The 57671-nt window shown below is 58.8% G+C and carries 38 protein-coding genes and 1 tRNA gene (1 of these 39 running past the window's edge); 22 read left to right on the top strand and 17 right to left on the bottom strand.

Annotation, left to right across the window (positions count from 1 at the left end; genetic code table 11):
• The 4 genes from BM400_RS18060 to BM400_RS18045 all read right to left on the bottom strand — a co-directional run.
• Positions 1-87: the 5' portion of an SDR family NAD(P)-dependent oxidoreductase gene (locus tag BM400_RS18060; RefSeq protein ID WP_089842263.1), read on the bottom strand. The gene continues 690 nt to the left of window position 1, outside the view; only the first 87 of its 777 coding nucleotides appear in the window; it begins with the start codon at positions 85-87; the stop codon falls past the left edge of the window.
• Between the two features lie 56 nt (positions 88-143).
• On the bottom strand, positions 144-641 hold the full coding sequence (locus BM400_RS18055) for a gluconokinase (protein ID WP_089842261.1): 498 nt from the start codon (positions 639-641) through the stop codon (positions 144-146).
• A gap of 71 nt (positions 642-712) precedes the next feature.
• Entirely contained in the window at positions 713-1975 is a 1263-nt protein-coding gene (locus tag BM400_RS18050; protein ID WP_089842258.1) for a tagaturonate epimerase family protein, read from the bottom strand.
• 87 nt (positions 1976-2062) lie between these two features.
• Positions 2063-3340 (bottom strand): nickel-dependent putative hexonate epimerase, encoded by a 1278-nt coding sequence (locus BM400_RS18045; protein ID WP_089842255.1) that lies wholly within the window; start codon positions 3338-3340, stop codon positions 2063-2065.
• 91 nt (positions 3341-3431) lie between these two features.
• Between BM400_RS18045 and BM400_RS18040 the strand changes: the two genes are divergently transcribed.
• The 3 genes from BM400_RS18040 (at position 3432) to BM400_RS18030 (ending at position 8818) form a co-directional block, all read left to right on the top strand.
• Entirely contained in the window at positions 3432-4532 is a 1101-nt protein-coding gene (locus BM400_RS18040) for an alpha/beta hydrolase (RefSeq protein WP_089842252.1), read from the top strand.
• A 44-nt stretch (positions 4533-4576) separates the two neighbouring features.
• On the top strand, positions 4577-6274 hold the full coding sequence (locus tag BM400_RS18035) for a S1 RNA-binding domain-containing protein (RefSeq protein ID WP_089843850.1): 1698 nt from the start codon (positions 4577-4579) through the stop codon (positions 6272-6274).
• A gap of 318 nt (positions 6275-6592) precedes the next feature.
• Positions 6593-8818 (top strand): TonB-dependent receptor, encoded by a 2226-nt coding sequence (locus BM400_RS18030; protein WP_217644131.1) that lies wholly within the window; start codon positions 6593-6595, stop codon positions 8816-8818.
• 171 nt (positions 8819-8989) lie between these two features.
• Here BM400_RS18030 and BM400_RS18025 read toward each other — a convergent pair whose 3' ends face one another.
• Positions 8990-9994 (bottom strand): aldo/keto reductase, encoded by a 1005-nt coding sequence (locus BM400_RS18025; protein WP_089842247.1) that lies wholly within the window; start codon positions 9992-9994, stop codon positions 8990-8992.
• A gap of 230 nt (positions 9995-10224) precedes the next feature.
• On the opposite strand from BM400_RS18025, the gene BM400_RS18020 reads away from it, so the two are divergent.
• Positions 10225-10623: a hypothetical protein gene (locus BM400_RS18020; RefSeq protein WP_245782010.1), complete on the top strand. Its 399-nt coding sequence runs from the start codon at positions 10225-10227 to the stop codon at positions 10621-10623.
• Here the strand turns inward: BM400_RS18020 and larB are convergent.
• The 4 genes from larB to BM400_RS18000 form a co-directional block, all read right to left on the bottom strand.
• Positions 10578-11339, bottom strand: a complete 762-nt coding sequence (gene larB / locus BM400_RS18015) for a nickel pincer cofactor biosynthesis protein LarB (protein WP_089842245.1) — start codon at positions 11337-11339, stop codon at positions 10578-10580. The genes BM400_RS18020 and larB overlap by 46 nt on opposite strands.
• Positions 11336-12580 carry a nickel pincer cofactor biosynthesis protein LarC gene (gene larC, locus BM400_RS18010; RefSeq protein WP_089842242.1) on the bottom strand — a complete coding sequence of 415 codons (1245 nt, stop codon included), beginning with the start codon at positions 12578-12580 and terminating at the stop codon, positions 11336-11338. Before larC ends, larB begins: the two co-directional genes overlap by 4 nt.
• A 235-nt stretch (positions 12581-12815) precedes the next feature.
• Positions 12816-13010 (bottom strand): hypothetical protein, encoded by a 195-nt coding sequence (locus BM400_RS18005; protein WP_089842240.1) that lies wholly within the window; start codon positions 13008-13010, stop codon positions 12816-12818.
• Between the two features lie 14 nt (positions 13011-13024).
• Positions 13025-13972 carry a GGDEF domain-containing protein gene (locus BM400_RS18000; protein WP_089842237.1) on the bottom strand — a complete coding sequence of 316 codons (948 nt, stop codon included), beginning with the start codon at positions 13970-13972 and terminating at the stop codon, positions 13025-13027.
• A gap of 126 nt (positions 13973-14098) precedes the next feature.
• On the opposite strand from BM400_RS18000, the gene BM400_RS17995 reads away from it, so the two are divergent.
• Entirely contained in the window at positions 14099-15136 is a 1038-nt protein-coding gene (locus BM400_RS17995; protein WP_141224002.1) for a tetratricopeptide repeat protein, read from the top strand.
• A gap of 40 nt (positions 15137-15176) precedes the next feature.
• Here the strand turns inward: BM400_RS17995 and larE are convergent, their stop codons facing one another.
• Positions 15177-16052, bottom strand: coding sequence for an ATP-dependent sacrificial sulfur transferase LarE (larE, locus tag BM400_RS17990; protein WP_089842231.1), 876 nt, complete (start codon positions 16050-16052; stop codon positions 15177-15179).
• A gap of 30 nt (positions 16053-16082) precedes the next feature.
• Between larE and BM400_RS17985 the strand changes: the two genes are divergently transcribed.
• The 3 genes from BM400_RS17985 to BM400_RS17975 are packed head-to-tail and all read left to right on the top strand — an operon-like array spanning position 16083 to position 17256.
• Positions 16083-16277 (top strand): DUF3565 domain-containing protein, encoded by a 195-nt coding sequence (locus BM400_RS17985; RefSeq protein ID WP_089843847.1) that lies wholly within the window; start codon positions 16083-16085, stop codon positions 16275-16277.
• Positions 16274-16873, top strand: coding sequence for a DUF4126 domain-containing protein (locus tag BM400_RS17980; protein ID WP_245782009.1), 600 nt, complete (start codon positions 16274-16276; stop codon positions 16871-16873). Before BM400_RS17985 ends, BM400_RS17980 begins: the two co-directional genes overlap by 4 nt.
• Complete coding sequence (locus tag BM400_RS17975) at positions 16861-17256, top strand: ribosomal maturation YjgA family protein (protein WP_281245522.1); 396 nt, start codon at positions 16861-16863, stop codon at positions 17254-17256. The genes BM400_RS17980 and BM400_RS17975 overlap by 13 nt, the downstream gene beginning before the upstream one ends.
• Positions 17257-17382: 126 nt before the next feature.
• Here BM400_RS17975 and ispG read toward each other — a convergent pair whose 3' ends face one another.
• A complete protein-coding gene (ispG, locus tag BM400_RS17970; RefSeq protein WP_175529133.1) occupies positions 17383-18666 on the bottom strand; it encodes a flavodoxin-dependent (E)-4-hydroxy-3-methylbut-2-enyl-diphosphate synthase in 1284 nt (427 codons plus the stop codon).
• Positions 18667-18739: 73 nt separating this feature from the next.
• Here ispG and BM400_RS17965 point away from each other — a divergent pair.
• Positions 18740-18816 (top strand) — tRNA-Arg (locus BM400_RS17965).
• 358 nt (positions 18817-19174) lie between these two features.
• Here BM400_RS17965 and BM400_RS17960 read toward each other — a convergent pair.
• A complete protein-coding gene (locus tag BM400_RS17960) occupies positions 19175-21214 on the bottom strand; it encodes a glycoside hydrolase family protein (protein WP_175529132.1) in 2040 nt (679 codons plus the stop codon).
• A gap of 470 nt (positions 21215-21684) precedes the next feature.
• Between BM400_RS17960 and BM400_RS17950 the strand changes: the two genes are divergently transcribed.
• Together BM400_RS17950 and BM400_RS17945 are read left to right on the top strand one after the other, a co-directional pair.
• Positions 21685-25485, top strand: coding sequence for a TonB-dependent receptor (locus BM400_RS17950; protein WP_089842221.1), 3801 nt, complete (start codon positions 21685-21687; stop codon positions 25483-25485).
• 348 nt (positions 25486-25833) lie between these two features.
• A complete protein-coding gene (locus tag BM400_RS17945; RefSeq protein ID WP_089842218.1) occupies positions 25834-28395 on the top strand; it encodes a glycosyl hydrolase in 2562 nt (853 codons plus the stop codon).
• On the opposite strand, the gene BM400_RS17940 is transcribed toward BM400_RS17945, so the two are convergent.
• Positions 28392-29603 carry an SGNH/GDSL hydrolase family protein gene (locus BM400_RS17940; RefSeq protein WP_175529130.1) on the bottom strand — a complete coding sequence of 404 codons (1212 nt, stop codon included), beginning with the start codon at positions 29601-29603 and terminating at the stop codon, positions 28392-28394. The two genes, BM400_RS17945 and BM400_RS17940, sit on opposite strands and share 4 nt — an antisense overlap.
• On the opposite strand from BM400_RS17940, the gene BM400_RS17935 reads away from it, so the two are divergent.
• The 6 genes from BM400_RS17935 to BM400_RS17910 all read left to right on the top strand — a co-directional run bounded on the left by BM400_RS17935 (position 29602) and on the right by BM400_RS17910 (position 38717).
• Entirely contained in the window at positions 29602-32415 is a 2814-nt protein-coding gene (locus tag BM400_RS17935; protein ID WP_089842217.1) for a glycoside hydrolase family 95 protein, read from the top strand. The two genes, BM400_RS17940 and BM400_RS17935, sit on opposite strands and share 2 nt — an antisense overlap.
• A 310-nt stretch (positions 32416-32725) precedes the next feature.
• Complete coding sequence (locus BM400_RS17930; RefSeq protein WP_089842214.1) at positions 32726-35434, top strand: glycoside hydrolase family 3 protein; 2709 nt, start codon at positions 32726-32728, stop codon at positions 35432-35434.
• 59 nt (positions 35435-35493) lie between these two features.
• A complete protein-coding gene (locus BM400_RS17925; RefSeq protein ID WP_089842211.1) occupies positions 35494-36291 on the top strand; it encodes a FadR/GntR family transcriptional regulator in 798 nt (265 codons plus the stop codon).
• Positions 36292-36311: 20 nt separating this feature from the next.
• Complete coding sequence (locus tag BM400_RS17920; protein WP_089842208.1) at positions 36312-37055, top strand: SDR family oxidoreductase; 744 nt, start codon at positions 36312-36314, stop codon at positions 37053-37055.
• 21 nt (positions 37056-37076) lie between these two features.
• Entirely contained in the window at positions 37077-37934 is an 858-nt protein-coding gene (locus tag BM400_RS17915) for a fumarylacetoacetate hydrolase family protein (protein WP_089842205.1), read from the top strand.
• Positions 37935-37949: 15 nt separating this feature from the next.
• A complete protein-coding gene (locus tag BM400_RS17910) occupies positions 37950-38717 on the top strand; it encodes an SDR family NAD(P)-dependent oxidoreductase (protein ID WP_089842203.1) in 768 nt (255 codons plus the stop codon).
• Positions 38718-38737: 20 nt separating this feature from the next.
• Here the strand turns inward: BM400_RS17910 and araD are convergent, their stop codons facing one another.
• Positions 38738-40468, bottom strand: a complete 1731-nt coding sequence (araD, locus tag BM400_RS17905; protein WP_089842200.1) for an L-arabinonate dehydratase — start codon at positions 40466-40468, stop codon at positions 38738-38740.
• A gap of 165 nt (positions 40469-40633) precedes the next feature.
• Positions 40634-42148, bottom strand: a complete 1515-nt coding sequence (locus tag BM400_RS17900; protein WP_141224000.1) for a tetratricopeptide repeat protein — start codon at positions 42146-42148, stop codon at positions 40634-40636.
• A gap of 103 nt (positions 42149-42251) precedes the next feature.
• Here BM400_RS17900 and BM400_RS17895 point away from each other — a divergent pair, with 103 nt between their 5' ends.
• Both BM400_RS17895 and BM400_RS17890 read left to right on the top strand, forming a co-directional pair.
• Positions 42252-44633, top strand: coding sequence for a glycoside hydrolase family 3 N-terminal domain-containing protein (locus tag BM400_RS17895; RefSeq protein WP_141223999.1), 2382 nt, complete (start codon positions 42252-42254; stop codon positions 44631-44633).
• A gap of 175 nt (positions 44634-44808) precedes the next feature.
• Complete coding sequence (locus BM400_RS17890; RefSeq protein ID WP_217644130.1) at positions 44809-45780, top strand: alpha/beta hydrolase; 972 nt, start codon at positions 44809-44811, stop codon at positions 45778-45780.
• 62 nt (positions 45781-45842) lie between these two features.
• Here BM400_RS17890 and ppdK read toward each other — a convergent pair whose 3' ends face one another.
• Positions 45843-48548, bottom strand: coding sequence for a pyruvate, phosphate dikinase (gene ppdK / locus BM400_RS17885; protein WP_089842165.1), 2706 nt, complete (start codon positions 48546-48548; stop codon positions 45843-45845).
• Positions 48549-48845: 297 nt separating this feature from the next.
• Here ppdK and BM400_RS17880 point away from each other — a divergent pair, with 297 nt between their 5' ends.
• Positions 48846-49742, top strand: a complete 897-nt coding sequence (locus BM400_RS17880; protein ID WP_089842162.1) for an SMP-30/gluconolactonase/LRE family protein — start codon at positions 48846-48848, stop codon at positions 49740-49742.
• A 124-nt stretch (positions 49743-49866) separates the two neighbouring features.
• Positions 49867-51453, top strand: a complete 1587-nt coding sequence (locus tag BM400_RS17875) for an alpha-L-fucosidase (protein ID WP_089842160.1) — start codon at positions 49867-49869, stop codon at positions 51451-51453.
• Positions 51454-51466: 13 nt separating this feature from the next.
• Here the strand turns inward: BM400_RS17875 and BM400_RS17870 are convergent, their stop codons facing one another.
• Positions 51467-54172, bottom strand: a complete 2706-nt coding sequence (locus tag BM400_RS17870) for a beta-glucosidase (protein ID WP_175529129.1) — start codon at positions 54170-54172, stop codon at positions 51467-51469.
• Between the two features lie 542 nt (positions 54173-54714).
• Between BM400_RS17870 and BM400_RS17865 the strand changes: the two genes are divergently transcribed.
• Positions 54715-57363, top strand: coding sequence for a glycoside hydrolase family 31 protein (locus tag BM400_RS17865; RefSeq protein ID WP_089842155.1), 2649 nt, complete (start codon positions 54715-54717; stop codon positions 57361-57363).
• Positions 57364-57671: the final 308 nt, after the last annotated feature.

The following is a 57671-nucleotide window of genomic DNA, read 5'->3' as shown; positions in this document are numbered from 1 at the left end:
CCCGATTGCCATCGCCAAACCGATGCCTGAAGTACCACCAACCACCACCGCGACCTTACCGGTCAGATCAAACAACGAGTGCCCCATCCTGATTTCTCCTATAAAAATCCCAACCCAACAACCCTATACCAACGACGCAACCCTTAGCCCTTTGCGGTCAGATCGCGCAGAATTCCCGTGACAACCTCTTCCGGCGGACCGATGTTCTTGACCTTCAGTGCATCCGCAGGCACCTCGAGCGTGGCGATCTGGCTGGCCAGCATATTCGCCTTCATGTAGTGCCCGGGCCTCGCCTTCATCCGCTCTTCGATCAGCTTCGGATCGCCTTCGAGCAGCACGAAATGCACCTTTCCTTCGGGAATGCCGGTCTTCAGCGTATCCCGGTACTTCTCCTTCAAGGCTGAACAAGCCAAGACGCCGCTCCCTGAACCCTCATACCAGCTCTTCAGCAGACGGTTCAGGTCCTCCAGCCATGGCTGACGATCCTCATCGTTGAGGGGATGGCCCGCAGCCATCTTGTCCTTGTTGGCCTGCGGATGAAAGTCGTCCGCGTCTGCAAAGACCGTGCCGATCCGCTCCGCAAGAAGTCCACCGATCGTCGATTTGCCCGACCCGCTCACACCCATGATGACTACGATCATGCCGTTCCAACTCCCAAAAGAAGTGAAGGGCGTAGCCTCCAGGGAAGCTACGCCCGTTGAGAAATAGAGACCTACAGCCCCAGGAACACGGGCTTGATGTGCCGTTCGAAGAGGTTCGTCGTCACATTGCGCGCGACACTCTCCTCATTGGCCTCAAGCGCCGAAAGGTACTTGTCGCCCATCTTCGCCGCCACCTTGAAGCCCACATGCAGCAACTGACGGAAGCTCTGGTTATAGGCCGGGTTGGACTGATCGTGGCGGAGCGCCGACGTGTACTGCTCGCTCGTCCAGCCGTTGACCGTCTCGGGCGTGGGCAGGGCAGCCGGATCGATGTTGATGACCGTCGCGTAAGGGGCGCAGAGCTCATCCGCATGTGCGAACGCCTCGGCATATACCTCCTTGGCGATCTCGAGGCCTGATCCACCCGCCTCGGCGAGACCGATCAGCTCTTCGAGCCACGTCGTACCGGCCGTCTTGAGATGAACGCCCGCTCCGAACTTCTTGGCGCCGTCGTGGATCGCCTTGTAAATGGAGAACTTATCCGAACCCGAGTGGACGCTCAGCTTGAGGTTCGCGGGAAGGCCGTACTGCTTGATCGCGAATGCGATGGCCGCGAGGTCTTCCTCGAACTCCTTGGTGAACTGCGCCACATCGCCCACGTAGTCGACGCCCTTGTTGAAGCGGCCAGTGAACTTCGGCGCAATGGTCTGGATCGGAATCTTCTCATCGGCGATCGCAGCCAGGATAATCAGCAGTTCAACCGGCGTCTGCGGATAGTCCGTCTCATCCATCGAAATCTCAGGAACGAAACGGCCCGCTCCTTTGAATTCAAGGAGATGCGCGTAGATCTTGCCTGCGTCCTGCACAGCCGCGAGGAACTTGTTCGCAACGCCCTTGACGAACTCGATGTCCGTTTGGAAAGGCGTCTCAACGCCAGGGATTGAAACCTCACCCACCAGCTCCGGATGCCGGTGTACGAATGCCAGCACCTCTTCCGGATCGGCCGGCTTGCCGATCATGTCGGCGACGTCCAGCGTAAAGAAGTCGCAGGGCTCCATGAACCGCTCGACCGTCTTCAAATTGATATGGTCCGCATCCAGAAAGTAGGGCTTTGTCCAGCCAAGCTCCTTCACAGCCTCATCTGCGGCGATGCGGGTGTTCTTCGGCTCGGAGCCGATAATCATGTGTTCGCGGTTGGACTTATTCCAAACCGGTACGACCTCTACACCTGCCTTGAGCGCCATCACACAGGCGGCCAACTGCGCCTTAGCCTGGTGAGCAAAACGATCTCCCACACCGATCGAGAACTTGGGAAGCTGCAATCCATCACTCATAACTGTCTCCAATTCCACCCTGTAGCGAGTGGTTCTACCACTTAAAAGCCACGCCCAAGCATACCCACAACCCCCAAAATCAGCAAATTAGTCGTTGAAGCGGCCCCGATAGGCCCAGAGTCCGAGCCCTGGGTTGGAGATATAGAAGATCTCTTCGCCGTCCACGATGTTCCATCCGTCGGTCAGCGTGTTCACGTCGTACTTGGCGGAGTACTCGGCGAGGTCGCCGTACTCAAAGTGTGCCCCTTCGATCTCCTCGCGGGTCAGGTGGCCAGGGCAGTAGCGGATGGTGAATCGGCCTTCGCTCGATCCGTGGATGAGGTGGGCGGCGGCGCTCAGGTTTCCAGCCAGCTCTGGATCGTCCTTGACGGCCTGGAGCGTCGCGGGTGTTCCGCAGTATCCATACTTACGGATCAGACCGTCGATCGCGGAGTCTTCGCCGAACTCGTGGACTCCGGGGGCGAGCACGATCAGCTCGGCGTTGTCGGCGAGCGCCATGCGCGTGCGGTAGACGCTCTTGTTGCCCAGCCAGGTCGAGCGGAACTCGTGCGGATCGAGGAAAACGACGGCCTTCTTGATCTCGCGGTCCATCATCAGGAAGTTGCACTCCAGGCTGAGCTTGGCGGCCAGTTCGAAGCACTCGGAGTCGTCGCCGATGTACATGCCGCGGATCACCAGCTTGCCCTCGGCGTTCTTGTTGACTACGGTCTGGACATAGACGATCTGTGGAAGGCCCGCGGTGAAGTGGTCGCTGGCATAGTTCAGAACGCGGCGCACAGGAGTGTCCGCGCGGCCCATCATGCGCTCCATCCCGTAGACGGCACCGAGGAAGTGCGAGCGGTGAATGCCCATCACGCCGCCGGTGCCGACGAAGATGTTCTTGGAGCCGTTGGCCATGCCGACGACTTCGTGGGGGACGACCTGGCCGATTGAGAGGATAAGGTCGTGACCACCGTCGCGGAGCAGCTTATTGACCTGCGCCGGCCAGGTGTAGTCGAGCTTACCCTCGCTGACCTCGAGCATGAACTCGGACGGGACTTCGCCCAGCGTGACGATGTCGTTGCGCCAGTCGTGGACACGGAAGAGATCGCGCGGCGTCTTGCCGAACATGGCGGAGATCTCATGGTCGGTCATGGCTTTGTGCGTGCCGAGGGCGGGAAGTACATCGACCAGCTTTTCTCCAAAGTACTCCCAGGCATACTCGGTCAGGACCCCGCTCTGCGAGTGCATGCGGGTGAAGTCCGGGGGCACAGCGAGGACGCGCTTGCGTTCGCCGAGCTGCTTGAGGGCCGTGAACAATCCCGCCTTCACCTCTGCGGGGGACATCTCCGTGGTTGCCGATCCGTTGCTGTAAAAGAGGCTCATAGAACCACCATCTTACCGCCCGGCAGGAGGGTGTGTGATAGGTTGGGTGCAAAGTTGGCCGTGTTTCGCGGCGAGAGAGAGTTGGTGAGTTGTGTTTCTGCGTATCGCTGCGTTCGGTCTGCTTCTGGCTGGTGTTCCTGCTGTCGCACAAACGGTGAAGACGGAGGTGGGCGTCGCCGCGGGGGCAGAGTACCGGATTGATATCCCGGCCAACTGGAACCACTCACTGGTCGTCTTCTATCACGGCTATGCGCTTGGGCCGACGCGCTTTCACTTCTACCAGAAGCCGGGCGGAGCGACGTTGCCATTTCTGGATCGCGGGTATGCGGTCATCCAGAGCGGTTTCTCAACGTGGGGCTGGGCGATCCCGCAGGCCCTGTCCGAGACGGAAACCCTGCGGAAGCAGTTCGTCAAGGATCATGGTCTGCCGAAGGAGACATACGTCTCGGGCCAGTCGATGGGAGGGGCGCTGACGATGATGACCATCGAGCGGAATCCCGAGCCCTACAACGGTGCCCTGAACATGTGCGGCGCTGTGCTTCCGACCAATGAGTGGGCGCAACGGCGTTTCGCGCTGGTAGCCGCGTTCGAATACTACTTTCCGGGGCTCCTGCCCGATCTGGCTCCCGCGCCGGTGAACTTCGTGGAGTCGGACGCGCTGAAGGCGAAGCTGCTGGCTGCCCTGAAGGCCGATCCGGCGAAGGCTGCGATCATGCAGAGGCTCACGGCGCTCTATCGCGACGAGGATGTTGCCCACCTGATGCAGTACGTGATCTACCAGATCTCGGACTTTAGCCGTAAGAGCGGTGGCGATCCGGTGGACAACGCCAACTGGATCTACACGGGAACGGGTTCTCCGGAAGAGGACTTCCGGCTGAACGATGGGGTGAAGCGCTTTACGGCCGATCCCAAGGCGCGGGCGTGGATGATCCGGAACTACACCGCGACGGGCAAGTTGACGAAGCCGATGCTCGCGCTCCACACGGTGTACGACACGCTGATTCCGGCGACCTCGCTGGCGGAATACTCCGAGCGGGTGAGCGAGACAGGGAGCGTGGACCTCTTCACGCAACAGTATGTGGACCACGCTGGCCACTGCGCGTTTACGAACGATGAGATTGGCCGGGCCTTCGATGAACTGGTCGGCTGGGTGCATGGCGGGCCAAAGCCGAAGGGTGGAAAGCTGCCCTAACTGGTATGATCGCGGGAATCAGCACCGCGAGGTTTGTACTAAAGATGAGTGACGAAAAGATGGAAGAGTTGGAGCCGGCAACGGTTGGCGCGACGGAAGAGAACGAGTCGTTCGGGGACATCTACAAAGAGTTCGAGAAGGCCAATCAGCGCCGCGAGGGCGATGACGGGAAGCAGATTCGCGCGACCGTTGTGAAGGTGACTGACGAGTCTGTTTTTCTCGACATCGGCTACAAGACCGAAGGCGTTCTGCCGGTTGCAGCGCTGGCGGGAAAGACAGTGGAGCCGGGGGATACGCTCCAGGTCTCGTCGAAGGGCCGCAACGAAGAGGGTTACTACGACGTCTCGTTGCTGCGGGTTGCAGTGCCGAAGGACTGGTCGTCGCTGACCAAGGCCTTTGAAGAGGGCACCCCGGTTACGGGCACCGTGACGGGCGTCGTGAAGGGCGGGTTGACCGTTGATGTGGGCGTGCGGGCGTTTATGCCTGCCTCGCGCTCCGGCGTTCGCGATGCGGCGGAGATGGAGAAGCTGGTCGGGACGCAGGTTGTGGTCAAGCTGACCAAGGTGGATGAGGCGGACGAGGATGTGGTCGTCGACCGCCGCTCCGTTCTCGAGGCCGAAGAGAAGAGCACGAAGGAGCGCCGCTTCGGCGAGGTGAATGAGGGCGATGTGGTCACAGGGACCGTGCGCAGCCTTGCGGATTATGGAGCGTTCGTGGAACTGGGCGGCGTCGATGGACTGCTGCACATCTCGGACATCTCCTGGCAGCGGGTCGCGAATCCGTCGGATGTGCTGACGGTTGGCGATCAGATCCAGGTGAAGGTGCTGAAGGTCGATGCGGCTTCGAAGCGGATCGGGCTGGGGATGAAGCAGCTTCTGCCGCATCCCTGGGATGGGATTGAGGACCGCCTGAAGGTTGGCGATCGTCTGCAGGGAACTGTGACGCGTGCGACCGACTTTGGCGGGTTCGTTGAAGTGGAGCCTGGTGTCGAGGGCATGGTTCACGTGTCGGAGATGAGCTGGGCCAAGAAGGTGCGCAAGGCCAGCGATGTGCTGAAGGCCGGCGATTCGGTCTCGGTGATCGTGCTCGGGATCTCGGTTCCGGAGAAGCGGATGGCGCTTGGGCTGAAGCAGGCTCTGGGCGATCCGTGGGAAGAGGTTGCCGCGAAGTTTCCGGCGGGTTCGACGATCGAGGGCAAGGTTTCGAGTTTTACGACCTTCGGTGCTTTTGTGACGGTGGAGGAGGGTGTGGAGGGGATGATTCACATCTCCGAGATCGTCGCGGACAAGCGGCTGAATCATCCCTCTGACGCTCTGCGCGTTGGACAGGTGGTGAAGGCCAAGGTGCTCGAGATCGACCGCGAGCGGAGGCAGATGAAGCTGAGCATGAAGCAGCTGATCCCGACCGGACTCGATGAGTTCGTCGACGAGCATGCGGTGGGCGATGTCGTCTCCGGCCGCATCGTCGAGATCAAGGACGGCGTGGCTCTGGTGGAGCTTGGCGAAGGCATCCGCGTGAAGTGCGCGATGGCCGCGGCGGCGGTCGAAGAGATTCAGCCCACGGTGACGCAATCGCTCGATCTTTCGGCGCTGACGACGATGCTGTCGGCGCAGTGGAAGGGCTCGGCTCCTTCGAAGACGAAGAAGTCGGACGCTCCGCAGGCTGGGCAGATGAGGAGCTTCCGGCTGACCGGGCTCGACAAGGAGAAGAAGTCGATCGATCTGGAGGCGGTGGCCTCGTAGCTGCTTCCGGGGTAGGGTCCCCTCCCCCCGAAACGTCTCAAAGTCTTCGATCAAAAGAACTTAGGTCTGGACTTGGATTCTGCCTTTACCTCGAAGCTCAATCAGAAAGCCCGGCGTTTGGCCGGGCTTTTCTGCATCTGCTTTTATTGTAAAGCGTGGCGTGAAACTCATCGGTCATGCGGAAGATGCTTGGAATGAATGGGTTGAAGCATTTCGGGGCTTGACACGTTTTTTGCTCGATTTTGAGTGGCTCCTGGCGGAGACCCCGAAGGGGCGGACGAAGACGCAATCACCGTGCAGAGCGCTTAGACTCTAAAGATGCGGAGACCTTTGATTTTTGGATCGCTTCGACTTGGTGTGATGCTCGCCGTGAGCGGGATGGCTCTTGGGCAGGACAGGCACGTATCGGTGACGGTTGTGGATGCGGCAGGGCTGCCGGTGGCGGGGGCTTCGGTGGTGGCGGGGGGACCTCCGGTTTCTACCAATGGAGCCGGGATGGCGACCGTGTCGGTGGCAGCGGGTGGACGGATTCGGGCGTTTGAGCCGGGGATGGACTCGGGTGCGGTGGTTGTCTCGGGCGATACGATGCGGCTGGTGCTGCGGACAGCCGGTGTGGCGGAGGCGGTGACCGTAGCGGCAACGCGATCGGCGGGGGTAGTTGGCGAACATGCCGAGACGATCGACGTGGTGAGCGGGCCGGAGCTACGGTCGTTTCCGGCGTTGACGCTCGATGAGAGTCTGCGGCAGCACGCTGGGTTTGAGCTTTACCGGAGGGCGGGTTCGCGGGTGGCGAACCCAACGAGCGAGGGAATCTCGCTGCGCGGGCTGGGCTCGACGGCTGTTTCGCGGACGCTGGTATTGGAGGATGGGGTGCCGGTGAACGATCCGTTCGGTGGGTGGATTCACTGGGACGAGACGGCCCCGCAGGCGATCTCGGCGGTGACCATCGCGACGGGTGGCGGTTCGGATCTGTACGGATCGAGCGCGCTGGGGGGCGTGATCGATCTTGTGGCGGCCCGGCCGACGGAGTCGCTGGGGGATTTTTGGGCCAGCGGTGGAGGGCAGGCTACCTCGGATGTGAGCGGTCGGCTGGATCGGGGAGGGAAGCTGTGGCTGGGGACGGTGGCGGGGGAGGGCTTCAGGACGGCAGGGTATACGCCGACCGATCCGGCAATTGCCGGGCCGGTGGATGTTCCGGCGAACTCGCACTTCCAGAACGGGCATGTGGAGGTCGACCGGCGGATCGGTCCCGACGGGCGGGCTTTCCTGATGGGAAACGGTCTGAATGAAGCTCGCGGGAATGGGACGGTTTTGACGAACAATGCGACGCGACTCTGGCGCTACGTCGGCGGGGACGACTGGGCTCTGAACGATACGGTGAGCGGACGTTTTCGGGCGTTTGGCAGTGAGCAGGGATATCGGCAGAGCTTTTCGTCGATTCCAGCGAGCCGGTTGACCGAGTCGCTGACGCGGCAGCAACGCGTGCGGGTGCAGGAGATGGGGCTTTCAACCGACGCGGCGGCGCATTTTGGTCCGTTCGCGGTGGTGGGCGGGGCGGACGTGCGGGATATTCGGGCGAAGGATGTCGAGACGCCGATTACGGCGGGCAAGGTCACATCGATCCAGGACACGACGGCGCGGCAGAGGTTTGTGGGCGGGTTTGGCGAGCTGCTGTATGGGCATGGCGGATGGTCGGGAGCGGCTTCGGTGCGCGTGGACCATGCGGCCAACCTGGATACGGTGCAGAAGGTGAACGGGGTGGGAACTCCGCTGACGGACCGGGCAGAGGTGGTGGCGAATCCGCGGGTAGGGGTGGTGCGGCGGTTGAATCGTCTGGTCTCGCTGAAGGCGGCTGGGTTCAGAGCGTTTCGAGCACCGACGATGAATGAGCTTTATCGGACTGGTCAGGTAGGGCAGCAGGTGACGCAGCCCAACACGGGGCTCTTGTCGGAGCGCGCCACGGGATGGGAGGCGGGTGCGAATGTGGGCTCGGAGGGGGACCGGTTCAGCGGAAGTGCGACCTATTTCTGGACCGAGATCAATCGTCCGGTTTCGGCTGTACTGGTTTCAGGAAACACGTATAAACGGCAGAATCTAGGGCAGTTGCGAAGCCAGGGTGTCGAGTTGCGTGGCATGGTTCGGGTGATGCGCGGGGTCACGGGAACGGTGGGATACCAGTTTGCGGACGCGGTGGTGACGAAGTTCTCCGCGCAGCCGGCGCTGGTGGGCAACAAACTGCCGGAGGTTCCGCAGAACGCTGTGACGGCTCAGTTGCGGGTGGCGACCGGACGGCTTGGAAGCTTTACATTCGCGGTGCGGCGGAGCGGGACGATCTTTGACGACAGCGCCAACACGCTGATTCTGCGTGGGTTCTTTCAGGCTGATGTGTACGGGGAGAGGCGAGTCGTGAAGAACCTGGTGGCCTTTGGGGCGGTGCAGAATCTGTTCAACCAGAGGGCGGATGCTTCTCGGACGCCACAACTGACGCTGGGGAGCGGGATTGTCGCGGTGGGTGGGGTGAAGGTGAACTGGGGCGGGCGTTAGGTTTCCTTCGGGTCCGAAGGATCCATTTGGCGAGCGGGCGGCGATAGGAAGGCATACTCCAAGGGAAAAGTCCGATTGCTTGCCGTTCTGTGAAACTCAAGGCTAAAGCCTTGGGTCACCTGGAAGAAGAGTAGAAGTGGCTTCAGAGTTTTATGCCGTGGGCCCAAGGCTCTAGCCGAGCCATTTGGGGTTGGCGGCGGTGCCGTCGAAGTGCGGCGTTGTCTTGAAGAGCTCGAACTTGCCCTCGCTGGCAGCATCTTTGGTGCGTGCGAGCAGGTTGGCGACCTGGGTGGAGGAGAGAGGCTTGAAGGTGCGGGCAGCTTCGAGGGCCTGGTCGAGGATCTCGGGCTTGTCGATGCCAGTGATAACGACCGAGACGGGGAGCGAGAGGCCGTAGTGGAGGGCCTCGATGGGCTGGACGGTATTGCTCTTGAGAATGAAGTTGTCGCCGAAGGTCTTCATGGCGAGGACGCAGATACCCTGCTTGAGAGCGACCGGCATGACCTCGTGGGTGAAGGAGCGGAAGTGGGCGTCCATGACGTTGATGGGCATCTGAACGGTGTCGAAGTGGACGTTGTGCTTGACGGCCATCTCGAGCATGCGGAGATGGACGGCGGGATCCTTGTGGCCGGTGAAGCCGATGTAGCGGATCTTGCCGGCCTGACGGGCCTCGAGGGCGGCGTGGATGGCTCCGTCCTCGGCGAAGATGCGGTCGGGGTCTTCCATGCGGATGATCTCGTGGAACTGGACGAGGTCGATGACGTCGGTCTGGAGGCGGCCCATGGACTGCTCAAGCTGCTTGTTGTACTCGACCTTGGTGCGGCCGTCGATCTTGGTCATGAGGAAGACCTTCGCGCGATAGCCGTCGCGGAGAGCCTGGCCCATGCGGACCTCACTGATGCCGTCGTTGTAGTCCCAGCAATTGTCCATGAAGGTGATGCCGCGGTCGATGGCGGTGCGGATGAGGCGGATGGAGTCGGCGGGGTCGGGCTGCTTGCCGATATGGAAGCCGCCGAGACCGATGGCGGAAACGCGCTCGCCGGTGGTGCCGAGGTTGCGGTAGATCATGCCGGGGATCTCGGGGCGCGTGACCGGCGCGGAGGCTGAGGCGGAGGATCCGGTGGCGGCGGCGACCGTGGCGGCGGTGGCGGTCTTGAGAAAATCTCTGCGTTCCATGGTGGGTTGGATGCAGGGTCAGGCGGGAGGGCAGGGGCACCCATTTGACGGCGGGAACATTTGGTGACGAAGATTTGGATCGGAGCGCAGGTGTAGTCTGTGGGCATCCCGGAGGTGGGTGTGGACGACGAACGCAGACTGCGGAGGAGGGTGCGGGTTTGGCTTTGGGTGTTTATCGTTGGGCTGGTGGTCAGCGGGGTGACGGCGTTTCCGCTGGTGCATGAGGTGGGTTGGCTGGTTCGAGGTGCAGTCTGGGCCGGGGTGCCGGGATGGGCTCCGGGGCTGTTTGGTTGGCTGCTGCGGGTGAGGGGGGACTGGAGACGACGGCGGGAGCGTATCCGTTTCTGGCATACGGGACGGACTGGCTGGCGTTCGCGCATCTTGTGATCGCGGCGGCGTTTATCGGGCCGCTGATCGACCCGGTGCGGAACAAGTGGGTATTTCAGTTTGGTTTGATCGGGTGCGCGGGGGTGGTGCCGCTGGCGCTGATTGCGGGGGCGGCGCGGGGGATCCCGGTGTACTGGCGGATGATCGACTGCAGCTTTGGGGTGTTTGGGTGCATCCCGCTGCTGCTTTGCCTGCGCTACGTGGATCGGCTGGAGGCCCGGGCGATGAGGGTTGCGTTGTAGGCGGCGCCGAAGCCGTTATCGATGTTGACGACGGAGACGTTGGGCGAGCAGGAGTTGAGCATGCCGAGGAGAGCTGCGGCTCCGGCGAAGGAGGCTCCATAGCCGACGGAGGTGGGCACGGCGAGGACGGGGACGCGGACCAGGCCGCCGACGACCGAGGGGAGGGCTCCCTCCATGCCGGCGCAGACGATAACCGCCTGGGCCTCGAGGAGCTGGTCGCGGACGGCGAGGAGGCGGTGGAGGCCGGCTACGCCGACGTCGTAGAGACGGGTGACGCGGACGTTGAAGGCCTCGGCGGTGAGGGTGGCCTCCTCGGCGACGGAGACGTCGCTGGTGCCGGCGCAGAGGACGGCGATGTGTCCGACCGGGGCGGGGGCGGGGGACTGTCGGAGGCTGAGGATGCGGGCCTCACGGTGGTACGTGGCGGACGGGTGCGAGGGAAGGACGGCTTCGGCGACGGCCTCGGAGACTCGGGTGGCGAGAACGTCGACGCCGGTGGCAGCCATGCGGGTGAAGATCTCGGCGACCTGCTGGGGCGTCTTGCCGGCGGCGTAGATGACCTCGGGCAGGCCGTTGCGGAGGGCGCGGTGGTGGTCGATGCGGGTGTGGCCGATGTCTTCGAAGGGAAGATTGGCGAGACGTGCGGAGGCGTCCTCGGGGGTGAGGGCACCGCGTTGGACTTCGGCGAGGAGTTCGAGGAGTGTCTTCGGGGTCATTTGCTGTTCTGGTAGGCGGCGATCGCGGCCTGGAAGATGATCTTGAGGGGGACGCCGTACTGGCTGGAGGCGGCGCGGCAGTCTTCGAATTCGGGGGCGGCGTTGCGTTCTTCGCCGGCCTGAGATCCGATTTTAATGCGGATCGCACCGTAGGGGGTTTGGACCGTCTTGTGAGTGCGGTCGAGGGTCACGCGGCGGTCCTGTCGGATGCGGATGCCCAGCGTGCTGGTCTCGGTGAGCAGGAGGCGCTCAAGGGCCGGGGCGTCGGCCGGGGCGGCGAGGAGGGTGATGAGGGTGCCAAGGCGGTTCTTCTTCATGTGGACGGGGGTCGTCATGACGTCGAGTGCGCCCTGGGCGAGGGCCAACTCGGTGACGTGGGCGAGGATCTCGGGGGAGAGGTCGTCGATGGCGGTTTCGAGGACGGTGACGGTGTCCGGTCCGGGAAGGGAGTCGGATGTCCCGACGGACAGGCGGAGGACGTTGGGGAAGGACTCGGGATTGCGTGTGCCGGCACCGTAGCCGATCGTCGCGACCCGCATGGGGGGCTGGGGGCCGAAGCTGGGGGAGAGGGCTTTGAGGATGGCGGCGCCGGTGGGAGTGACGAGCTCCTTCTGGATGTGCGCGGAGTAGGTAGGCATGCCGCGGAGGAGGTCGGCGGTGGCCGGGGCGGGGACGGGGAAGCGTCCGTGGGCGCAGTCGACCATGCCGCCGCCTACGTTGATGGGGGAGGCGTACCAGGCGTCGATACCGAGATGATGGATGCCGGCGGCGGCGCAGACGATGTCGACGATGGCGTCAACTGCGCCCACCTCATGGAAATGAATCTCCTCGACGGGTGCATTGTGGATTTTGGCCTCCGAATTCGCGAGGAGGGTGAAAATAATCGATGTAGTGCTTTTAATGTCATAGTCTAAGTTGCTCTCATCAATCATCTTCTTGATTTCTGAAAGGGGTCGGCTCGGATTGTGCATCCGGCTGTGGATAAGCTCTGGAGATATACCCTCCGCTTGTGGAATGTGGGGATGGGCGTGGGATTCGGCGAGGCTTTCGCCTGCCAGGACGTGCACCTTGGTGGAGGAGATGCCGCTTCTGTTGACGGTTTCGATCTTCAGGGATGCCCCTAGATTCATGGCTGCCGTAGCATCGTGAAAGATCTGCGCCGGGACGCCGGCTTCGAGGAGAGCTCCGAGGAACATATCGCCGGAGATACCGGCGAAGCAGTCTAGATAGGCGATGCGCATGGGGTTAAATCTCTAAGGTTTTTGTTGATGGTGTTTGCGTAAGTCAATGATTAAAAAGGTTTTCATTGATTTTGATTCTGTTCGTGATTTTCGGAGGTGTTGAGGCCGGTTGGATCGGCACGGCGGAAGCTTTCAAGCAAGAGGGCTTTGCTGTCGCGCCAAGCATGGTTCGAGGGTATCAGTATCGCTGAGGGTTTCGTGAGGGGTGGGATCAGCCTTCCTAGGTAGCTCCCGCCTAAATGAATGCCCAGACATCGGCGTCCAGGCGATTCTGCCAGACGCCGCTGAGTGTAAACGAGAAGTCCGATTTGGGATGGGTCATGCGCTCGAAGGTGGCGCTGGTGGTCCCGAGTTCAGGCCGGTAGAAGATGGGCTCGAGAGCGGACAACTCGTCGCTGATGGCGTAGACAAACTTGCGGCGGGTGTCCATAGGGAGAAATACCGCTAGGAACTGCGCGAGAGGCGGCTTGGGCCGGGAGCCTTCTGGTGGTGAATGTGTTTGTTGAGGTACATGCTCATATCTGCTGATTTTAAAAGTTCTTCTGCGGTTTTTCCGTCTCTTGGGTAAAGGGCGACGCCGATGCTGCAGGAGGGAAGAAAATCCTGGCCCTGAAGCTGGAGCGGCCGGTGAATGTCCTGGCTGAGGCGTTCGAGAATGGCCTTGGCCTCGAATTCGTCGCGGAGATTTTCGAGGACGACGACGAACTCATCTCCACTGAGGCGAGCTGCAGTCTCGGTGCCGCGCATCCGGATGCGGAGCCTTTCGGCGATAATGCGGAGGAGTCCATCTCCGGCGTCGTGGCCGAACATGTCGTTGACCGTCTTGAAGTTGTCGAGATCAAGGAAGAGCACGCCGACCAGCCGGCGGTTGCCTTCGGCCTTCTGGATGGCCTGGTCGATCTTTTCCATAAGGACGGCACGGTTCGGGAGGCCCGTGAGGATGTCATGTTGTGACATGTAGGCGAGCTTCCCCTCAAGTTCGACGCGGCGGGTGACGTCATTCTGGATGCCCACGAAGTGGGTGACGCATCCCGTGAGGTCTCGTATGGGAGAGAGGTAGAGCTCGTTCCAGAAGGGCGTGCCGTCTTTGCGATAGTTCCGCAGGACGGTGGTGATGGGGGTTCCTTCGCGGACGGCGTTGCGGAGATGGACGAGGCCGGGTTGGTTCCGGTCGGTACCCTGGAGAAACCGGCAGTTTCGGCCGAGGACCTCCCGGCTGGTGTAGCCTGTCATCCGCTCGAAGGCGGGGTTCACGTAGACGAGTGGCGAGTCGGGAAGGCTGAGGTCGGAGACAGTGATGCCGGTGACGACAGACTCGATGATCTGCCGGCTCCAGTTCCACTCTTCCGGAAGGGGCGTTCCGCGTAAGATCTCTGCTCGTAGATCGTCCATGGTGGCCTGAATTATAGTCCGGACATGGAACGGTGTCTGTCGCGCGGCGCTCAGACCCAGGCGAGAGAGCAATGGGGCCAGACGCGAATGCTATGCTGGCGGAACTTCCCTGGTGGGTCAATGGAGATGAAGAGTATGGTCGGTCTGCGCGTCGTTCGGATTTTGATTTTGTCGCTGGCCGGAGCCGGGGTTGCAACGGGGCAATCTTCCCAACCGATCAGTCTGGTGCAGCCGGCGGGGACAGGGCGCGTGGTCTACCGAAGCGACCCAGCATGGAAGATCCGTGGTTTAGGCCTGCTTGACGAGGGAACCCGCCCAGTCCTGGAGCTGGCGAACCAGGAACAGAAGATGAGCCTCTCGTACCTGATGTTTGTGAACGATACGGGGAAGCATGATTCGGAGTCGTGCCGGAAGGCCGTGGTGGGACCGATCCTCACGCGGCTGGGGGAGATCGCCGCCGTCAAGAATAGCCGGGCTGGCACGTACACGACGAAATCGGGCAAGGTGCTGGCGACGCACTCTTACCTGTTGAGCGGATACGGCGAGATGAAGATGGAGCAGCAGAATCTGTTCGGGTTCTTCGGGGACGCCTCGACCTGCTTTGAGGTGCATGTCTCGAAGGTGTCGTATGAGCCTGGGGACCAGGCGATGATGGAGGCAGAGCTGGATCGGTTCGCGTTTGATGCGGGGTACCAGCCGACGACGATGGACTACTTTCAGCAGGCGGAGATCTTGTTTCGGGCTTTGCAAAAGCCGGGAGCGGCTGCGTTTTATTACCGGGCGGCGCTGGATTCCGTTCCTGTGGAGGGGATGGATGCGCGACAGGTGATGCAGCGGCGGGTGCTCACGGACCAGTTGGTCATGTCGTACGGGATGACGGAGCAGTTCAAGAAGAGCCGAGAGCTGGCGACGCAGGCGATCCAGCTCGATCCGGAGTATCCGCTGAACTACTACAACCTGGCCTGCGCGGATGCGGAGCAGGGTCATGCGGCGGATGCGAGGGCGCATCTGCAGCAGGCGTTCGATCGTAAGGCGAATGTGCTGCCGGGAGAGAAGATGCCGGACCCGGCGAGGGACTCCTCGTTCCAGAAGTTGAAGAAGGATGCGGCGTTCTGGACGTTTGTGCAGGGGTTCTCTACGCCGATGGAGCTGCGGAAGAGATAGAGGCGTGTCCTGCCGGACGGGCCCGCTGCGCGGGTGGCGGTCACTTCGTGACGTGTGACTGCTTCGCGTGGCCCTCCCGATGGTCGGGAAGGGAGATTTGGGTGAGAGCGTCGTTCATGGAGCCGGAGCGGTAGCCCTGCGTGTCTAGGGTGACGTAGGTGAAGCCGAGGGGCTTGAGGGCGGCGGTGATCTGATCTAGAACCTCGAGGGTCAGGGCGCGGGGTAGATCGGGGCGGGCGATCTCGATGCGGGCGAGGTCTCCATGGTGGCGGACGCGGACCTGCCAGAAGCCCAGGGCGTGGAGGGCGGCTTCGGCCTGCTCGACCTGGAGCAGGTTTTCGCGGGTGACGGGGCGGCCGTACTCGATGCGGGAGGAGAGGCAGGCGGAGGCTGGTTTGTCGGCCAGGGTCAGACCTGCTTCGCGGGCGAGGGCTCGGATTTCCGGTTTCGTGAGGGCAGCGGTGACCAGAGGGGCGGCGGCGGCGTAGAGCGCGGCGGCCTTCTGGCCGGGGCGGAACTCGCCGCGGTCGTCGAGGTTCATGCCATAGGCGAGGTGTTGGAAGCCAAGTTGTTGACGATTAACCTCCATGGCGGCGAAGAGGGTGTCTTTGCAATGGAAGCAGCGCTGGGAGTCGTTGCGGACGTAGTCTTCGCGATCGAGTTCATCCGTCAGGAGGACCTTGGTGGGGATGCCGTGCTGGGCGGTGAAGGCGAGGGCGGCTGACAACTCCGCGCGCGGGAGGGAGGGGGAGTCTGCGATGACGGCCAGCATCTTGTCGCCGAGGGCCTGGTAAGCCGCGTAGGCGAGGAAGGCGGAGTCGGTGCCGCCGGAGTAGGCGACCAGTACGGAGCCAAGGTCCGTGAGGATCTGGTGGAGATGTGCCGACTTTTGTTCCAGGGCTTCGTCAAGACGCATAAGCTGTAGATGATTGTAGGGGGTTTTGCGATGGATCGGCGTGTGGTTGGATTTCGGCAGGATGTGGCGGGGGAGTGGGTGGTGGTGATGGAGTGTGGGCATGAGCGGCATGTGAGGCACGATCCGCCGTGGACGGTAAGGGAGTGGGTGTTGACCGAGGCGGGACGGATGAGTTGGGTGGGGCGGGGGATGGAGTGTGTGGTCTGCGCCGGGGAGGCGGGATGATGGGTCTGGATCTTTCGCCCGGGACGCTGACGGCCTTGGTGGTCGCGCTGGGGTTTGCCGCGGGGCTGAATGTGTATGCCACTGTGTTTGCGCTGGGGGTGATGGCGCGGATGCACTGGGTGGTGCTGCCGACGGGTCTGGAGGGTGTGGCGAATGGGTGGGTGATGGGAGCGAGCGGGGTTTTGTTCGCGGGGGAGTTTGTGGCGGACAAGATTCCCGGGGTCGATCTGGTTTGGAATGCGCTGCACACGTTCGTGCGGATTCCGGTGGCGGGGGCGCTGGCGTATGCGGCGGGTGAGCATCTTTCGCCGGGGATGCATCTGGTGGTGACCCTGGTGGGGGCGGGGATCGCGGCGGTGGCGCATGGCTCGAAGACGATGGCGCGGGTGGTGGTGACTCCGAGCCCGGAGCCGGTTTCGAATATTGCGCTGAGTACGGCTGAGGATGGGGTCGCGATTGGGCTGTCGTGGGTGGCGCTGCATCATCCGTGGGTGGGGAGTGGGGTGGTGGTGGGTTTGATCGTCGGGGCGGGTGCGGCGGGATGGTGGGGGGTTCGGCGGGTACGGGCTGGGTGGCGGCGGATATGGGCTCGATGAGGCGGCGGGTGGTTTGTCTGGGGTGGGCTTCGTTGACGATGGCCGCGGGGCTGGCGGTGAGGATGGGGCCGCTGGGGCTTCCGTGGGGCGTCGCGAAGTACGGTGGGTCGGGGCTTTGGGCGGTGATGATCTATTGGCTGCTGTGCGTCGTGTGTCCGGAGTGGCAGCCTGTGACCGTTGGGGGGATTGCAAGCGCCGTTGCCGTGGCGGTGGAGTTTGGGAAGCTCTACCGGTCGCCGGGGATGGATGCCTTTCGGCTTACGACGGCGGGGAAGTTGCTGTTGGGGAGGTACTTTGCCTGGTGGGATATTTTGGCGTATCTGGTGGGAATTTGGGTAGTGGTGGGGTTGGATGGGTGGCTGGAAGGAAGACGGTCTCGGTGACGCACGATACCCCTGACGGATGCCGCACCAAGAGCATTTGTGGGGAGCGATGAAACTTCAAACCCCACCCTTTGACGATGAAAACTGTCAAAGGATGGGGCAACCGTCCAGATATTCCAATGCCGGTTAGGGCAGTACGGCGAAGACTGGGGGCTCTACGGTTTCGGGCTTGGCGGTGTTGATGACGTGGGTGCCGTTGCCGTAGCGGTTCTGGACGTACTGGTCGAGGATGACCTGGAACTCCTCGACGATGTGGTCTCCCTTGAGGGTGGTGTGGAGCTTGCCGTCTATATAGACAGGAGCTTTGGGATCCTCGAAGGTGCCGGGGAGCGAGATGCCGATGTTGGCGTGTTTGCTCTCGCCGGGGCCGTTGACGATGCAGCCCATGACGGCGAGCTTGAGCTCTTCGACGCCGGGGTAGATCTTCTTCCACTCGGGCATGGACTCGACGAGGTAGCCCTGGACATCTTCGGCGAGCTTCTGGAAGTAGGTGCTGGTGGTGCGTCCGCAGCCGGGGCAGCTTGTGACCTGGGGCATGAAGGAGCGGATGCCGAGTGACTGGAGGATCTGCTGGCCGCAGCGGACTTCCTCGGAGCGATCGCCGCCGGGGGTGGGGGTGAGTGAGACGCGGATGGTGTCGCCGATGCCGGCGAGCAGGAGCGGGGCGAGACCGGCGGTGGAGGCAACGACGCCTTTCATGCCCATGCCGGCTTCGGTGAGGCCAAGGTGCAGCGCGTTGTCGCAGCGGCGGGCGAGCTCGGTGTAGACATCGACGAGGTCTCGGACGCCGGAGACTTTGGCGGAGAGGATGATCTGGTCGCGGCGGAGGCCGTAGCGCTCGGCGGCGGCGGCGTTGTCGACGGCGGAGACGACCATCGCCTCCATCATGACGTCGCGGGCGGGGAGCGGGTCAGAGAGTTTGGAGTTCTCGTCCATCATCTTCGTGAGGAGAGCCTGATCGAGCGAACCCCAGTTGACGCCGATGCGGACGGGCTTCTGGTGCTTGACGGCGACTTCGACCATGGTGCGGAAGTTGTCGTCGTCCTTGCGGCCGATGGAGCAGTTGCCGGGGTTGATGCGGTACTTCGCGAGGGCTTCGGCGCAATCGGGGTACTTGGTGAGGAGCTGGTGGCCGTTGTAGTGGAAGTCGCCGATGATGGGCGTGGTCCAGCCTTTGGCGGCGATGCCGTCGCGGATATAGGGCACGGCCTTGGCTGCGTCGTCGTTGTTGACGGTGATGCGGACCATCTCGGAGCCGGCGCGGGCGAGGGCCGCGATCTGCTGGACGGTGGACTCGACGTCTGCCGTGTCGGTGTTGGTCATGGACTGGACGACGACGGGAGCAGAGGAGCCGACGCGGACGCCTCCAATATTGACTGTGACGGACTGGCGACGATGGATGTCTGGCATAAGATTCTCTGAGTGCAAGTTTACCACCGGGGGTAGTGCGAAGGTCGCGCGGTCACGGTACACTAAGTTTTCTGGCCCGGTAGCTCAGTTGCATAGAGCAGCGCACTCCTAACGCGAAGGTCGCAGGTTGGACTCCTGCCCGGGCCACCATAAACCAGCTTGATGGGTTATCCTGGCAGACTCACCCGTGGGGGCGAGACTTGATCTTCAGGTGTGATCGCCATCCAAGTGTATTCCTGTCCTTTTTGGGACCTTCCCCGTACTCGCCCCGAATCGCCGTTGCTTTGGGGGACGCGCCTTTGTCCGCTAAGATACTGCTGCGGAGAGGAGATCGAAGTCCTGTTCTTTGGGTCTTACCGCCTGCGTTGAGGTTGCTCAGTCCGCCGCTATGGTGAAGACACGGGTGCCTGTGGGGATGGGACCGATCACGCAGTTGTTTGAATCTGAGGTGTTCTCGATTCCCCGCCACCCATGAGGGTGGCGGGGAATCGACGGCATATAGCGTCATCTATACGGTCGTGGAGGTGACCTTGGTCGTGTTCGCCGGCGTGACCCTGACAGCGAGCGTGCTCGGCACCCCCGGCACAGTGCTGGAGGATGGGCTGTGAACGAACGTGCCAGCGGTGGAGACCGTGGCGTGCAACTGAACTGCACCCAAGGGGGGGCCGGCGGCGATCGGTGCCGGGTTGACCGTGATGGTTATTCCCGCACCGGCGGGGCCGTAATACTGGTTGCCAAACTGAATTGCGATGATGATGCAGGTTCCTGGGCTGACGAATGTGACCGCCGAGCCATTGTTCGTACAGACGGCTGGGGTTTGGCCGACCCATGTGTAACCGGTAAGGCCCGAGCTCGTTGTCACGTAGGGGCTGAGGTCAAGCGTTCCTCCGACTGTCTGGGCAGGGATCGGAGCGACGTTAACTGTTTGGACCTGAGGGGCGACGACCAGGGTGGCTGTGGCCTGGGGAGCAGGATTGTAGGTACCGTTTCCAGCTTGATTGGCGGCGACGATGATGTCACCGCCACCCGTGACGGTGAGGACATTTCCGTTGATGGTTCCGTTGCCACCCACGCTCAGGGTGACGGGCAAGCCGGAGCTGGCCGAAGCGTTGATGTTGTAGGTCAGTCCGGGCGTGTAGGTGATGTTGTTGGGCGCAAACGGCTGGATGGCGATGGTCTGGTCCTGGCCGGAGACGTTGAGAGTGAAGGTGGTTGACTGGGTCAGGCTCCCTGATGTTCCCGTGACTGTCAGGGGGTAGCGTCCAGCTTGTACGGCGGACGAGACGTAGATGACGAAGGTTGCCCCTGTTGTGGAACTAGAGGGAAGGGTAACGGCGCTGGCACCGGCGGGAACACCGGAGATGCTGAAGTTGACGGTCCCGGTGAACCCAGCGATGGGATTGACGGTGATAGGCATGGTGGTGCCGTTACCGGGAGCCAAATTGAGGAAGGGAGCCGCGGAGGTCAGGGTAAAGGCTGGAGTGCTGACATTCGTCGCATCGCAGTAGAAGCGACCGATGCTCATCGGATTCGAGCTGCCGTAGGCGTGGAAGAAGACATAGATTCTGTTTTCTTCACCGGGTAGGTTGCCGTATTTGATAGCGGGGGAGAGAAGTCCCTGGTTGTACCAGGTGGCTGCGTTGGGATCGTTGCGATCCAACAAGGTGACCTCATTTTGCCAATCGCTGAATTGTGTTCCGGGAGTGGCTGCGTCGCGCCAGACGAGATTGCGACCGTTGCCTCCGCCGGCACCGGTGGGGTCATTGGCGATGACCATCTCGTAGCGATTGCGCTGAGGGTTGTAGACGAAGTCCTGATTGTAGTAGCTCACGGGGAAGCCGAGGTGCTGGCGGTTAGTCCAGGTAATTCCGTCGGTGCTCTCCGCGTAGGCGATGTCGTTGTCCGGGGGCACATCCCACCAAGCGCGAGCGGTGTAATACATGATGTATTTGTTGAGTTCAGGCATCCAACGCACGGACTGTTCGAGGATCGCTCCGAGATCGTTGGCGAACTCCCAGGGCTGTGTCGCGACCATGGCCGGGACGGGATCGTTTCCCTGGGCGACGCCATTGACGACATTGGGCATCAGGCCAATCTCGAAGTTGGTCTGGCCGAGGTTGTGACCCGCATAGTAGACGCCGACCTTCCCGTCGGGGCCGACTTCGATAGATGGGGTCTCCGCTGCGATCGTGTCCCAGCCTGCCGGACTTGGGGTTCCGGAGATGGCGACGCCCTTGCCTGTCCCGTCAGCCTTGGCACCGACGAGATGCCAGCCGTTCGGGTCGGCCGGGAAGACGCCGGTGGTGGAGAGCGATGCGCCGGGTGGCAAATAGGCTGCGACAGGCTCAAGACCGCGGCTCGGTCCAGGGTTTGAGGCGAAGATCAACCACCATTGATTGCCAATGAGGGCGATGTCGGGATCGCTCACGTCCTGCAAATTATTGACGCCGTATTGGCCTCCTGCGAGTTTTGCGTCTGCGAAGAGTTGGGTGACGTTGGCTGCGCCGCAGTTGGGCGCGAATCGTGCGCTGGTGAGGTCGGTGGGCACCTGCGCAGAGGCAGAGGCGGCGATCGCACAGGTCGCAGCTATCCTGAGCCATATCGGCAGGGGATGGCTTAGGAGTCTTGCGGGGCAAGCTTTTTTCGATAACATCATACGTATCCTCCAGTGAGTCTCGAGCGGCGAGAACACTACCAGACGCCGACGCGCATGTGCAAGGTTTATCTGGGAGGATGGCAGAAAAACCCTATTTGAAATTGTTCGAGCCAAGAAGACTGGACTCGCGAACTGTCAGCGTACCCGACGTGCCAGTGCCTCTAAAGAGGGCATGGCAGTGTCTTTGCGAGGCGGGCTCCAGGTGCTACCCCGTTTTCTTATGAAAACTCGTTTCTCCCCTTGACAATGGCTTTCATGTGGGCCTAGAGTCTCCGTCGATCAAAAGATCATACGTATACAGGTAGGAAAGCGCTGTGACGCGCGGAACGTCGAGAGTAGCCGGAAGGCGACAAGGAGGCAGTATGGAAGAGAGATCGCAGGCAGGGAAACACCCAGAGTCTCAGGCTGGTCGCTCACGGAGTCATGCTCGTGTGGAATTAAGGGCGACGGCTCCGACGGGTGGAGAGATGCCGAAGAGCAGGAAAGCGACGGGTGGCTTCGTTGCCAGCGTGCTTTTGGCTATGTTGGTGGTGCTTTTGGGGGGATTGCCTGCGGCTCGAGCGCAGGGAGGCACGGGCCAGATGAAGGGGGTGGTTGTCGACCCATCCGGTGCCGTGGTTCCGGGCGCCGTGGTCACGGTTATCAGTCTGGACAACGGCTTTACGCGCGGCACGGTGAGCCGGCCCGATGGCTCGTTCCTGATTCCTCTGCTCGATCCGCAGCACTATCGCGTACAGGTCGTCGCGCCGGGCTTCAAGAAGCTCGTGCGCGGACCGATCACGGTGCAGGTCACGGAGACGGCCGATCTTGGGCAGGTTCCGTTGAGCATCGGCGAACAGAACCAGACCGTCACCGTCTCCAGCAAGGAAGCTTTGCTCAATACTGAGAACGCCACGCTGGGCAAGGTTTTCGATTCGACCATCATCGAAGCCATGCCGCTCTCCACGCGCAACTTCACCCAGTTGCTGGGTCTACAAGCCGGTGTGATCGGAGCCATCCCCGACACGCTTACCTTCGGCAACGGGGGAAACGCGGCCGCTGGCTACTCGGTCGGCGGGGGTACTGAGAATTCGATCAACATCGACGGTGTCAGCGCGACTAGCTCCTCCACCGGCAACATCTCCGTCCCCTCGCCCGATGCCTTGGCCGAATTCAAAATGCAGACGAGTACCTACTCGGCGGAATATGGTCGTGCGAACGGTGGCAGCATCGATGTCACCACCAAGACGGGAACCAACCGTTTCCATGGCGACGGCTTCTACTTCTTCCGCAATAAAGCGCTCGACGCGAACCTGTACTTCAATAAGCAGACCCAACTTGCCAACGGGCAGCCCAACACTCCCCCGGACCTTCGCCAGAATCAGTTCGGAGGAACGGTCGGTGGGCCCGTTCTGCGGGACAAAATCTTCTTCTTTTTCTCCTATCAGGAAACCAAGCAAGTCAATGGTAATTCTGGACTGAGTATCAATAATAGTTATCCACTGCTGCCCTCTGGCGATCGCAGCAACACGGGAGCCCTCCAGCAGTTCTTGGGTGCAACCTACGGCGGAGAAGCAGGTTTGTTCGGTGGCGAACCCGTCGCCGCCAACGGTTCCAACATCAACCCGGTCGCACTCAAACTCATTCAGGCCAAGTTCGCCAACGGCAACTATGTCTTGCCCTACGTCCCCGCGAAAGACACGACCGGTGCCGGAAGAGCCAACGTCGGACAGTTCGTCTGGGACTATCCCAACCTCTACAGGGAAAGGCAGTATCTGGCGAATGGCAACTATAAGCTCACGCCCAACCAAACCCTCTCAACCAATTACTTCAACTCCCACTCCCTGGTCAGCACCTCCAACGGTACCGTTCCAGGATTCACCGCGGATTCGCCGTCGATCAGCGAAAACGCCGTCATCACCCACGACCTGATCATCACGCCAACTCTCGTCAATCAGATCAAAATAGGCTTCCTTCGCCAGGTGAACAACTATGAGAACAATAACGGCGGGCTCCACGCGAGCGATATCGGTATGCTCCAGACGCCCAGTGCGCATGACAATCTTCCATCGCTGATCTTTGCGCTCCCTGGGCTCACCTTTCCTAACTCGCAAATTTCGACCCAGACCAGTACGGAAAATCAATACTCGCTGAGCGATATCCTCAGTTGGAGTAAAGGTCGTCACAACATGCGCTTCGGCGGAACCGCGATGCAACACCAGCTCTATCTCGACCTCACCCGCTCTGGTGCCATCATCACGTACAACATGGCAGACCTTCTCATCGGGAAGGACGGCACAGCCAACGGTTCCGGCCTCAGCAACCTTCTCGTCACCACTGAATCCAGCGGCAGCTTCAAGCGTTTCTATACCTTCAGGGACTTCAGCCCATTCTTTCAGGATGACTACAAGATCGCGAAGAGTCTGACCCTCAACCTCGGTATCCGCTACGACTACTTCGCTTGGCCGACCGAAACCAAGGGACTGTTGGACAACTTCATACCCAGCCAGATCGGTGAAGGGCTTTACGGCATTCCAAGCAGCTCACAACAATACAGCGGCTACACCATCAGTCAGAAGTTCAAGCAACTCAATCCCAGCTTCGTGCTCCCCGGTGGCGTACAGCAAGTCAACGACCAGCTCGGGCTAACCCCCAACTACAAAAACTTCGCACCGCGCGTCGGCTTCGCTTATTCCCCAAGGAAAGACCTCTCTATTCGCGGCGGCTTTGGTCTCTTCTTCACTCGCGTTTCCACCGGGATCGCGCAGGCCGTCATCCAGGGGTTTCCTTTCAACCAGGTTGCCTTCTACTCGTTCGGCTCGGAAGGAACCCTTCAAGATCCGTTCTCGCACCTCAACCTTCCGCCCGATTCAGCTTATCCGCTGTACCAGCCACGCACCTATGGCCCAACGACAACCGCCACCAACCTATTCAACGCAGCGGCACCGATCCTGCGGAACCCCTATACTGAGCAGTTCAACCTGAGCCTCCAGCAGGACCTCGGCCACGACTTCCTGCTGGAAATCGCCTATCAGGGTTCGAACGGGGTCAAACTTCTGCAAGCCCTCTCGCAGAACCAACCAGGGATTGCGTCCACGTCAAATCCCATCCGTGGAATTACCAATAACCTCCGACTCGCAGACACCTGTGCACCGCCAAACTGCACGGTTGCTCCGGACCCAACCAACACGGGTAGCCTCAACGTCGCGGATCGGACCCCCGTGGCTGGTGTTCTAGCCGATCAAGGACTCCTCGTATCGCAAACCTCCGCGAGCAGCCACTTCAATGCATTCGAATTGACGCTCAACAAGCGCATGAGCCACGGGCTCCAGCTCCTATCCGCATTCACCTGGTCCAAAGCCATGAGCTCGGCAGGCGGAGACGGGCCCTATGACAACAACAACACACATCATATGTTCATCTCCGGCGGAGATCGTACCTTCCGCCTCACCACCAGCGCGGTGTACCAGCTTGGCGACATTTTGAAGAACCCAGGCCGCAACTTTGCCATAGGTGCACTCAACCGCACCGTAGGACAATGGACGATGGCGACCAGCATTACCGCACAATCTGGAACGCCCATCGGGTTCCAGTTCTCCAATACGACTGTTGGAGCGGGCTCACGTAAGCTCCAGAGCAACCTCACCTATAGCCTGGCACCAGGAGCAACGATCGACCAGATTAAAGGACATGGCCCGACCCGGAATCGACTTAATAACTACTTCAACACGGGCAGTCTTTACAACACCAACCCATTGTGCCCCGACTCACAGGCCACAGTAGTCAATCCATGCAACTCCGTCCATGAATACAACCCAATCACGAACGCTGCAGCAACTGCGGTACCAAATTGCGGACCCAAGACCGTAGCAGACAAATACGGACCCCCATCTGTCTTTGTTTGTCCCGGGGCCGCAAGTTATTCCCCTTCATTTGGAGATTTACCGCCAATGCTATCCTCCATCCGGAATCCAGGACAAAAGACAGTGGACTTCTCCCTTACCAAGAAGCTCCCGATCTACAGGGAGTACAATTTGGAATTCCGCGCGGATGCCTTCAACCTCTTCAATTGGGCCGAGTTCGGCGGACCTGACTCATCACCGGGGAGTGTAACCTTCGGCCTCATCCAGTCAACCACCGTCGAACCTCGCGTACTGCAAGTCGCCATGAAATTCAAGTTCTAGACCTTCGAAACGGTGCAGCTCAATAGGCATGCAATCGGAGGTACATAACATGGGACGCTGCTCGCAATGCATTCGTGGATTGCGAGCAGCGGAACCGGTTTCCAGATGCAATAGGGAAATAGGCTATCAACGCATAAAAAAAGACCACTTTCAAAACGCCACAGTAAGGTCCACACTATTCATACTTTGGCCCACGTTCTGACCACAATAAATGTCCTGGTGGAACATTGGGCTCTTTCCATCGCTGGTGTGTAAACCCCTTTAGAAGACCATAGATCCGAAGATGTAACAGGTACGGTTACAGCCGGGCCACTTTTCGGCGTTGAGGTCCAACCAATTCACTCGAAAATGATCTCTCAACACGACTGGAAGAATCCATTGCCCGCTCCAAAATTATCGACCGCGACACGACGTGACTTTCTCGCCCTTCTTGGCTCCGCACCGCTTTTCTTTCAGAGGCAGGCCAAGGCGCAGCCGGGAACGATGCCGGAGCCGGTTGGCGATCTGGCTGCGGCGTTCGTCGCTCCGCCCGATTCCACCCGGCCCTATGTCCTCTGGATGTGGATGGGCAGCAACATCAGCAAGCAAGGCATCACTGCCGACCTGGAGGCAATGAAGGATGCTGGCATTGGTGGGGCGACCATCTTCAGCCTTGCCGATACGCTTATCCCGTGGGCAGGCGTGATCGGCAAGAGTCCAACTCCGGAGATCGTGACCTGGACCGAGCCATGGTGGGAGATGGTGCGTCATGCGGCGAAGGAGTGCCGACGGTTGGGACTGGAGCTGATTCTCCATAACTGCGCTGGATATGAGAGCAGCGGAGGAACTTGGATCACGCCAGAGCTTTCCATGCAGGAGGTGGTCTGGTCCAAGCAGACGGTGCAGGGTGGCCAGACGGTCACCGCCAAGCTGGAACGTGCGGTGGTCGATCCTCATCCCCATTCGCAATTTCCAGAGCTCTACATTCCTTCACTGGGAAAAATTGCCGCACCAATCGTTGAGGGGCGCAAGAGCTACTACAAGGACATCGCGGTGATCGCTCTGCCATCGCCGGGAGTACCAACGCTCGATGAGGTGCTGGATATCTCAGAGCACATGGGTGCCGATGGTCAATTGCAGTGGGCCGCCCCGCCGGGCGAGTGGACGATCTACCGATTCGGCCATACGACAACTGGCGCGATGATCCAACCGGCGCAGTGGGATGCGATCGGACTGGAGTGCGACAAGATGAATCCCGAGGCAGTGCGGTTCCATGTGCAGCATGTCGTCGGCGAGATTAAGAAGCACCTTGGCGACCTGGCCGGTACCGCGCTGACGACGTTATACTTCGACAGCTACGAGGCAGGGGAACCGACCTGGACACCCAGGATGACGGCAGAGTTCCAGAGTCGTCGCGGCTACGACATCCGGCGTTGGCTGCCGACGTTTGCCGGGCACACCCTCGGCAGCAAGACGGAGACGGAGCGGTTTCAGGCTGACTTTAAGCGGACGGTGCATGATCTCTTCCGGGATTGCTATTGGGCCGTGCCTCGTGAGCTGGCCCACGAGGCAGGTCTACAGTTCGTTGCCGAGCCCTATCTCGGGCCATGGGAGACCGAAGAGGTGGTGCGATATCTCGACCACGCGAATACCGAGTTCTGGACGACCAATAACAAGTATGCGCCGGTGGCAGGACCTCCGGTGATCGATACGGCTCACGCGCTGGGACAGCGGATTGTTGGTGCGGAGGCCTTTACGACGGCCCCGGATCTTGCGCGCTGGAATGAGACTCCGGCGTGGCTCAAGCCGATTGGGGATGCAGCATTTTGTGCGGGTGTGAACCGGATGAATGTTCACCATTTCGTGCAGCAGGCTTTTGGTCCGGAGTACAAGCCGGGAATCGCGATGGGCCAGTGGGGCGTTCACTTTGGTCGCTACCAGACTTGGTGGGAACCGGGCAAGGCCTGGTTTAAGTATCTGTGGCGTTGCCAAACGCTGCTCCAGGCGGGCGAGTTTGTGCCCAAGTCGGAGAGTAGCAGCGCAACGTTCCAGCTCCAGAGCGGTCAACTGGAGCTTCAAAGCATCCATCGCAGGCACAAGAGCGCCGATCTATACTTTGTGGCTAACCTCTCCCAAGCGGGTGGCACTGCACACTGCAGTTTCCCAGTTACGGGGCGTCAGCCAGAGCTCTGGAACCCGGTGTGGGGAACTATGCGGGACCTCCCAGCGTTCGAGCAGGTTAATGGCGTCACCACGATGCAACTGAACTTCGAGCCAACTGAGAGTTTCTTCGTCCTGTTTCGCAAGCCGTTGGGGAAAGCGCCACAGTCGGCCCCGAACTTCGCTGCCCTCCAGACGGTGACGGAGGTGAACGGTAGTTGGTCAGTCCATTTCGATCCGAGGTGGGGTGGTCCCGAGGCGGCGCAGTTTGTGACCCTCGACGATTGGACGACGCGCTCTGAGAGTGGAATCAAGTATTACTCGGGAACAGCTCTCTATAAGAAGACGATCACGCTGCCTGCGCTAAAGCCAGGCAAGCAAATTTATCTGGACCTGGGCAAAGTAAATCACCTTGCTGCTGTGAGTATGAATGGGAAGAAGCTCGGCGTGCTCTGGACCACGCCGTGGAGGATCGATATCAGCGCCGCGGTGACTGCTGGTCATAATGTGCTTGAAGTCGCTGTGACCAATGTTTGGGCCAACCGTCTGATCGGCGACGAGAAGCAGCCACCTGACTTTGAGTGGGAGCATGGCGACACACGCTACAGTGATGGGCTTTTCCTCAAGGAGTTCCCCGAGTGGTTTCTGAAGCATGAGCCGCGACCATCCAAGGGACGCTACACGGTCACAACCTGGAATTACTTTGCGAAGGAGACACCGTTGACTCCTTCGGGGTTGCTGGGGCCTGTCAAGATTCTTAGCGAGGTCTAACGGGTGAAGAGGCTCAGGTCGATTGCGTCGGCCATGGCGTGATGGCCGGCGTCGCTGGGATGGATATGGTCACCGCCATCGAAGGCCGGGAGCAGCCGTTGCGGATCGGCCGGGTCACGCACGGCTTTATCGAAGTCGATCACGCCGTCGGACACTTTATTGGAACGTATCCACTGGTTGAAAGCTTGACGCTCCGCTTCTCCGGCTTCGGTGTAGTAAAGGCCCAGGCCTTTGTCTGGCATGATGGTGCCCAGATAAACCTTGATGCCGTGTGTGTGAGCCCGCTCCACCAACTGCGAGAGGGCGAATGCCAGTTCATCGGGGGAGACCTTCTCATGAGGATTGCTGGGGCCAGTTCCGACCCCGATATCGTTGATGCCCTCAAGAATGATGAGGTATTTGACGCTTGCTTGCGAAAGCACGTCGCGGTCAAATCTGTCCATCGCGTTGGGCCCTGCATTCGTGCCGATATCGGAATGCAGGATGCGGTTGCCGCCGATGCCTGCATTGACCACACTGAGATAGGACGTTTTTGGAGTGGCTTGAAGACGTCGAGCCAGATCGTCGGGCCAACGGAGGTTCGCTCCTCGCGAGGAAACAGCCCCGTCGGTGATGCTGTCGCCCAGGGTAACAACTGAGGCTGCCTGTTGGGGTGCCTGCACCTCCACGGCGGTAAGAAACAGCCACGAGTCGGACTCGATGGCCTGCGTCAATGTCGTCGCGGTGGTTTGGTCTCCTGGAGCCATGAAATTGGGCTGGTTGGCGTAGGCGTGCATGGTAAGGATCGGAATGGACTGCCTTGGGATAAGAAGACTCATCCTCAGAGTGGACTGTGCAGGCAGAGCGAAGTGGAGTGTGTCGCTGTAGATTTTGGCACCGGAAGGAACTACGACTGCACTGTTTCCACCGAATCTGACCTCTCGCTGTGATGAGGCGTTTGGAGCATCGGGTTGAAGCTCTACCCGCACCGCGCCGATAGACAAGGGTTTGATTCCCATCTCGTTGCTGATGACCAAACGGAAGGCCCCTCCGGCCATCGAAGTATGGACCGTCTCTCGCAAGGTGTAGTCGGCCTGACCGATCGGACCTTTACCATTCTCGATCGGAACCGGCGAGGTTGCCCACGTCCCGACCCAATGCGGGGGGGAGTTCTTTTGTGCGATGAGTCGAGCATGAGACACGGTCAGCAAGGCGACCAGGAGAACCATGTTCGAGATGCGATTTTGGACGGGACGATGCATCGGGCAACTCCATTCTGCGACCTTGGGAATTCCACTCAAACTAGAGCGCCTATACCCGCCGCACACGGGAAGAATTATTACATCATACGAAATACTTGACAATCGAAGTGGCCAGCAGTTCTACTCGGCCCGAATCGCGAGCAAGCGACCGAAGCGGTCGAGCGAGGGCCGCGATGAGTACGCGACGGGAGTTGGGATGACCTATACACGACGTAGCTTTGTCCGGTTGATGAGCGCAGCGGCCAGCTTTTTTGGTGTGGCACGTATGGGGGCCGCCACGCCGGCAGGCTCTGCAACTGCGCATAAGCGCGCGGCCAGTTTCAACCCGGATACCACACTCTGGATGGAGCAACCTGCGACCGCGTGGCAAGACGCGTTGCCGGTGGGGAACGGGCGTATGGGGGCCATGGTCTTCGGCGGGGTGGCGGCAGAGCGAGTCGCCTTGAATGACGATACCCTTTGGTCGGGCGGCCCGCGGGACTGGAATAACCCAGGTGCGAAGGAACATCTCCCAGTCGTTCGCAGGCTTGTCCTTGTCGATAAAAACTACCAGGCCGCAGATGAAGAATGCCGCAAGATGGAAGGGCCCTGGAACCAGAACTACGAGCCCTTGGGTGATCTACTCATCGACATGGAAGATATGGGCGATACCTCCTCCTATGCGAGATCTCTCGATCTTGACTCGGCGGTTGCGAAGGTGGAGTTCAGCGCCGGCGGTGTGCGCTACCAGCGGGAGGTATTTGCGTCATTTCCCGACGATGTCATCCTGGTTCGGCTTACGGCAAGCGGGCCTGCAAAGATCACGGCCAAGGTGCGCTTGAGGAGCTTGCTGCACTCATCGAATTCCGCGCAGGGCAGGCGTTTGCTGATGACCGGGAAAGCTCCAAAGCAATCATTACCGCAGTATGTTTCGACGCAGCCTGCAGTCACTTATAGCGAAGTAGCGGGCGAGGGAATGTACTTTGCATCCGTGGTCGATGTGAGGGCGAGCGGAGGCAAAGTGGAGGCGCAGACGGATGGGAGTATGCATGTGAGCGGCGCCTCTTCTTTGGTGATCTGTGTCGGTTGCGCCACGGGCTTTCGTGGGTTCTCTTCGATGCCCGACATGCCACTGGAGCAGGTGGTAGCCAAGGCAACGGCCATTGTCGACCGAGCCAGTAACATGCCCTATGCGCAGTTACGTGCTCGCCACGTCGAAGATCACCGGACACTCTTCCGCAGGGTAAGACTGGAGCTGCCGTCGACCTCCGACGCATCGCTGGCAACTGATCAACGTGTCGAGGCGTTTGCACGGAATGCCGATCCCTCCATGCTTGTGCTGGTCTTCAATCTCGGACGCTATCTTCTGATCTCCAGCTCGCGGCCAGGGAGCCAGCCGGCCAACTTGCAGGGACTATGGAATGCAGACGTCCGGCCGCCATGGAGTAGTAACTGGACCACGAATATCAATGTCGAGATGAACTATTGGGCGGCGGAGACGTGCAATTTGTCCGAGTGCCATCTGCCGCTGATTGCTATGGTAGGGGACCTGAGTGTGAATGGAGCCAAGACTGCAGAGGTGAACTATGGCACGCCGGGCTGGTGCGCGCACCACAATGTCGATCTATGGAGGCAGTCTGCACCAGCGGGGAACGCCGAGTCCTGGGCAATGCCTACCTGGGCGAACTGGCCCATGGCAGGGGTTTGGTTGTGCGCGCATCTGTGGGAGCATTACCGGTTCACCGGCGATAAGCCATACTTGCGAGATGTTGCATACCCCGTCATGCGAGGCGCGGCGGAGTTCTGCGCCGGTTGGTTGATCGACGATGGGGAAGGTGGCCTGACGACCTGTCCTTCTGTTTCGCCGGAAAACATCTTCGTGGCGCCAAATGGGCAAATGGCGAACGTCAGCGCGGGTGCGACGATGGACATTGCTCTGATTCGTGAGATCTTTTTGAACTGCACGGAGGCGGCGAAGCTCCTCGGCGTCGATACTGAATTTCGGGGGCGTATGGTTGCGTTGACCCAAAGACTCCCGCCTTACAAGATCGGGCGCTTTGGGCAGTTGCAGGAGTGGTCGATCGACTTCGAGGAGAAGTACCCGGGGATGCGACATTTGTCGCATCTGTATCCGCTTTATCCAGGGGAGCAGATCACACCGCGGAGTACGCCGGATCTGGCGGTGGCTGCCCGCAAGTCGCTGGAACGCAGGTTGGAGTTCGCGTTCAAAGAGCAGGGTGCCTTTACCGGATGGGGGCGGGCGTGGGTCATCGCACTCTGGGCTCGGCTGCAAGATGGAGACATGGCATGGGACTCGCTGAAGACGCTGGTCAATCACAGCCTCAACGGCAATCTATTCGATGACGTTAACGACACGCATCTTGCGCCGGGTACGACGGTCAGCAAAGGGGTGCCGGGATTCATCTTTCAGATTGACGCAAATCTTGGGACCCCGGGCGGCATAGCCGAGATGCTCATGCAGAGCCATAACAACGAAATCGCCCTTCTGCCTGCCATTCCGGCTGATTGGAAGCAAGGCAAGGTGAAGGGGCTTCGCGCTCGTGGTGGGCTTGAGGCTTCGATCGAGTGGAATGGACCTAAAGCATCCAAAGCAACCGTCCAACCGCTGCAGGACGGAACGTTTCGGTTTCGTGCTCCTAAGGGACAACGGCTAGTGACGCTGAAGAAGAAAAAGGACAATCTTTTGTCTGCGCTTCCGATGCCTTCGGGCAATGGAGAGACTTTTGAGCTTGACGGACGAAAGGGCGAGAGCTATCAGTTTACCTTTGCGAGCAGCTAAACCCGGGTCTCCGATTGCCGCCTCTCAGAATCATCGAGCGTGAACAAATCCTCTTATCGGTCTCATTCTCGAAGCGGTACGGAGTAAAAGTGTGGTGGTTTTTAGATAGTATGATATGGTTTCGATGTTTAGGGATTATGCCGAACTGGATTGCCGATGGTTCTTCAATCGTTCGCAACAGATGCAGGTCATATGGAGAGAACGCATTGCGACGCGGCGTTGAGTCCGAACTGTGCTGGATTGACACTTCAGTCGGTATCTGCGCGGTGTCAGTAAGTCATAACGGAATACTGCTCGAGAGGTTGCTGTGATGGCCGTATGGAATAGCTCTGTCAACGCAGGCGTCGTGATATTTGCTTGTTTGGCCGGTGTCGCTGCTGGCCAGTCGCCAGCCGTCGGCCTGCCTGCATTGCGGCAAGTGGTTGCCGCGGTCCCGCTCTACCTGGATGTATCGGCTCCGAGGGATGAGCGGGTGCGGGACTTGATATCGCGGATGACGCTGGAGGAAAAGACCTCGCAATTGGTAAGCGTCGCGCCTGCCATTCCGCGTCTTCAAGTACCGTCTTACAACTATTGGACAGAAGGCTTGCATGGAATCGGTATGGATGGTGTCGCCACGGTCTTTCCGCAGGCGATCGGTTGTGCCGCGAGTTGGAACCCGACGTTGGTACATGGGATGGCCGATACCATCAGCACCGAAGGACGCGCACGGTACCATGAGGCATTGCGCCACGACGTCCATGCGCAGAACGAGGGATTGACCGTTTGGTCGCCGAATATCAACATCTTTCGTGATCCTCGCTGGGGCCGTGGTCAGGAGACTTACGGGGAGGATCCATTTCTTACGAGTCAGATGGGTTTCGCTTTCATCACGGGACTTCAAGGCGACGATCCGCGTTACTTCAAGATGTTGGCTAGCTCTAAGCACTTCGCCGTGCATAGTGGGCCCGAGCCCACTCGTCATGCTATCGATATTCACGTGTCCCGGCATGATTTGGAGGATACCTATCTACCGGCATTTCGTTACACGCTCACTGAAGCGCATGCGGGATCGGTGATGTGTGCCTATAACTCGATCAATGGTGAACCCGCCTGTGCGAATAGCTTTTTGCTGCAGGACTCGTTGCGCAAAAGTTGGGGATTTAAGGGATACGTCGTTTCAGATTGCGGTGCAATCACGGATGTGTACGGCGGACACAAGTATGTGAAGACGCTCGAACAGGCCGCATCGGTTTCACTGCGACGCGGAACGGATCTCGATTGCGATTTCAGTGAGAGTGAGCAGCAAGGCTATCTGGATGCAGTCAAGAGCGGTGCTTTATCGGAGGCGGACGTCGACCATTCGCTGGAGCGCATTTTTTCGGCACGGTTTCGGCTAGGTATGTTCGATCCGCCATCCATGGTGACGTATGCTGGCATTCCTTATAGCGAGAATGACAGTGAACCCCACCGCCAGGAAGCCACGAAGGTCGCGATGCAGAGCATGGTCCTGCTGAAGAACGACGGTACGCTTCCTCTGAGGAAGGGGGTGAAAAAGATCGCCGTGATCGGACCGTTGGGGGATTCGGTCGCTGCACTGTTGGGTAACTATAACGGGCTTCCTTCGCGACAGACCACGGTGGTCGATGGTATTCGCAGGGAGTTTCCGGAAGCGGTGGTGACCTATGTGCCGGGTACGAGCTTGCTTCGCAATCCCTTTATTGTGCCGGAAGTTGCCTTCACGACGAAGGACGGTAGACCAGGGCTTACAGCGGAGTACTTTCGCAATCGGGATCTCTCTGGAGAGCCTGAGACGCTTCGCACGGATGCGCGTATCGCCTTCGGCTTTTTGGCAGATCGTTTGCCGCCCTGGGCGGAGGCGCAGGGTTTTGCGGCTCGTTGGACAGGTAACTTCACCAGCCAGGATACGGGTGACTATCAGTTCGAGTTGAAAGGTGAGGGCGGTGTACGTCTTTGGATCGACGGCATCCAACGTATCGACGACTGGAAGGAGAGTGGCGGAGCGTCACGGCAGCCGCGCACGTTTACGCTGCACATGGTGAAGGGGAAGCCCCATGCCTTCAAACTGGAGTATTTGCGGCTGCAGTCACCGTCGAAGTTGGAGTTTGGCCGACGACTCAGTTCCATGATGCAACTGGTAGGGAAGCGGATGGGGGGCGAAACATTACAGGAAGCAATGGCGGCCGTAAAGTCTGCGGACATTGTGGTTGCCGCTGTTGGGATCACGGCGGAGATCGAAGGCGAGGAGATGAGTAACGAAGGTCTTCCACCCGGCTTTCGCGGAGGCGATCGAACCAGTCTGGACTTGCCGCAGGCGGAGGAGGACTTGATCGAGGCGGCGGGTTCAGCCGGAAAGCCGCTCATCGTGGTCTTGATGAACGGAAGCGCCCTCTCGGTGAATTGGGCATCGCAACATGCGAACGCCATCCTCGAAGCCTGGTATCCGGGTGAAGAGGGCGGAACCGCTATTGCCAGGACACTCTCAGGAGCAAACAACCCGGCGGGACGTCTGCCTGTCACGTTCTACCGAAGTGTTGGCGACCTGCCTCCATTCGAAGACTATGACATGGAGAATCGGACCTACCGGTATTACAAAGGCCCCGTTCTGTATCCATTCGGGTTTGGTTTGAGCTATTCCACGTTCCGGTACTCAGGGATGCGACTTTCGTCGAACGACGTAGAGGCAGGGAAGCCACTTGGCGTGGATGTCAGTGTCGAAAATACCAGCCAGGTGGCGGGAGACGAAGTAGCCGAACTCTATCTGGACTTCCCGAATCAGCCGGGTTCACCGAGGCTTGCGCTGCGTGGTTTTCAGCGGAAGACCCTGGCTCCTGGCGAGAGAACCCAGTTGCACTTTGAGATCTCTCCACGCGATTTGAGCTGGGTTAAGCCCGACGGTAAGCGGATACTTGCCGCTGGTACGTTTCACGTATTTGTAGGAAGCGGCCAGCCTGAAGAGCATACGCCCGGGCTACGCGAGACATTCGCAATTCACGGCACGCTTGAACTGCCGGATTAGAACGTAAAATTGCGAGCATAGGTAGGAACAAAGGTTTCCAAGGAAGGAGTTCGAAACGAATGTTGACAAAGCATAAGCTTGTACCTGGGAGTAAGGGGCTGCTCGTTCCTGCGTTCGAACGAACGCTTCACACGCAGGTTGCCCGTGAGATTGGCCTGCAGATCCTTAAAGGAAAACTGAAGCCTGGCGCCGTCCTACCCAACGAGGCGGACTTTGGGATGCAGCTTGGTGTCAGCAGAACCGCTCTGCGCGAGGCGGTCAAGGTGCTGGCTGCCAAGGGTCTTGTCGAGGTGCGCCGCAAGACCGGCACCCGTGTTCGGCCTCAGCACGATTGGAATGCACTTGACCCTGATGTACTCAACTGGCTCTTTTCCGGCAAGGGGTTTGCGGTAGGTATTCCGGACTTGTTGGAGCTAAGACTCATCATCGAACCCGCGGGGGCCAGGCTGGCGGCGGAGCGGGCCACTCAGGAAAATCTGGTAGAGATCGAATCGGCTTTGCAGGGAATGGAGGCGGCCTTAGAGGACTCGGCGTCTTCAGTGGAGTCTGACCTGAAGTTTCATCTTGCGATCCTTGAGGCCACTCATAACACCTTCATGCGTCCTTTCGGAGCTTTGATCCAAGAAGCACTTCGCGCTAGCTTCAAACTGACCAACCGCGACCGGATGGCCTTTGAAAAGTCTCTGCGCCGACATCGTGATGTGTTCGAGGCTATACGCGATGGCAATCCGAATGCGGCTGAAGTTGCCATGCAGATTGTGCTAAACCGTACTTCGGAGGATATCGAGAGGTCGCTTCCAAAGAAGATGGTCAAGAAATCGAACAAGCGGACGGCTGCAACGGGTGTCCGTCAGTAGCGATCACCCAAGGAGGGGATGTGGGCGGCAGGTTAGCGGGCAAATTAGTCGTGATGACAGCGGCAGGACAAGGGATCGGACGTGCATGTGCGCTGCGTTTTGCAGCGGAGGGTGCGACAGTTTGGGCGACGGACGTAAACAGCGCAGCGTTGGAGCAACTCAGCGCGGAGCATCCAACGATTAGAAACCGAACGTTAAATGTGCGAGATGGCGAGGCTATCTCGGCATTGGCCGAAGAACTGGGCCCGGTGGATGTCCTGTTTAATTGCGTCGGGTACGTTCATCAGGGAGACATCTTCGCTTGTACGCAGCAGGATTGGGAGCTTTCGTTTGACCTCAACGTTACATCGATGTACAGGACATGCCGTGCGTTTTTACCGGCCATGGTCGCAGCAGGAACTGGGAACATCCTCAATATGTCATCTGTCGCATCCAGCATCAAGGGCGCACCGAACCGGTTTGTGTATGGGACAACGAAAGCGGCGGTCATCGGCCTGACAAAGTCAATTGCAGCCGACTTCGTGGGTAAGGGAATTCGTTGCAACGCAATCTGTCCTGGAACGATTGAGACGCCGTCGCTGCATGACCGTATGGCGGCACAGGGCGACATGGAGAAGGCGCGTGTGGCGTTTCTTGCGCGACAACCCATGGGGCGGCTTGGACGGGCTGAGGAGATTGCGGACTTAGCGCTCTATCTCGCATCGGATGAGTCCTCCTTCACGACGGGACAGACACACATCATTGATGGCGGATGGGCTATCTAAACAGGATCTTACAGGAGGCACATGAAGCTCGTTCGATATGGAAACCCGGGAGACGAGAAGCCCGGTCTGCTGGCGGAAGATGGAACTTTGCGCGATTTGTCGGCAGTGGTCGACGATATCAATGGTGGCACGCTCTCTGCATCCGTTCTGGAGCACATCCGGCAACTCGACTTGCGGCTTTTGCCGAAGGTGGCGGGTGCACCGCGTTTTGGCCCCTGCGTCGCGGGAGTAGGCAAGTTCCTTTGCATTGGCCTCAATTACTCCGATCATGCCGCCGAGTCTGGGATGGTGGTGCCGGCTGAACCAGTGGTTTTCATGAAGGCCACCTCGGCGATCATGGGTGCGAACGACGATGTGGTCATCCCACGAGGGTCCGAAAAGACAGACTGGGAGGTCGAACTTGGCGTCGTCATTGGCAAGGTTGCCAAGTATGTCAGTGAGGAAGAGGCTCTGAGCTATGTGGCAGGGTACTGCGTGGTGAACGATCTCTCTGAGCGAGCGTTCCAGATTGAAGGGACAGGCCAATGGACCAAGGGCAAGAGCGCCGATACCTTTGGACCGATCGGGCCATGGCTGGTGACAGCAGACGAGGTCCCCGATCCTCAGAACCTGACACTATGGCTTGAAGTGAATGGACACGAGTATCAGCGCGGATCAACGAAGACTATGGTCTTCGGCGTCGCCCATCTCGTAAGTTATCTCAGCCGGTTCATGAGTCTTCAGCCGGGCGACGTCATCTCCACGGGAACCCCACCGGGCGTTGGTCTTGGACAAAAGCCACCGAAGTATCTTCGCGCCGGTGATTCGATTCGCCTTGGCATCGATGGCTTAGGGATCCAAACGCAAAGAGTTGTTGCCGAAAGCCAGTCAACGTTCTAACAAGGAAAGTGTGCGATGCAACGATACGCAAATTATCCAAGCCTCGAGGGGCGCTCTGTATTGATCACAGGAGGGGGCTCGGGAATTGGTGCAGCAATGGTTGAGCAGTTTGCGATGCAGGGCGCGCGGGTGGCTTTTCTGGACGTGGCTGAGCAGGTCTCCAGGCAGTTAGTGGAAGACTTGGCGACCCGCTGTGCGTATCCTCCGCTTTTCCTATGTTGCGACCTCACGGACATCGTGGCTTTGCGCGCCGCGGTTCTTGCGGTGACGCGCTCTTGCGGCCCTCCGACGGTCCTGGTGAACAATGCTGGTAGTGACGACCGGCATACATTTGAGGAGGTGACGCCGGAGTATTGGGACCAACGGATCGCGGTGAATTTAAAGCACCAGTTTTTTGCGGCACAGGCCGTGGCACCAGGCATGAAAGCTGCGGGCGGGGGGGCCATCATCAATATGAGTTCCATTGCCTGGATGATTCCGTCTGCCAGTCTCTCGGTCTATACGACGGCAAAGGCAGCAATCGTCGGGATGACGCGCTCACTCGCCCACGATTTGGGTGAAGACCGCATTCGGGTCAACTGCGTTCTGCCCGGTGCCATTCTCACAGAACGGCAGCGTCGCCTATGGATGTCTCCGGACTACGAGCGGGAAATACTGAGTCGTCAGTGCCTCAAACGGCATATTCTTCCTGAAGAAGTCGCGAGGCTGGTGCTCTTTTTGGCGGCCGATGACAGCGAAGCGATGACGAACCAGAATTACATTATCGATGGTGGGTGGATCTAGACTAAAGCTGGCCCCAGGATTCAATGGGATTCGCGAGGAACCTTATTTCCGCGACAGCCCACCAGGAAGTCCAGGTCGGCTCCTTCGCAGGCCTGCATCACGTGTTGAATGTACATCTGCTGATAGCCACCTTGCATCGCGGGCAATGGCGAAACCCACTCCTCACGCCGACGGGCGAGTTCATCGTCCGAAACGTCAAGGTGCAGCCGGCGCTTCTTGACATCGACTTCAATCATGTCTCCATCCCGTACCAACGCCAACGGACCGCCCAAAGCTGCCTCCGGACACACATGAAGAATTACGGTTCCGTATGCTGTGCCGCTCATGCGCGCATCTGAGATGCGCACCATGTCCTTGATGCCGCGAGCGAGCAGTTTGGGGGGCAGACCCATGTTGCCAACCTCAGGCATGCCTGGGTAGCCTTTGGGGCCGCAGTTTTGGAGAACGAGCACTGAATTCTCGTCGACTTCTAGTTGTGGGTCCATGATTCGTTCGTGATAGTGTTCCACGGAACTGAATACAACCGCAGGTCCACGGTGTTGCATGAGTTCGGCAGAGGCGGCGGATGGCTTCAGCACTGCGCCATCGGGGGCCAGATTGCCACGAAGCACCGCCACGCCGCCTTGCTTGACGAGGGGATTGTCGAAGGTGCGGATGACTTCCTGATTCCAGTTTGGAGCATCTTTGCAGTTCTCGATAATCGGCTTTCCCGTGACCGTCAAAGCATCCGCATGAAGCAATTGGTGCTCGGCCAGTGAGCGAACCACGGCGGGCAAGCCACCTGCATAGTAAAAGTCCTCCATGAGAAAGCGGCCTGATGGCATCAAGTCGACAAGGGTAGGGGTGTCCCGTCCGATACGGTCCCAGTCATCGAGTGTAAGTGGCACTCCGACACGTCCTGCAATGGCAAGAAGATGAATGACGGCATTCGTGGAGCCTCCGAGAGCACCGTTGATGCGAATTGCATTTTCAAAGGCTGCTCGCTTGAGGATCTGTGAGGGGGTGAGATTCTCATGCACCATTTCCACGATGCGGCGTCCAGATAGATGAGCCAGGACGGATCGGCGTGAGTCAACAGCGGGAATGGCCGCATTGTGTGGGAGCGTCATGCCCAAAGCTTCTGCCATGCCTGCCATGGTGGAAGCTGTACCCATCGTCATGCAATGTCCGGCGGAACGCGACATGCAGGATTCAGCCTCGGCGAATTCTTGTTGAGACATTTTTCCTGCTTTTACGTCCTCGCTGAATCTCCATAGATCCGTCCCGGAGCCGATGTCTTTTCCATGGAACTTTCCGTTGAGCATTGGGCCGCCGGAGACCACGATGGCTGGAAGATCGCAGCTCGCCGCGCCCATCAGCAGAGCCGGTGTGGTCTTGTCGCAGCCGCACATCAACACCACGCCATCGACGGGATTGGCGCGCAGGCTCTCTTCTACATCCATGCTCACAAGGTTGCGGTAGAGCATGGCTGTGGGACGTAGATTGGTTTCACCGGTGGACATGACCGGAAACTCTAGGGGTAGCCCGCCCATCTCCCAGATGCCTCGCTTCACCCGTTCCGCAAGTGCCCGCAGATGTGCATTGCAGGGAGTCAACTCCGACCAGGTATTGCAAATGCCGATCACGGGGCGACCGTCGAAGACGTCGGGTGGAAATCCTTGGTTCTTCATCCAGCTTCTATGAATGAAACCATCCTTGTCGCTTCGTCCGAACCACGCTGCTGACCGAAACTGCCTCTTTTCCTGTGTCATCCCGTTTTCCTGTCGTCATGCTTCGCTTGCTGGGCCATTGTGTCGAACCGGCAATTCATTCAAAGTAGCGTGTGTTCCCTGCGACATCAAAGTATACATATTACTTATTATCCAAGCCGCAAGGAAGATCTTTGGGTGCGCGTCTGTCAAAGTTTGCTTTCCAATTCAATCCGACTTCATCCCACGGGCATTTATCAAGACGCGTCTCACTTTCTTGGGCGACATCGCAAGCACTCTTGCGACGCGGCTTATCTTGCGTCCCTCTCGTTCCCAGACCTTGGGAATTACCAATTCGGCGAACTCGTTTGAAACCTGCTGAAAGCTCTTGTCCCCTATGATCCCTTCCGACCATGAGCGCAGCATCTCATCGATCCCCGAGGCTTGAAGGATCTTCGACTTTAGCGTGCCAAGCTGCTTGGAAAGATGATCCATGTCGTCCTTCGAAAGCAGATCCGTTGCCATCCCGGCAAAGTGCTTCGCAGCCTGCCAGTCGCGGAAGAATGCGTTGGCCGCCACGGCACCGCTGACAACATACGCTCCTGCCAGCAATCGGCTGTTTTGGGTCAACCGGGCCAACGATACCGCCTCTTCGCTATATGCGCGTGCAAGCTGTGCGTTTTCCGCAGTTTCTTCGGATTCACCCAGTTGTTCCTCGGCACGGTCGTTTTGAATTGTTGCCTGTAGTGTCTTCGCGCGTGCCATCAGGATGTTGTCCTGCTTCTCTCTTCCCAGCTCAAAGGCCTTTCCCGCCTCCTGTGCCGCCCGCTCGATATCTCCAGTATCAAGGTGCAGATAGCCGGTATTTACCAGCACGGACCCTATACCAGTCTGGTGTTGAGTTCGGAGGTAGATATCTCCCGCCTGGCGCAGCAACTCGAGTGCATCCTGGCAAATTTGCAGGAAGCGAGTGTGGTCGCATCCTTTTGCTCGTCCGAGACTTGACTTGCTGGGCAGTTCGAGTGCGATGAGTCGCTTCACATAGGCGGCATTCACGAGAGCGCGTGCTAAGTTTGGATGCTGCGGAAACTGTTCTCCATAGATATGGATCGCTCTTTCGAAGTGTTGCAACGCTTTGGCGTATTCTCCTCCTCGACGGATGAATCGACCTCGGGCGGATTCGATGTTGCCTAAAGACAAGACATGTCCAGTGGTACTGAGTTCGGCTTGAGCTTCATCGAGCAGTCGCATCGCCTCCTTCCTTTGGCCCCGCTGGAAGAGCAGCCAGCTTTCATGAATATTGGTCACGGCTACCAGCCGCGGCGCTTCCATGTCGATAGAGATTGCCTTCGCCTTCTGGATGTGAAGGAGTGCAGTTTCGTATTGCCCACGTTGGCGATGGGCGCGGCATTTCCAGAAGTGCGCCACGACGAGCAGGTGTGGTTCTAGAATTCCTGGACCCTCACGGAGAACAAGATCGAATATCTCGCAGGCTTTGACCGAGTCCTCGTGGAGAAACGCAATGTATGCCTCTACCATGCGAAGGCAGAGGTGGTCGCCGACTCGCATGCGGCTGCGGGGAAAGTTGGTAAACGGCTCAGCCAATCGGCAGAGGAAGTCGATATTTCTGTACCCTAGATCGGTCCACTGGGCGACGCAGAGCAGCCATGCTCCGGAGTGCTCGTCCAAGGGTTGGAGCGGGCAAAACTGTTGTGCTTCGCGATCAAGCAAGGCGAAACCCAATCGCACCTCCCTCCGGATGAGGGCTGCGTTGAGTGCGCGGAGGAGAGAGATTGAAGTCTGCATGGAATCCCGGATACGGAGTCTTGAAAGGTTGTCATGAGTTGTGGGGCTCGATCACAGAGAAAACGATTCTAGATTAGATCATAGATATGATGTTATTCTCCTTGACGCACCGAAGGAGTTGGATTTGACGCTATTCAATCGAGGAATGCGAAGGCCCGTTTTCACGTTGACGTTCGCTCTTGCTCTTGGCGTGATCCGTACGATGGCTGCGGCTCCTGCCGCGCCAGTCGTCGCCGCTCGGGTCCCCCCGGGCAAAAGCGGTGCAGCTCTTGACCGCATTGTGAGCGGATTGATCGCACGGATGACACTGGACGAGAAGATCCTGCAGTTGCTAGAGAATCCTCCGAATGGTGTTCCTAGACTGGGAATCCCGGATCTGCGCTGGGGTGAGGTGTTGCATGGGGTCGTGAGTGATGGCGCGACCGCCTTTCCGCAGGCGATCGCAATGGGTTCGACATGGGATCCTGCGCTGCTCCGCGAGATGGGCGATGCTGTGGCAAGGGAGGCGAGAGCCCTCGGCGTCCATCAGGGTTATGCGCCGATGCTTGGGCTGGCGAGGGATCCGCGCTGGGGGCGTGTGGAAGAATCTTATGGAGAGGACCCCTACCTGGTCACCCAGTTGGGGGTGGCGTACATCGAAGGCCTGCAAGGAACGGGTGCGACTCGCTTGGACGTCAATCACATCCTCGCCACACCGAAGCATTTTGTCGCGGACGGTGAGCCCTGGGCCGGTGCCAACGGTGAAGACTTCGAGACGTCCGAACGTACGCTCCGTGAGGTGTATTTCCCTCCCTTCGAGGCTGCTGTTATGGTTGCGCACGCGGAGTCGCTTATGCCTGCGCATCACGCCATCAATGGAGTGCCCAGTCATGCGAGTGCATGGTTGCTCCGGGATGTGCTGCGCAAAGAATGGGGCTTCGAGGGGTTCACCGTGTCGGATATGGGAGACATTCCCAAGCTATATGACGGGCATGGCTATGCCCGTTCGTTTTCAGATGCAGCGGCAAGAGCCCTGAATGCAGGAGTGGATCAGGAGTTGGAGGGGGGCCCGGTCTCGGAGCATGTCTATGCCAAGTACTTCGGCAAGGCCCTCAAGGATGGCACCGTCTCCATTGGTGCCATCAACGCCGCGGCCTCCCGTGTGCTGCATGCAAAGATCCGGTTGCTCGGACTTGCGAAGCCGTTTGAGAGTCCGTCTATGGATTCGGCCGAGGATGCTGCTCTGAAGCACAGAGGCTATGACGATGTCTTTGCGCAGATGGTGGCGGAGGGGAAGGAGACGACACGGATTGATGGCCGCCAGCCAGGCTATGAAGCGATCCTGAACGACCCGGCGCATGACAAGCTAGCCCTCCGCGTCGCCCAGGAGGCGTTGGTGTTGCTCAAGAACCAAGACGGCATCCTTCCGCTCGACAAGACGAAGACGAAACATGTGCTGGTTGTAGGGCCGCTTGGGGAAGCGGTCAATCTCGGAGGTTACTCGACTGGCAAACCTAAGTTCTACGTCAATGCTGTTGCGGGCATTCAGGCTGAGTTGGGTGCGGACGCTTCCGTGACGTTCTTGCCTGGATGCACGCTCACCGGAGGAACACAGGAGCAGATGCAAGCTGCGGTCGCCGCTGCCCGGAACGCGGATGTCGTCGTTGCCGTGGTCGGCCATACACGCGCTCAGTTGGGCGAAAACCATGACCGCGACAGTCTTGAACTTCCAGGACGTCAGGAGGAACTGGTGGAGGCCCTTCAGGCGACGGGAAAGCCATTGGTCGTGGTGTTAAATAATGGTGCTCCGTTTGCCCTACCTTGGATCCATGAGCATGTCCCTGCGGTCATTGAAAGCTGGTACCTTGGCCAGAGCTATGGCACGGCGCTTGCGCAGGTGTTGTTTGGCGACGTCAATCCAAGCGGAAAGCTCAATGTGTCGTTTCCGGTGAGCCTGGGGCAGAGTCCTTCCTACTACAACCATCCCGTTCTTACTGGGCCGATCCTCTACGATCCTGCCAAGCAGGACTTTCCGTATCCGTTCGGCAATTCGAATGTATTGTGGCCCTTTGGGCACGGCTTGAGCTACACCACCTTCCGATACGACAAGGTCACCACGAGCGCTTCCTCTATCAAGAAAGGAGAAGTCTCTTACGTTGAGGTGAGCATTACAAATACCGGAACTCGCAGTGGAGATGAGGTCGTACAGATGTACGTCCATCAGGACTACACCTCTTTAAAGGAGCCAGTTGAGATGCTCAAGGGTTTCGCACGGGTCACTGTTCGCCCCGGTGAGAGCCGGACTGTGCGTTTCCCCATCGGCTTCGAGCAGGTGAAGTTCTGGAAGGAGGGACACTGGCAGATGGAGGCGGGAAAACTGAACATCATGATCGGTTCATCCGCACAGGACATACGGCTTAGGCAGACTCTGTTGCTGCGATAAATGATTTGGATGGACGCTCCACAATCGGCTCGGTGTCACAGTCTGGAAAAGTGTTCGATGAGAGAGGAGTGCAGGGATGAATCGAAGGGACTTTACGGTCTGCGGTCTGGGGGCGAGCATCCATCAAGCAGTATCGTGGAGACTCTATGGGCGGACTTTACAGACTGCGGCGAGTATGCAGCTTGCCGCACAGAGCGTGGACCCTTATTCTCTGGTCGATCCTGAACTGTTGGCGGCAGTGAAGGGGCAGCCGCAGGGAATCTTGAACGACGAAATTGTCGCGAATGCGCAAAAGCAGATCCCACAGATTAGCGCGGTGTTGCCGTCCGTACCAGGTGTGAAGATCTCGAGGCGGTCGATTCCAGGTCCAGCCGGTATACCCGATGTGTCGATCGTTATTGCGGACACGGCCCCGGAACAGAAGAACAAGCCTGTGCTCCTGCACATGCATGGTGGAGGTTATGTGGTCGGAGCTGCTGTGGCGTTCCTCCCGGGCGTGCTTCTCTACGCGAAGCCCACGGGATGCGTTGTGGTATCAGTGGACTACCGTCTGGCTCCTCAGACGAGATTCCCCGGATCACTGAACGATAACTATGCGGCGCTGTCCTGGGTTTACCACCACGCCGAAGAAATGGGAGCGGATCGCAAGCGTATTGCGATCGCCGGTGAAAGTGCAGGCGGCGGGCATGCCGCTGCGCTGGCGATCCACGCGCGCGACCGTGCCGAGGTGCCGATCATTTTTCAGTTGCTGATTTATCCCATGCTGGACGATAGGACCGGATCGACCCGCGGGGTACCACCGCACATCGGGCAGATTGGATGGAGTGCGGCTGGCAACCGGTATGGATGGGCCGCTCTATTGGGCTCTCCTGCGGGCTCGGAGAAGCTTCCGTACGGCGCGGTGCCAGCGCGCGTTGAGGACCTGAGGGGACTCCCGCCGGCGTTCATCGGAGTCGGCGCCATCGATCTCTTTGTCGACGAAGATGTGGACTATGCCCGAAGGCTAATCGACGCTGCCGTGCCGACCGAGTTGCTGGTTGTGCCGGGGGCCTATCACGCCTTCGACCTATCGGTGCCCGATGCGCAAGTCTCCAGGTCGTTCCGTACGTCGATTACGGCTGCATTGCGGCGCGCTTTTAAGGTGTGAGGTCTGAAGCGCGAACAGATGACTTGACCAGCGAGGCGTGGCGTTCACTATCCTGCGCTCGTCTATACGAGCGCAGGGATATGGGATTGGGAGGCAATATCCTGGGCAGGATCCGACGCATTCTGTGCCATCGCAAATTGTGCCAGCGACAGTCTTGCTGGTGAACAGGAGATATAGTCCACATCGGCCGACACAAAGAATGCGATGGAAGCCGGGTCGCCGGCATGTTCGCCACATACACCGATCTTGATGCCGGGTTTAGCCGCACGCAACTTCTTCACCGCCATCTGGATGAGCCCACCCACGCCGACCCGGTCAATGGTGAGAAAAGGATCGTCTGACAATATCCCTTTCTCAAGGTAGACATCGAGGAAGCGCCGTGAGTCGTCGCGCGAAAAGCCGAAGGTCATCTGGGTCAGATCATTCGTGCCGAATGACACGAAGTCGACATACGGTGCAAACGTCTCTGCGCAAATGGCCGCGCGCGGCAGCTCAATCATGGCACCCAGCGAGTACTCCAATCGATGCCCGGTATTCTTGAATAGACTCTCTGCAGTCTTGTCAATCAAGTCTCGTAGGAAGGCGATCTCCTCGGCACATGCAACCAGCGGCAACATAATTTCCGGATGCGTGGTGCAGCCTTCCTTGCTGATAGCGAGCACGGCCTGCAAAAGGGCAGTTACCTGCATCACAAGGATTTCTGGGAAGGTGACGGAGAGCCGGCAACCGCGGTGCCCCATCATTGGATTCGACTCCGTCAACTCCGCTACTCGCTCCTGCATCGTTTCCAGGGTCGCGGCAGCTTCATCGTCACGCCGTGCGATGGCGCTGGCGAGATCCTGCGCCACGTCCTTTGCCGCTGGTAGAAACTCATGCAGAGGTGGATCCAGCAGTCGAATCGTCACAGGAAGACCGTGCATTGCGCGGTATATCCGTTCAAAGTCTGCTTGCTGCATGGGTAGCAACTGCTCGAGCGCGCACTCGCGCTCTGCCGTGTTTTTGGCCAGGATCATTGTCCGCATATGATGCAACCGGTCTGGGGCGAAGAACATATGTTCCGTGCGACACAGGCCGATGCCGGACGCGCCAGCCTGAAACGCCGCACAAGCGTCATCCGGTGTGTCTGCATTGGCTCGCACTGAGCCAGCACTCAACTCAAGGGCCCATGTGCGAAGTGTCTTGAGATGTGAGGTGTCGGCCTGGGAGGCAAGCAACGGCAATCGTCCCGCATAGACTTTTCCCGTTGCTCCATCCAAGGTAAGCCAGTCGCCCTCAGCGAAGCTGCACGGTCCGATGTGCAGCGTCCCCTTGCTCGCATCGACACGGACGTCCTTCGCCCCGGTAATGCAACACTTGCCCATGCCTCGGGCCACAACCGCTGCATGGCTTGTCGCACCCCCATGTGCGGTGAGGAACCCAACCGACGCCGCCATGCCGTGGATGTCCTCGGCTGTAGTTTCCTGAGAGACGAGGATGATCGGATCGCCTAAGCTGGCTGCGGCAGCAACGGCAGCGTCTGCCGAGAGTGCGATGCGTCCCGCTGCAGCTCCAGGAGAAGCGGGGAGCCCCTGGGCCACACAATGATGCTGGCCTCCTGATGTATCGAGCTGCGGGCAGAGAATTTCGTTGATACGGGAGGTATCGATGCGCTTGATCGCATCAAGTCTTGAGATGAGACCCTCCTCTGCCATCTCAACGGCAATCCGGACGGCGGCCATCGTGGTGCGTTTGGCGCTGCGCGTCTGCAAGAGATACAGCTTTGCGCGCTCTACAGTGAATTCGAAGTCCTGCGCGTCACCGTAGTGCCGTTCCAGTCTCGCTGTGATAGTCCGAAGCTCCCGGTAGACGTCCGGCATGATGCGATCGAGCTCGGCAATCGAAATCGGTGTGCGAACCCCGGCGACAATATCCTCCCCTTGCGCGTCGGCGAGGAACTCGCCAAACATTGCCGCCTCTCCGGTGGAGGGATTGCGTGTGAAGCCCACTCCAGTTCCCGAAGTTGCGCCGCTGTTGCCGAACGCCATCGCCTGGATGGTGACGGCGGTTCCGGAGTCGTCGGCTATATGGTTCAGTCGGCGATAGTAGCGGGCTCGCTCGTTCTGCCAGGAAGAAAATACCGCCTTGATCGCCATGTCTAACTGCGTTTCTGGATCCGCTGGAAAGGCAATTTCGCTCGATTTCAAAATAATCCCCTCGAACTCGAAAGCAAGCGCTTTCAAGTCCGTGGCGGAGAGTTCGGATTCAGAGACGACGTGCGCAGCCCGGAGTATGCTTTGCAAGGCCGAGTCGAAGAGCTTCTTCGGCACGCTTAGAACCACGCTGCCGAACATCTGCAGCAGGCGCCTGTAAGAATCGAATGCAAATCGGGGCGTCCCGCTCACCATCGCGAGGCCATCCAGCGTGTCACGGTTCAGGCCCACGTTGAGGATGGTGTCCATCATCCCGGGCATGGATACGGCAGCGCCAGAACGCACGCTTACGAGTAAAGGATTCAGCGCGTTGTTGAAACCCTTCTGATGTTCCCGTTCCAGCCACTGCATGGCGTCCTTCAGCTCATGCCTGAGCGATGGAGGTGCTTCGCCATACTTCATGTAGTAGCGGCATGCGGCTGTCGTGATCGTAAAGCCCGGGGGGACAGGAACACCCATTCCTGCCATCTCAGCGAGGGCCGCTCCTTTTCCACCTAGCTCTGCCTTCATGCTGCCGTTGCCGTCCTGAACGTTCAAGCCAAATCGGTAGATATACTGCGCGTGCGGTGCTTTTCCCATGTACCCCCCCCATTTACTTATGCGCCTCTGGTCTTTAACTATGGCGATGACCGTAACCTAACCGGGCGGCGTGGGGATGCGCAATAAAGGTAGGATGAATCGGACTACTGTCCGTTTGGTCCTACCCTTACGATGAAGTCAACACGTGGAACTCCATTTCTTGAAAGGGACTACGCCATCATGTACATTGGACTGGCCAAACAGATCGATACATATGATGAAAAGAACTGATCAAGTAGCCCGTTGCGATACCTGTCATTTGGGGACCTATGTTGTTCTTCTGGGGTGGAGGGTGGCATGAGTCTGGTTCGATGTGTGGGGGCGACACGAAACCTCGTTGGCGAATGCCCCATCTGGGAGGCGGAGCGCCAGCAACTTTATTGGACAGATATCAACGGGATGGGCGTATGTCGTCTCGACCTTCGCAGCGGAAGAGTCGATACATGGAAGTTCCCCGCGCCGGTCAGCGCTCTTGTGCGCACATCGAATTCGGGATGGCTGCTGGTCGCGACGGGGCTACAGCTTCTCTTGTGGGATGTAGAGACCGACAAGAGAGCACCGTTCCTAGAGGTAGAGGACGCTAAACTCGGCAATCGGCTCAATGAGGGGGCAGCGGATCCCGACGGCAACTTTTGGGTCGGCACAATGCGCAATAATGTCGCCCCCGATGGCTCCGGAATCGATGTCGACTGGGAGAAACCGGAAAATCGAAGTGGTTCGCTCTACCGGGTGTCTCCCGCCGGGACTTTGACTCGCGTCAGTTCTGGCTGGGCCATCCCGAACACGATGCTCTGGAGTCCGGACCGCAAGACTATGTATACCGGCGACTCCATCGACAATGTTCTTTACGCGTACGACTACCGGGGTGGTTCTGTCTTTAGCCGGCGTGTCTTCACTCAGGGTTTCGGTCGGGGTATACCGGACGGGTCGGCGATGGATGAGGAGGGCTGCGTTTGGAATTGCCGCTACTTCGGGAACTGCTTGGTGCGCTTCGATCCCGCGGGCACTGTAGATCGGGTGATCGAGATGCCGGTAAGCAACATCACCAGTTGCGCCTTTGGCGGAGACGACTTGCGTACCCTCTTCGTCACGACCGCCTCGCTAGGGAGCCGTGATGTATCGCTTGCAGGAGCTCTCTTTGCGCTTGACCCGGGTGTCCGTGGCATCTCCGATAACCTCTTCCGCACCGGCTGACGAGGTTGCTTCATCTGCTCGAGTGAACACGAACAATGTGACTGTACTTCGGTGAAACATATGATGTATACCTTTTTGAACAGAAAAGCCAGCTTGCGGCCGCTGTTCTCCGAGAGGATTGATCATGACACCAAGTAATTTCGTTCGAGTTCGTCAGGGCATATTAAGCAACCAACGCATTCTCGCAAAAAACCTCGCATTGCTCGCAGCATTCTTATGCGCAAGCCTCCCCGTGAGGCTTTCAAGTCAGGAAGCCCATGCTCCTGCGTCGGAGCCACAGAAAGTGCTCTCGATTGTTCCGTCGGAGACGAATGTCCTGATGGCTGCAGATGCTGGTCTGAAGGGGCATCTCAAAGTGCAATGGCCGGATCAGGCTGCTCGCTTTTGGGTGTGGAACTGGACCAGTAACGATGATTCGATGACATGGAAGGTGCGGGTTCCAGAGACGGGAAACTACTCGTTGACACTTCTCACAGAGAATTGCGGGCAGGTCCTTATTGATTGCAAGCTACCGTCTCCGGGACCGGTGAAGGTGGAGCTTGCCAGCAAGCTCGGCAAGCTTACGTACACGATTGGCTACCGCAAGGCCTCGGCGACTAATCTATGGATGCGGAACGAAGTCCCCGGCACATTGCGACTTCCTGCCGGTGAGAGTGAGATCACCCTGCGCGCACTGGAGCCCGCTGGACACGCATTCAACCTGTCTCTGTTTTCCATGGAGCTCGTAAAACCCGCCGTGTCCAGCGCTTTGTCAGTTGAGGGCGCTACGCTCCGTGCGTCCACGAAGTGGATGGTCAACGCCAAATACGGACTCATGTTCACCTGGACGGCTGCCTCCTTTCCGCGCACCGGCCCGAAGAAGTCCTACGAGGAAGCCACACGCGACTTCGACGTAAATGCCTTTGCAGACATGGTTGCCAATACTGGCGCAGGTTTCATCGTCTTCGCCACCAGTTGGTCGACTTACTATTTCCCCGCGCCCATCAAATCATGGGAGCGCGTCGCTCCCGGACACACCACCCAACGCGACCTCATCGCCGAACTTGCCGACGCTCTCACCAAACGCCACATCAAGCTTATGCTCTACTACCACGCAGGACGCAGCGAAGATAATTGGTGGAGCGGCACCCATGCACGCTCGATGGACAAAGACGCCTACTTCAAGGAATGGGAAGAGCAGATCCGGGAGATCGGCCTTCGGTATGGAGAGAAGCTTGCCGGCTGGTGGTTCGACGATGGAACAACCTTCTATTACACGCTCCAGGCTCCTTGGAAGGCTATGACGGAGGCGGCGAAGGCGGGCTTTCCCGGACGGGTCGTTGGTTACAACTCCTGGATTCTGCCAAAGGCCACCGATCTTCAGGACTACGCCTGCGGTGAAGGAGATTTCCCCGACCGGCTCACATCAGAAAATGATGCGGAACTGCCGGTCGGAGGCTCAGGCATCTTTCTGAGTGGACCGCAAAAGGGTCTGCAGGCAACCATGACCCTGACCAATGAGGGAGGAGACTGGGGTCACATTAAGCAAGACGCAGACATTCCTGCGCCTCGCTATTCAAGTGCCCAGGCCATCGACTACATCCGACAGGCAACCGCACGTAAGACAGTCCCCGTCATCAATCTTGAGGTCTATCAGGACGGCAGCGCGTCGCAGCAAACCATCGACGAGTTCAAGGCAATCAAGGCTGCCATCCAGGTACCCGTTCAGTAGGTCAATCTGTATTTCAGTCAACCGGGATGAGGAGGGGTTTCGTGATCGAGACCTTTCCCTCCAGTTGCGGTTCTATAGAGGAGCGGCTCACGCGTATCGTGAACGTTCCGGCATCGATGTGCCAAGCCTTCGACGCGACGTCGTACCAGGCAAAGGAACGGGGATCCAGCGCAAGCGTCACATGCTTTGTCTCGTCCGGTGCAAGTGCGACACGTGCAAAACCCTTCAGCTCCTGAGGTGGGCGTGGGACGGTCGGTAGGTCCTCCGAAACATAGATTTGGGCGACATCGGCACCTTCGCGTTTACCGGTGTTCGTGACGTCGAATCCCACGGTGTATCGTCCATACTTTGCATCGGGGTCTTGATGGATCTCGAGCTTCGAATATTGGAACCTGGTGTAAGACAGTCCAAATCCGAAGGGGAAGAGTGGCTGTGTGTGGTTGTGTTCATAGCCGCGATAGCCGACGAAGATGTCGTCCCCGTAAAAGATACGGTCAGTGCCTGGTGACGTGTAGTAGTAATTCGCCGAGGGATTGTCCTTCAGGCTGCGCTCCCAGGAGATCGGCAAGCGTCCGGATGGGTTGGCATCGCCAAACAGAATTCTACCGAGCGCGATGCCCCCCTCCTGTCCTGGATACCAGATGTCGAGGAGCGCCGGCACCCGATCCAGCCAGGGCTTCGTATCCACACTTCCACCCGCGTTCAGAACCACAACAGTATGCGGATTGACAGCCGCTATTTGCTCGATAAGTTCTTTCTGTCCGGGTAGGAGTTGGAACTCACGATCTGCTCCTTCGCCTTCGGTCTCTATGTCGAACCCGACCGAGAGCACCACGACATCCGCTCGCTTGGCCAACTCCAGGGCCGCAGGATGCACCACTGCGTCCGCCTTCACAATACCAAGCCGTGTGATGGCGTTGCCGAACTTCGGCACGCCCAGATCCTCAAGCACGACCTTATGAACGCCGGCATCAAGCTGCGTTCTCACTTGCTCCACCATGGGAGCATTGATCTCCGCATGATCGATCAACGTCTTGCCATCGACCAGTAAGCGATATTTACCGGGGTGTTCCACAAATGCGATGTGTTCGCCGCTGTTCTTCGCTGTATAGAAGCCTGTCCATCGCACGTATTGTATCGGGGCATGCAGTGTCTCTTCGATCGACTTACGCATGGTCTCTTTCATGCTAGCGCCCCCTATGCTCAGACCGATATTGGGTTCGTCTGATGTGCTTGCAGGCAATTGCGCATAGGGGCCACCATTGATCGAGGTTTCATGCCGTGTCGCGCTTGGCTTGCCTCTAAAGTCCGGAGTCGAGAACGTCTCTGCCAGCACTCCCTGCGTTGTTCCATGAACCGTCTCGGTCAATCCGGTCTCCTGTGCCAACACGTCGAGCTTGTCGATCCCCTGTGCATACGTCACATTGCCACCAACGCCGAGATAGTCGCTGATCCCCTTAAATGGCCCAGTCATAAAGAAGGGAGGCACCATCCCGCTTCCGCCACCGGTTGCATAACCTGGATTGGCATTGGGCCCGATGACGGCGATCCGATTGACGCGCGTCCGATCCAGTGGAAGAAGACCACCCTCATTCTTCAGTAGCGTCGCACTTTCAAGTGCTCCCTGCAACGCGACCTCACGGCCCTGCTGATTGTAGCGGGGGACGTCGGCATCCAATGGATCGTGGCTGATCCAGCCGGGGCCTTGGACCGTCGGGGTAATCCAGCCGAACCGCGCTGCCACGCGCAACAACCGCCTCACCTTGTCGTCGATCGCCGACTCCTTCACTCTGCCACTCTTCACAGCGGGTAGAAGCGTCTCCGGATTGAAGTAGAGCGGTGCCGGCATCTCCAGATCGAGGCCTCCCGTGGCTGCAGCGGCACCGTCATGAGTTGCAATCCAGTCCGACATGATCAGGCCATCGAAGTGCCATTGCTCCTTTGTGACCTCGCGATTCATGTGTGCATTTTCCGTCATCCACGTTCCGTTCACGCGGTTATACGAGTCCATAATGGCTGCAGCGTGTCCCTCTTTCACGGCCGCTTCAAATGCCGGCAGGTAGATTTCTCGTAACGCACGCTCGCTCACCACGGTGTCCGACGTAAAGCGCGCAAACTCCGAGTTGTTACCCAGGAAATGCTTGATTGTCGCAGCGACATTCTGCGACTGCAGACCGTAGACGTAGTGGACAGCTATCTGTCCGGCGAGGAAAGGATCTTCCCCGAAGTACTCGTGGTTGCGCCCGTTCATGGGGGCGCGATAGATATTCATTCCCGGACCCAATAGGAAGGCTGCTCCTCGTGAACGGGAGTCCCGCCCAATCTGAGTCCCGATATGGTTTGCCAAGTCGCGATCCCATGTGGCTGCAAGTGCGATGCCCGCCGCGTAAGCAGTCGAGGGCGAAGGGTCATGTGCGCCAATTGGCCCGTCGCCCATTCGAAACGCGGGGATGCCCAATCGAGGAAGTGCGGTCGATCCGAGCACACTCCCGCCGGAGATCAGCGATATCTTCTCCTCCAAAGTCATGGCGGCTATCGACTGGTCGATTCTTGCTTCGATAGAGGAGGCAGCTTCCGTTCTGGTCTGCCCGAGAGCCGCATGGTTGATCGCGATGCTCAATAGAAGTAGTACCCCCGCGGCGATACCACGCGATCGGCAGGCTTTCGGTAGCTCGTTGGGCGAGAGATATTGAGCGAAGTTGTGGGCGTGGCTGAGCATGGATGCCTCCAGGTGGCACATTCTAAGCAATTCGTATGATGATTGGCTAGTTTGATAGCACCATTTTCGGTTGAATGCTCGCCGTTGCCTGCGTTTGCTGGATTTCACTTTCTGGACCATTGAAATTGGGTCTGCTGCGTTGACCAGATTTCTACATCGCGGCGCCAGACTCGGTCCTTATTCTGGAGAACGCAGGCCGGGGAGGGGGCGGCGCGTGTTCAACCGTAGTGGGGAGCAAGAACCGTGCACGCAGGGAAGCGTGCGTGCACGATGCGGCCAGGTCTTGATAGCACTGTTTGCAATCCATCCCATTTGCATCATGTTGCTTTTCTTCTTACAGGGGTTGACGCAAAGCTTGGATGATTAGGTATGATGATTGCACGATTGAGGGGAGCGCCACTCACATACTCCTTCGCCTATAACTGATCATGTTTCCGCGACCGGTTGATGAGTTGAGGCACTCTGAATGCGATTGAGCAGTCACGGTTAGTCTGATTGTGCGCATGGAGCGCGATCAAATTTTTGGTTAGGGAGTTGCTCTGATGCTCCGATCGTATTTCCCCGTCCACGTCGAGCGACTTTTTCCTCGACTCATCGCCATTCAGTTCGTGCTCGCTATTCAGTTGAGTAGCTTTGCGCGTATAGATGCCCAGCAGTCCGCTTATTCCAAAACCGCGACGATGGTGACGGTTTCGGTGAACGGTGACACCATAGAGATCTCCCCTTTAGAAGAGGGCGTCATTCGGGTGAGAATCTCTAAGGTCGGCGCACCGCCGGAGCCGGGAGGTCCGGGTGAAATGCTACTCCTCCAGAATCTTCCTGCACCACGCTTTGAGGTGAAGCAAACTCCTGAGGCGATTGTTGTGACTGCGGGCAACCTCGCGGCAAGGGTCAACCGACATAGCGGAAAGCTTAGTTTTACCGACTCTCATGGCAAACTGCTTCTCACTGAGGAGGACAACGGTCGCAAACTGCCGGATTCTCATCCCGGGGAGGAACTTCCCACATTGCAGGAGAGCTTCGTATCCGCGAAAGACGAGTCCCTCTTCGGTGGCGGCCAGTTTCAGGATGGCTTCCTCGATGTGCGCGACCTTCCGCGGAGGCTTACCCAGGTCAATACCCAGATCTCCATCCCCTTCCTGCTGTCCAACAAGGGCTATGGCCTACTCTGGCATAACTACGGAAGGACGGATCTGAATCCAGCGGATACCGCGATCCACCTGATGCCGGCTGGAACATCGAGCTACACGATCAACCAGTCGCTCGCAGGCAATAGCACTGGACCGGATGTGCGGAAGTCTGCGTCGTTCAGGGGCGATTTTGAAATCCCAGTCGCCGGCGCACAGGCCATGATGCTGGACTCGGGCTGGAAGATGGAACGACGTTATAAGGTGGAGATCGACGGCAAGCCCGTGATGGACTTCGCCAACTTCTGGCTACCTCCGACAACGAGCTGGTTCAGTACGCTCGCAGCGGGCAAACATTCCATTCGGTTGGAAGGTGATATCGACGATCAGCCGACGGTCTTTTTCCGACCTGCGGCTGACCGGACGACTTGGCGATCTTTCTCTGGTCATACAATCGACTACGTCGTATTTGCAGGTCCTTCGGCCGATGACGTCATCCGGCGCTATCGCGATGTCACGGGTTCCGCTCCATTGATGCCAAAGTGGGCGTACGGATTTATTCAGTCCCGAGCTCGCTATTCTTCTCAGAAAGAGCTTCAGCAAAATCTCGAGACCTTCAGAGAAAAGCAGCTTCCACTCGACCTCATCGTTCAGGACTGGATGTACTGGGGCAAGTACGGCTGGAACGCGATGAAGTTCGACGAGAACGACTATCCTGATCCTGCCGGAATGGTGAACTCGGTGCACGATCTGCATGCACACATCATGATCTCCGTCTGGTCCAGGATCGCTGCGGAGACCGAGATCGGCAAGGAGTTTCAGTCGCGTGGCTTCTACGTGCCTGGCACGGACTGGGTCGATTTCTTCAATCCGGAAGCCCGTGCTCTCTACTGGAAAGACTTCAGCACGCATATGGTGCCGTTTGGCTTCGATGCGTGGTGGCTCGACGCGACCGAACCCGAGAACGATGACATTCACGGAAGAAAGGTCTTCACCGGTGCCGGAGACGACGTGCGCCTTCTTTATCCACTTTTGGTCAATAGAACCGTGTACGAAGGACTGCGCAAGGATGTTCCCGGCAAGCGCGTCATGCTGCTCACACGCAACGCCTTCCTGGGGCAGCAACGCTATGCATCCGCGGTTTGGTCGGGCGATGTCGGCAATGATTGGGAAACTCTGCGTCGTGAGATCGTTGCTGGGCTTGGTTACTCCGCCTCGGGGCTCCCTTACTGGACAAGTGACACAGGAGGCTTTTTCCGGTCGGGTACAACCCAGTTTAGCGATCCCGCTTACCAAGAGCGATTGATGCGGTGGTTGGAATTCTCCGCCTTTACGCCATTGATGCGCGTCCATGGTTGGCTCACACCCACCGAGCTATGGCTGTATGGATCCAAGGTCGAGACGGTTGGGCGAAAGTATCTTGAACTGCGTTCGCGCATGATCCCCTATATCTACTCCGAGGCTGCGCAGGTTACGTCACACGGTTCAACGCTTCTGCGTCCGCTGGTGATGGACTTCCCCTCCGACCCAAAAGCTCTGCAACAGAAATACGAGTTCATGTTTGGCAAAGACCTTCTGGTTGCTCCTGTTACTGATGCCTCGGTGACGAGCGCGCGTGTCTACTTGCCTTCAGCCGTTGGCGGTTGGTACAACTTCTGGACGGAGAAGCACTTGCCCGGTGCGCAGGTGATTGCTTCCTCTGCGCCCGTCGATATCATCCCTCTCTTCGTGCGGGCAGGGTCGATTCTTCCTCTTGGTCCTGTCAGTCAGTATTCAGAACAGCATAGCGACGGTCCTATAGAGTTGGTGGTCTACCCCGGACAAGATGGGAGCTTCACTCTCTACGATGATGAGGGGAGCAACTATGATTACGAGACCGGTCAGTCCAGCAAGATCGTTGTTCGTTGGGATGATAAGGCCCGCGAACTTCATATCGGCGCGCGCTTAGGCAGCTTCCGGGGAATGCTCCGCGAGCGCAGTTTCGTCGTGCGTATGGTGGGCGGCAACCACGCGTCGCATGAAGTTCGCTACGGCGGAGATGCCATTAGGATTCCCTTGGACTGATTCATGATGTCTACGATTGACACTAACGGATCTTCCAGGGGAAGAAGGGAACACTGACCTCCTGACTGGATTCAGATTGTCATTGTTACCGAACCTGACGGTACCGGAGCGTTGCGTCACTCCACCGGTAGGGCGTAGAGCGTTGGAGCTCGAGTCTTTGAAACGTAATGAGTCAGGTTGCAAAGATTGATTTGCGAGGGTTTAGAGCGGGATCACGTAATCCACAGTTTTTGGGTTGCGTTGTTTTTGTGATGGGGTTAGTCTTGGGAAGTCGCACATGACTGACGGGCCGGTTACTGAGGTGCTTG

The sequence above is a fragment of the Granulicella pectinivorans genome (assembly GCF_900114625.1).
Lineage (GTDB): Bacteria > Acidobacteriota > Terriglobia > Terriglobales > Acidobacteriaceae > Edaphobacter > Edaphobacter pectinivorans.
This window is presented reverse-complemented; position numbering and strand designations above follow the sequence as displayed.

Bases quoted from the DNA above. Each gene is read 5' to 3' on its own strand.
- BM400_RS18055 (WP_089842261.1), bottom strand. From the start codon at position 641: ATGATCGTAGTCATCATGGGTGTGAGCGGGTCGGGCAAATCGACGATC.
- BM400_RS18050 (WP_089842258.1), bottom strand. From the start codon at position 1,975: ATGAGTGATGGATTGCAGCTTCCCAAGTTCTCGATCGGTGTGGGAGAT.
- BM400_RS18045 (WP_089842255.1), bottom strand. From the start codon at position 3,340: ATGAGCCTCTTTTACAGCAACGGATCGGCAACCACGGAGATGTCCCCC.
- BM400_RS18035 (WP_089843850.1), top strand. From the start codon at position 4,577: ATGAGTGACGAAAAGATGGAAGAGTTGGAGCCGGCAACGGTTGGCGCG.
- BM400_RS18030 (WP_217644131.1), top strand. From the start codon at position 6,593: ATGCGGAGACCTTTGATTTTTGGATCGCTTCGACTTGGTGTGATGCTC.
- BM400_RS18025 (WP_089842247.1), bottom strand. From the start codon at position 9,994: ATGGAACGCAGAGATTTTCTCAAGACCGCCACCGCCGCCACGGTCGCC.
- larB (WP_089842245.1), bottom strand. From the start codon at position 11,339: ATGACCCCGAAGACACTCCTCGAACTCCTCGCCGAAGTCCAACGCGGT.
- larC (WP_089842242.1), bottom strand. From the start codon at position 12,580: ATGCGCATCGCCTATCTAGACTGCTTCGCCGGTATCTCCGGCGATATG.
- BM400_RS18005 (WP_089842240.1), bottom strand. From the start codon at position 13,010: ATGGACACCCGCCGCAAGTTTGTCTACGCCATCAGCGACGAGTTGTCC.
- BM400_RS18000 (WP_089842237.1), bottom strand. From the start codon at position 13,972: ATGGACGATCTACGAGCAGAGATCTTACGCGGAACGCCCCTTCCGGAA.
- BM400_RS17995 (WP_141224002.1), top strand. From the start codon at position 14,099: ATGAAGAGTATGGTCGGTCTGCGCGTCGTTCGGATTTTGATTTTGTCG.
- larE (WP_089842231.1), bottom strand. From the start codon at position 16,052: ATGCGTCTTGACGAAGCCCTGGAACAAAAGTCGGCACATCTCCACCAG.
- BM400_RS17985 (WP_089843847.1), top strand. From the start codon at position 16,083: ATGGATCGGCGTGTGGTTGGATTTCGGCAGGATGTGGCGGGGGAGTGG.
- BM400_RS17980 (WP_245782009.1), top strand. From the start codon at position 16,274: ATGATGGGTCTGGATCTTTCGCCCGGGACGCTGACGGCCTTGGTGGTC.
- BM400_RS17975 (WP_281245522.1), top strand. From the start codon at position 16,861: ATGGGCTCGATGAGGCGGCGGGTGGTTTGTCTGGGGTGGGCTTCGTTG.
- ispG (WP_175529133.1), bottom strand. From the start codon at position 18,666: ATGCCAGACATCCATCGTCGCCAGTCCGTCACAGTCAATATTGGAGGC.
- BM400_RS17950 (WP_089842221.1), top strand. From the start codon at position 21,685: ATGGAAGAGAGATCGCAGGCAGGGAAACACCCAGAGTCTCAGGCTGGT.
- BM400_RS17945 (WP_089842218.1), top strand. From the start codon at position 25,834: ATGATCTCTCAACACGACTGGAAGAATCCATTGCCCGCTCCAAAATTA.
- BM400_RS17935 (WP_089842217.1), top strand. From the start codon at position 29,602: ATGTTCGAGATGCGATTTTGGACGGGACGATGCATCGGGCAACTCCAT.
- BM400_RS17940 (WP_175529130.1), bottom strand. From the start codon at position 29,603: ATGGTTCTCCTGGTCGCCTTGCTGACCGTGTCTCATGCTCGACTCATC.
- BM400_RS17930 (WP_089842214.1), top strand. From the start codon at position 32,726: ATGGCCGTATGGAATAGCTCTGTCAACGCAGGCGTCGTGATATTTGCT.
- BM400_RS17925 (WP_089842211.1), top strand. From the start codon at position 35,494: ATGTTGACAAAGCATAAGCTTGTACCTGGGAGTAAGGGGCTGCTCGTT.
- BM400_RS17915 (WP_089842205.1), top strand. From the start codon at position 37,077: ATGAAGCTCGTTCGATATGGAAACCCGGGAGACGAGAAGCCCGGTCTG.
- BM400_RS17910 (WP_089842203.1), top strand. From the start codon at position 37,950: ATGCAACGATACGCAAATTATCCAAGCCTCGAGGGGCGCTCTGTATTG.
- araD (WP_089842200.1), bottom strand. From the start codon at position 40,468: ATGACACAGGAAAAGAGGCAGTTTCGGTCAGCAGCGTGGTTCGGACGA.
- BM400_RS17890 (WP_217644130.1), top strand. From the start codon at position 44,809: ATGCAGCTTGCCGCACAGAGCGTGGACCCTTATTCTCTGGTCGATCCT.
- ppdK (WP_089842165.1), bottom strand. From the start codon at position 48,548: ATGGGAAAAGCACCGCACGCGCAGTATATCTACCGATTTGGCTTGAAC.
- BM400_RS17880 (WP_089842162.1), top strand. From the start codon at position 48,846: ATGAGTCTGGTTCGATGTGTGGGGGCGACACGAAACCTCGTTGGCGAA.
- BM400_RS17875 (WP_089842160.1), top strand. From the start codon at position 49,867: ATGACACCAAGTAATTTCGTTCGAGTTCGTCAGGGCATATTAAGCAAC.
- BM400_RS17870 (WP_175529129.1), bottom strand. From the start codon at position 54,172: ATGCTCAGCCACGCCCACAACTTCGCTCAATATCTCTCGCCCAACGAG.
- BM400_RS17865 (WP_089842155.1), top strand. From the start codon at position 54,715: ATGCTCCGATCGTATTTCCCCGTCCACGTCGAGCGACTTTTTCCTCGA.